We start from the raw sequence: 56,352 nt of genomic DNA, 5'->3' as shown, positions 1-56,352 counted from the left end.
ATCGACCAGGCCGGTCAGCCCGGGCTGCCGCTCCGAGAACAGCCACGTGCCGCCGCCGAGGGGCCGCTCGCCGGGCGCGAAGACGATCTCGTCGCGGCGTGACGGGGTGCGGATCTCGCGAACGGTGGTCAGGTCCATGGGAGACCCCACTCTGCACGACGGGCGTTTCGAGCATGTGTCGGCTCGCTCGGCGTCGAACGACCGGCCCCGGCGCGGAGCCGCCGACACCGCAGCCGCGTCGGGTGGAGGGCCGGGACGAGAGCCGGAGCCGCGGCGAGGGCCGGGGACGGGGTCGCACCACCGTCGTGTGGTCGAACCACACTCGCGGGTGGTTCCACGACGCGCACGTGGTGCGAGCGGCTGCGGACGTGGTGCGAGCGGCTGCGGACGTGGTGCGAGCGGCCACCCGCCGGGGCGCGCCTGGGTGCCGCGTCGCCCGACGCCCGGGAGGCGCGGGTCGGCCAGCCGTGCCCGTCGCCTCGGGGCACCGTCGCTAGGGTGTGCGTCATGATCGAGCTCGACGACGCCACCCTGCGTTCGCACCTGCTGGCCGCCCTCGCCGTCGAGCGGTGGGTCGACGACGTCGCGGCGCAGGCGCCGTTCGCCGACTCCGACGCCCTGATCACGGTCGCGGCCGCCGCCGCCACGCCGCTCAGCGCCGCCGAGATCGACGAGGCGATGGCGCACCACCCGCGCATCGGTGAGAAGCCGGTCGGCGACGGTGCCGCCCAGGCGTTCAGCAGGCGCGAGCAGGGTTCGGCGGTCGACGCCGACGACGAGACGCTCGCGCAGCTGCTGGTCGAGGGCAACGCCGCGTACGAGCAGCGCTTCGACCGGGTGTTCCTGATCCGTGCCGCCGGTCGGAGCCGGGCCGAGATCGTGGGTGAGCTGCACCGCCGGCTCGGGCTCGACGACGACACCGAGCTGCGCATCGTCGGAGCCGAGCTGCGCGACATCGCCCTGCTGCGGTTGCAGTCGACCTTCGCCGAGTCGGCGCCTGCCGGGTCGGCAGCCGCCGGATCGACGTCCGCCGAGTCGGCACCCGCCGGGTCGGCGTCCGCCGGCCACGACGAGGCCCGAGCATGAGCCACGTCACGACGCACGTCCTCGACGCCGCACTGGGCCGCCCGGCCGCCGACGTCCCCGTCGCCCTCTACGACGCGCGGGGCACCGAACTCGCCACCGGCGTCACGAACGCCGACGGGCGCGTGCCCGAACTCGGCCCGGACGCCCTGCCCGCCGCCGACTACCGACTGGTCTTCGAGACCGCCGCCTACTTCGCGGCGGCCGGGCGTGACACGTTCTACCCGCGGGTGACCATCGACTTCACCCTCGCCGACGAGTCGAGCCACTACCACGTGCCGGTGCTGCTCAGCCCGTTCGCGTACTCGACCTACCGCGGCAGCTGACCCCCCTCGCACGACGACTCAGTAATCGGTGCGGTGGTCGTGGCTCGCCCACGCCTCGAACGGCGCCGGCGCGTTCGCCGGGCGCACCTCGTCGACGGGGAGGTCCCAGGTCGACCGGTCGCGCCCGAACAGTTCGTAGAACTCGAGGTCGTCGAAACCGCCTCGCGCGGCGTCGTGCCGGTCCGCGGCGTACACGACCCGGTCGACCCTGGCCCAGAGCGACGCCGAGAGGCACAGCGGGCACGGTTCGCACGAGGTGTAGAGGGTCGTGCCGGCGAGGGAGAAGTCGCCGACGGCCCGGCACGCCGCCCGGATCGCGGTCACCTCGGCGTGTGCGGTGGGGTCGAGGTCGGCCGTCACCCGGTTCCGACCCTCGGCCACGAGTTCGTCGCCCCGCACGATGACGGCCCCGAACGGTCCGCCCCCGTTCGCGACGTTCTCGACGGCCAGTTCGATGGTGCGGGCCAGCCAGCGGGCGTCGTCGGCGTCGGTCACGGTGTCTCCTCGGGGTGGGGCGGCGGTGGGGCGGCTCGGCTCGACGAGGCTCATGCGAGACCCGCGGAGGCGCGCCACGCGTCGTGGGCCGGCGGGGCGTCGTCGCGCAGCACGGTCGCCTCGATCAGACCGTACGGGCGGTCGGCGGCCCAGAAGACCTCGCCCGGGTTCTCGAGGCCGAAGGGCGACAGGTCGTAGGCGAAGTGGTGCTTGTTCGGTGCCTTCAGGCGCACCTCGACGATCGAGGGGATCGCCTCGAGGACGGCCGTGCCCATGTGCCACAGGGTCTGCTGCAGGGCGAGCGACTGCAAGGTGGCGAACTCGCGGACCATCAGGCGCTTGACCTCGGCGTACGTGGCCTCCCAGTCGACGTCGGTCGTGCCGAAGCGCCACTTCGCGTCGAGCGCCGTCGCCAAGACCCGGTCGTGCGTCTCGGGCAGGGTCGTGAACTCGTCGGTCAGGAACCCGGCGAACTCGGAGCCGGTCGACTTGAGCAGGACCAGGTCCTTCAGCCCGCCCACGACGTACTCGCCGGTGCCGTCGACCGTGACGGCGGCGGTGCGCACCTCTTGACCCGAACGCAGCCAGGTGTGGTCGTGCTCGCCGCCGTCGACCACGGCCCGCTGCCAGTCGTACTGCTCGATCTCGATGCGGGCACCCGTCACGGGTTCGACGTCGTGCACGAAGTGGCGGGCGAGCTCGAGCCCGAAGCGCTCGACGGCTTCGACGCCCTTCGACTTCGCGAACGCGAACGCGGTGTTCTTCTGGGTGTCGGTCGGCAGGACGGCACTCTGGTCGCCGCGGAGGTACGCCGCGTCGAAGGGGCCCCGCAGTGCCGTCGTGACGTTGACGTCGCGGATCTCGTGTCGGGGCCCGTCGCGGTAGAAGCGCACGAGCCGCGACTCCGCCTTGCCGTACTGGTTGTCGCCGAGGATGATCGCCATGCGGCGATGATCACACAACCGTGTGAACGACTTGTTTCACGATCGACGATTTGTGAACAACTCGTTTCAGAGGGCTTATCGGGGCGAGGCGTCGACTCGCTACTGTGCTGGGCATGGCGATCTCCGAGGCGACCCCCGCACCCCCGTCGGGCCCCGTTCCCGCGACCCCGATCCTGCAACCCCTGTCGCCCGGCGACCGTGGCGATGCCCTCCCCTACGTGCCGGCGACACTCGCCACGACCCTGTGGGGGCGCTTGCCCTGCGCCTCCGACGAGCCCGTGCTCACGATCGACCCGGGCACGGCCGTCCTCATCGACACCCTCAGCCACGAGGGCGTGCTCGACGACCAGGGCCGTGATCCTCGGGCCTTCTTCGCCCGCCACGGGGTGCCCCCCGAGCACGTGCTCGACGACGCGGTCGCCCTGGCCGCCGCGAGCGACGACCAGCACGGTCGCGATCCGGGTGCCGACGGCCCGCACGTCGTGACGGGCCCCATCGCGATCCGCGGCGCCCAGCCCGGCGACGTCGTCACGATGACCCTGCTCGACGCGACACCTCGCGTGCCGTACGGCGTCATCTCCAACCGCCACGGTCGCGGGGCCCTCGCCGGCGAGTTCCCGCTCGGCGCCGATCCGGTCAGCGTCTTCGCGGCCGTCGACCACGAACCCGACGGCTCCCTGGTCGGCACGTTGCCGCTCGTGCCCGGTGCCGGTCACACGGTGCGGTTCCCGCTGCACCCGTTCCTCGGCATCATGGGGGTCGCCGTCGCGGGCGACGAGCGACCGCACTCGGTGCCACCGGGTCCGCACGGGGGCAACGTCGACATCGCCCTCCTGACCGAGGGCGCGTCCCTGCACCTGCCGGTCCAGGTGCCCGGGGCGCTCGCCTACGTCGGCGACCCGCACTTCGCCCAGGGCGACGGCGAGGTCGCGCTCACCGCAATGGAGGCCAGCCTGCGCGTGACCGTCCGGTTCGACCTGGTGCCGCGCGCCGAGGCCGTGGCGCTGTTCGGCGAGATCTCCGGGCCGCTGGCCGAGACCGCCGAGTCGCTGGTGCCGACCGGCCTCGACGAAGATCTCGACGAGGCGGTCCGCGCCTGCGTCCGAGCGGCGATCGACCTGCTCGAGGCCCGCTACGGCATGGACCGCAGCCTCGCCTACGCCTACCTCTCGGCGGCGACCGACTTCGACATCTCGCAGGTCGTCGACCTCGTCAAGGGCGTCCACGCCCGCATCCGCAAGGCGGACTTCGGTGGTTGACGCGACCGGTAGACCGCCGGGCCACCCCGAGGAGGCACAGGTCGGCTCGGGCACCGTCCCCACCTCGGTCGAAGGCGAGCTGCCCGACGGACTCCTCGGGGCGTTCGACGCCTACGAGCGCGCACTCGCCGCCGACGACCAGGCCGCGCTCGCCGCGGCCTTCGAACCGACCGCCACCGTCATGCGCGCCGACGCCGGTGGGCTGCTGGTGGGGCACGACGCGATCACGGCCTTCCGGGCGAGGCGCGGGTCCGGCCCTGTGCGACGGGTGGTCGAGTGCCACGTCCAGGTCGTCACCGCCGACGTGGCGACCGTCGTGTCGGTCAACGCCCCGGCCGCCGGGGGTCGTGGTGTCGTCACGCAGCTCTGGCGCCGCGATCCGGATGCCGGCCCGGGGGGTGCCCGCTCCTGGCGGATCGCCTCGGCCCAGGTGCAGGCGTCGCCGCCGGCGATCGACCGCCGGGTCTGGCGGGTCGTGGGCGAGCCGCTCGTCTCGGGAAGCCGAGGGGACGACCCGACCGGCACGGCGCCTCCTGCCCTCTCGGGCGAGACGGTCGCCGTGAAGGACTTGTTCGCGGTCGCAGGCCACGCGATCGGGGCCGGCGTGCCTGCCCGGCTCGCGGGTGCGGCCCCCGAGTCCCGGCACGCGGCCGCGGTGCAGCACCTGCTCGACGCCGGGGCCGACCTGCGCGGCATCGCGCAGACCGACGAGTTCGCGTACAGCATCGCCGGACGCAACTCGGCCTACGGCACCCCTCCCAACCCGGCCGTGCCGGGTGCGATCCCCGGCGGCTCGACCAGTGGCCCGGCGGCGGCCGTGGCCCTCGGGCAGGTGAGCATCGCCCTGGGCACCGACACTGGCGGATCGCTCCGCGTGCCCGCGTCCTACCAGGGGCTCTGGGGCATCCGCACCACCCACGGGGCGGTCGATCGCGCCGGGCTGCTCCCGCTCGCGCCGAGCTTCGACACGGTCGGCTGGCTGACCCGCGAGGTCGACACCCTCCGTCGGGCGGCCCGGGCGTCGCTGCCCCTGGCCGACCAGGTGTCGGTCGAGCCGTCGTACGTCGTCGATCCGCGGGTGCTCGCGTCGGTCGAGCCCGGCGTGCGCGCCGAGTTCGTGAGGGCTCTCGACGAGGCGACCGCCGCGGGGCGGGTCGAGCGTCCCGAGGAGGTCGTGCTGGGCGACGTCGCCCACCTCTTCGAGCTGTTCCGCGTGCTGCAGGCCTTCGAGGCCTGGCAGTCCGACGGCGACTGGATCACCGAGCACCCGGGCGAGCTCGCCGCCGACGTGTCGGCCCGCTTCGCGTTCGGCGCCACGGTCTCGCCCGGGCAGGCCGAGGAGGCGCGGGTCGCCTTCGGCCACGAACGTCGTCGTCTCGAGGCCCTGCTCGACGGCCGGGTGCTGCTCCTGCCCAGCGCGTCCTCGGCCGCGCCCGCGCTCGGTGCGACCGCTGCCGAGGTGGACGCAGTGCGCTCGGCGACCCTCGGGCTGACCTGCATCGCCGGCGTGCTCGGCGCCCCCGCCGTGTCGGCGCCGGTCCTCGAGGTGCCGCTCGCCTCCGGGCGGAGCGCGCCCGTCGGGCTGTGCCTCGTGGGCCCCCGCGGGGCGGACCTGTCCCTGCTCGATCTCGCGGCGACCTGGGCGACCTGATGCCCGCCTCGGACGGTGCCCGCCGAGTTCACCTGGTTGAAACACGGGTTGCGTAGGGTGGGACGGGTGAAACGCGTCTTCCAGCCGATCGACCCGCCCGCCCGCCTCCTGATGGGCCCCGGCCCGATCAACGCCGATCCCCGGGTGCTCCGCGCGATGTCGGCGCAGCTCGTGGGGCAGTACGACCCGGCCATGACCGCTTACATGGACGAGACCCAGGCGCTCTACCGCGAGGTGTTCCAGACCTCGAACGAGCAGACCCTGCTCGTCGACGGAACCTCGCGCGCCGGCATCGAGGCCTCGCTCGTGTCGCTGATCGAACCGGGCGACAAGGTGCTCGTGCCCGTCTTCGGTCGCTTCGGCCACCTCCTGCGCGAGATCGCGGAGCGCTGCGGGGCCGAGGTCCACGTCATCGAGGTGCCCTGGGGCCAGGTCTTCCCGCTCGAGACCATCGTCGAGGCGATCGAGCGCGTCCAGCCGAAGCTGCTCGCGGTCGTGCACGGCGACACCTCGACGACGGTCGCCCAGCCCCTCGAGGGGCTCGGCGAGGTCTGCGCCCGTCACGGCGTGCTGTTCTACACCGACGTCACGGCGTCGATCGTCGGCAACGCCTTCCGCACCGACGAGCTCGGCCTCGACGCCGTCAGCGCCGGCCTGCAGAAGTGCCTCGGCGGCCCCTCGGGCTCGTCTCCCGTCACCTACGGCGAACGGGCGGTCGAGGTCATCCGGGCCCGCACGTCGATCGAGGCGGGCATCCGCACCGACGGCGACACGACCAGCAGCCGACGCATCGCGTCGAACTACTTCGACCTCGCGATGATCTTCGACTACTGGGGTCCTCAGCGCCTCAACCACCACACCGAGGCGACCACCATGCTCTGGGGCGCCCGCGAGTGCGCCCGCCTCGTCGTCGACGAGGGCGTCGACGCCGTGGTGGCACGACACGAGCTGCACGGCCGCGCGATGCTCGCCGGGGTGCAGGGGCTCGGCCTCGAGACGTTCGGCGACCTCGCGCACAAGATGAACAACGTGGTCGCCGTGGTCATCCCCGACGGGGTCGACGGCGACCGGGTGCGCGGTGCCCTGCTCACCGACTTCGGCATCGAGATCGGCACCTCGTTCGGCCCGCTGCACGGCAAGGTCTGGCGCATCGGCACGATGGGCTACAACGCCCGTCGCGACACCGTGCTCACGACGCTCGCCGCGCTCGAGGCCGTGCTCCGCCGCGAGGGCGCACCGATCACGAGCGGGGGCGGCGTCGGGGCCGCCTACGACGTCTACCTCGACGCCGACCGGGCAGGAGGCGCGGCGTGAGCGACGAGGCCCGCCTCGTCCTCGAACGCTGCGACGCCCTGGCCGCGGTCTCGAGCAGCCCCACCGGCATCGAGCGCGTGTACCTCTCGCCCGAGCACGCCCGGGTGAACGCGATGGCCGGCGAGTGGATGCGACGGGCCGGCATGACCACCTGGCAGGACGCGGCCGGCAACCAGCGCGGCCGCTACGAGGGCACCGAGCCCGGCCTGCCCGCCCTGCTGCTCGGCTCGCACCTCGACACGGTGCCCGACGCCGGCCGCTACGACGGCATCCTCGGCGTGCTGCTCGGCATCGCCCTGGTCGCGCGGCTCGAGGCGTCCGGCACCCGTCTGCCGTTCGCGATCGAGGTCCTCGCCTTCGGCGACGAAGAGGGCACCCGTTTCGGCACCGCCCTGCTCGGTTCCCGCGCGGTCGCCGGCACCTGGCTGCCCGAGTGGTGGTCCCTGGCCGACGCGTCCGGCACGACGCTGCGCGAGGCCTTCGTGGCGTTCGGCCTCGACCCCGACCGGGTCGGCGAGGCCGCCTACGAACCGGCCGACGTGATCGGCTACCTCGAGACCCACATCGAGCAGGGCCCCTACCTCGAGGAAGCCGACCGGGCGCTCGCCGTCGTCTCGTCGATCGCCGGGGCACGACGTTTCGAGCTGACGCTGACCGGGGTCGCCGGTCACGCGGGGGGCGTCCCGTTCCACCGTCGGCACGACGCGCTCGCCGGGGCCAGCGAGATCGTCCTCGCGGTCGAGCGACTGGCCCGAGAGGCCGACTGCATCGCCACGGTGGGTCGCCTGCAGGCGTTCCCCGGCGGCGTCAACGTCATCCCCGGGCTCGTCGAGTTCAGCCTCGACCTCCGCGGCGAGCACGACGACCGACGCGACGAGGTCTGGGCCGGCATCCAGGCCGTCGCGGCCGAGGTAGGCGAGCGTCGAGGGCTGACCCTCTCGGTGGACGAGACCCACCGCGCGCCGGCCGTGGTGGCCTCACCGCGCCTCCGGGGGTTCGTCCGCGACGGCATCGTCGCGACCGGCGACACCGACCCGATGGTGCTGTTCTCGAAGGCCGGGCACGACGCCATGGCCGTCGCCGAGCTGACCGGGTGGGCCATGCTGTTCGTCCGCTGCGGCAACGGCGGCATCAGCCACCACCCCGACGAGATCGTCTCGATCGACGACGTGGCCGTCGCTCTCGACGCCATCGAGGCCGCCGTGCACGCGGTCGCGGCGGCGCATCCGGCGCAGGCGCATCCGGCGCAGGCGCACCCGGCGCAGTCGCAGGCGCAGGCCCAGGCCCAGGCGCGCCCCCAGACCCAGACGCCGGGGCCCACGTGAGCGACCAGGTCGAAGGGGCGGGCATCCGTGACCGGATCGACTCGGGCTACGGCCGCCTCTCGCCGCGTGAACAGCGGGCCGCCGACTTCATCCTCGACCACCTGGACGACCTCGCCGTCTACACCGCGACCGAGATCGCCGAGCAGAGCGGCGTCTCGAAGGCGACGGTGTCGCGCTTGTTCCGGCGGCTCGGCTTCACCGACGCCCAAGAGGTGCGCGACCAGGCGAGGGCGTCGCGGAGCCGGGGCGTCCCGGTCGGCCCGGCCCGCGCCTCCGGCGGCATCGCCGAGCACGCCGAGGCCGAACGTCGCAACCTCGACGTGATGCTCTCGGGGCTCGGCGACGGCCGACTCGAGCGGGCGGCCGCGCTGGTCGCCGGCGCCGAGCGGGTCGTCGTGGCGGGGTTCCGCAACAGCTACCCGGTGGCCCTCCACCTGCGGCAGCAGCTGGTCCAGGCACGGGACGACGTGCGCGTCGCGCCGCAGCCCGGCCAGTCGATCGGCGAAGAACTCGTCGGGCTCGGCGCACGGGACGTCGTCGTGCTGGTGGGGTTCCGCCGCCGTCCGGCCGGGTTCGCCGGCGTCCTGTCGGCGTTGGCCGCCCGCGGCGTGCCGGTCGTGCTCGTGGCCGATCCGTCGTTGCGGGGAGTCGACGTGACCGTGAGGCTCGACTGCCCGGTCGAGACCCCGGCCCCGTTCGACAGCTACGCGAGCGCCATGAGCCTCGCCGCCCTGCTGGCCGGGGCCGTCCTGGCCGAGACCGTGTCGGCCGCCCGGCCCGAGGGGGGTCGGAGCCGCGTGGCCGAGATCACGGGGCTCTACGCCGAGCTGTCCGAACTCGAGTGACGCGCGCCGTACCGGCCCGCGACGAGGACGCACCGACGCCCCCACGGCCCGTAGGCCGAGGGGGCGTCAGGGTGTCGGACGACCGGGTCAGCTCGTGGCGAGCCGGCCGGATCAGCTCTTGGCGAGCTTGTCCTTGACGACACCGACCGTCTTCTCGACGATGTTCGGCACGGGGGTCGTCCCGTACAGGCGCTCGTCGGGCTTGGTCGGCGCGGGGAAGGGCACGCCGCTCGTGGGGGCCTCCTCGTAGGTGAACTGGCCCTTGCCGTCGGGCGAGGGCCCCTGGGCCCAGGTGCCCTCGGACGCCGCGGCGCCGTCCGAGAAGTTGTAGAACTTGTACTCCTCGGTCTGGATCTCTTCGCTCATCGGGAAGTTGCTCGGGATCGGCAGCTCCTCGTGGCCCTCGGCCATCAGCTCACGGGCGGCGGCGACCCACTGGTTCTGGTGCGCCGTGTCGCGGGCCAGCAGGAAGCCGAGCATGTCCCGCACTCCCTTGTCCTCGGTCATGTGGTAGAGCCGGGCGACCTGGAGGCGGCCCTGCATCTCGGCGTTCGCGTTCGCGATGACGTCGGCCAGCAGGTTTCCGGAGGCCGTGATGTAGCTGCCCGACCAGGGGTTCCCGTTCGAGTCGACGGGGCGGGCGCCCGCGCCGGCGACGATGGCGGCCTGGATGTCGGTGCCGCCGACGACGGCCGCGATGACCGGGTCGTCCTGCACGGCCTTCTCGGTGGCGCCGACGGGCGCCTTCGCGAGCAGCTGCGAGATCATCGTGGCGATCATCTCGACGTGGCCGAACTCCTCGGCTCCGATGCCGAAGATCATGTCGCGGTACTTGCCCGGCAACTTGCTGTTCCAGGCCTGGAAGCCGTACTGCATCGCGACGGTGATCTCGCCGTACTGGCCGCCGAGGATCTCCTGCATCTTGTGGGCGAGGACCGCGTCGGGCTTGGTGGGTTCTGCTTTGTACTGGAGCTCTTGCTTGTGGAAGAACATGGGACTCCTATTCCCTCGGGGGCCGTGACCCCGGTGTCGGTCCAGGTTCTCTCCGTCCCGAGACGGGCGTCCGAAGTCTCGAGACCGGTTGACAACCACCGTCCGGATGCGTAGTGACGAGCACGACCTGGGGTCGCCGTCAAGGGGCGGACCCGGGTGCGCCTCCTCGGGTTGTATGGCGACGAGTGCCCCTGCGACGACGCGGGGCCGAGTCGACGGGAGTGGGACATGACCTCGAAGAAGAAGACGGGGGTGGCGGCCGCGACGGGGCTCGCGTTCGCCCTGGTGGCGACGGGCTGCAGCGGCGGCGGGCAGGGGGAGGCGACCGATTTCTCGACCTCGGCCTCGGGTCCGCTCGAGGCCTGGGCGTTCGACAACGCCGACGACGTCGGCGAGGCCCGCATCGCGTACGCGGCGGACGCCCTGCCCGACGTCGACGTCCAGCTCGACCAGACCACCTTCGACGCCCAGAAGTTCACGACGCGCGTGGCCAGCGGTGACGTGCCCGACGTCGTGCAGATGGACCGCAACTTCGTCGCGACCTACGCGGCCCAGGACCTGATCCAGCCCCTCGACGCCTGTTACGCGGCGAACGACGTCGACCCCGGCGAGCGGTTCTACGAGTCCGTCGCGGCGGACGTCACCTACGACGACCAGATCTGGGCCGTGCCGCAGTTCTTCCAGCCCCCGGCGATCATCGTCGACCGGCGCGTGCTGCAGGAGGCCGGCCTCGGCACCGACGACATCGACACGAGCGACCCCGACCGGCTCGTCGCCGCGGCCGAGGCGATGTACCAGGAGTCGGGCGGCGACCCGACCCGCCTCGGCTTCGACGGCGTGTGGGCGAGTCAGGCGGCCCTGTTCATCCTCGGTCAGGGCGGGCAGATCGTCGACGACGACGGGAAGCCGACCCTCGACGACCCGCGCAACGTGGCCGGCCTCGAACTCGAGAAGCGCCTGGCCGACGCCCAGGGCGGCTACGCGGTGGGCAAGAGCTTCTCGGACACCTTCGACACCTTCGGTGACCGCAACCAGTTCGTGGCCGACCAGGTCGGCGCCCAGATCGCCGCCCAGTGGTACGTGAGCGTCCTGTCGCCGTACCGCGACGAGGTCGACATCACGGCCGTCCCGTTCCGCGACGCCGACGGCGACCCGTTCGCCGTCGCCGGCGGCACGGCCTACGTCGTCCCGGTCGGTGCCGAGAACCCGGACGCCGCCTGCGCGTGGGCGCTCGCCCTCACCGAGCAGGACGCCTGGCTGGCCGCGGCGAAGGCACGGGCGGACTCCCTCGCCGAGACGCCGGGCGCCGTCAACGCCGGACTGTTCACCGGGTCGCCCGCCGCCGACGACGCCATCCGCCAGCAGTACGTCACCCCGAGCGGCGACCAGGGGTTCGACGAGACGATCGCGACCTACTACGACGCCGTGTCGTCCGGGACGACCGTGGGCGCGTCGCCCGCCGGGCAGCAGATCCAGAGCGACCTGCAGAACGCCGTCACGAGCTACCTGCTCGGCGACAAGTCGGCCGAGGAGGCGCTGGCCGACGCCCAGCGCTCGTCGCTGCGGGCGTACGAGCGCGCCGTGGGCTGACCCGCACCTCCTCGTCCCACCGTCAGGGGGTCACGTCCTCGACCGACGTGACCCCCTGACCCTTGCCCGGCCCGGACGCTCAGCCCTTGCGGGCCTGGGTCGAGACGCCCTCGATGAAGTACCGCTGGCCGAAGGCGAACAACACCAGCATGGGCAGCGTCACGAGCAACGCGGCGACCATGACGAGTTGGTAGTCGCCCTGGCCCCCGTTCGTCGGGCTGAACGTCGTCATCGCGTACGACAGGCCGAGCGGCACCGTGTAGCCCTCGACCCCGCCGCTGTTGAGGTAGATCAGGGCGGACTGCAGGTTGTTCCAGCTCGACTGGAACTCGAAGAGGAAGACGATGACGAACGAGGGCACGGCGAGCGGCATCGCGATGTGCCGGAACAGCCCGAGGTAGCCGACCCCGTCGAGCCGTGCCGCCTCGAACAGCTCACGGGGCAGGCCGCGGAAGAACTGGCGCTGCAGGAAGATGTAGAACGCCGAGCCGAAGAGGTTCATGCCGAGCAGGGGCACCCACGTGCCGATCAGGTCGAGCTGTTTCCAGATCAGGTACTGCGGCACCATGGTCACGGCACCGGGCAGCATCATCGTCGCGAGGACCAGCCCGAACAGGAACGACCTCCCCGGGAACCGGAAGTACGCGAAGCCGAACGCGACCAGGGAGCTCGACACCGTCACCAGCAGGGCGGCGATCAGGGCGATCGCGACGCTGTTGACCATCCAGGCGGCGAGCGGCAGGCGCTCCCAGACCTCGGCGTAGTTGCTCCACTGGACGTCGCGGGGCCAGAGCAGGTTGTCGAACACCTGCGAGCGGGGCTTCAGGCTCGCGGCGAGGAGCCAGGCGAACGGGTAGACGAACGCCAGGGTGCAGACGCCGAGCAGCAGCCAGACGACGACGCGGCCGACGGTCGTCCGCGGTCGCCTCCGACCCGGGGCGGGGTCGAGCGACACGGGGTCGGTGGTGACGGGCTGGACGAGACGGTCGGCGGTCTCGGCGGGCAGGACGGCCATCAGCGGTCTCCCTCGTAGTAGACGAATCGGTTGCTCAGCCGCACCTGGACGAGCGTGATCAGCAGGATGATGACGAAGAGCAGCCAGGCCATCGCCGACGCGAAGCCGAAGTCGAACTGACGGAACGCCTGCTGGAACAGGTAGACGCCGTAGAACAGCGAGGACTCGGGCGACGCGTTCGTCTGGTCGCGCCAGAACAGCAGGTACGCCTGGTCGAACACCTGCAGGGCGGCGATCGTCAGCACCACCGTGGCGAAGAAGAGCGAGCCCGAGATCATCGGGACCGTGATCGAGAAGAACTGACGGACCCGGCCGGCGCCGTCGAGCGACGCGGCCTCGTAGAGCTCGCGGGGCACGTTCGCCAGCGCGGCGAGGAAGATCACCATCGTGCCGCTGACACCCCACAGCGTCATGATCACGATGGACGGCTTCACCCAGGTCGGGTCGATCAGCCACTGCGGTCCGTCGATGCCGATCACCGCCAGGCCCTCGTTGATCGCTCCCGTGTTGCCGTTCAGCAGCAGCAGGAAGACCGCGGCGGTCGCGACCGCCGGCGTCATCTTGGGCAGGTAGAAGACCGTGCGGAAGAACCCGCCGGCCCGTCCCGACCGCGCGAGGAGCAGGGCCAACGCCATCGCCACCACGATCTCGAGGGGCACGGCCAGCACGGCGTAGAACAACGTGTTGCCCAGGGAGCCCATGACCCGCGGATCACGGAACAGCTCGGCGTAGTTGTCGAAGCCGACGGGCGTCGCCGTGTCCGTCGCCAGCCGGTAGTCGCTGAACGAGATCACCAGGCTGTAGAGCATCGCCCCGAGGGTGAACACGCAGAACCCGACGATCCAGGGGCTGATGAACAGGTAGCCCGCGATCGCCTCGCGGCGTCGCATCGAGGAGGCGCGGGTCGGGGCGGTCTCCGGCGTCCGGCCTCGTGGGCGTCGGCCCGGTGGGCGTCCGGGCCTCGCGGTGTCGACCGCGTGGGCGTTCGTCATGGTGGGTCCCCTCCGGCAGCACGGGCGAGCGCCGTCGCGCGCCTCGGGTGCGTCCTTCTCAGGACCAGAACAGCACCGTTCGCGTCGGGAGGACCGCTTCTCGGGGTCGTCAGTGCACGAGGGCCGGGCCGTGACCCGGCAGCACCACGCGCGCGCGGCGGTCGACGAGCCGACCGTAGGTGCGCCCCGCCTCGGCCAGGTCGGAGTGGAAGATCGGGTGCAGCATCTGCACGCCGTCGAGCCGCGAGGTCGGGTGGCCGGTGACGAGGGCGTCGCCCGTGACGAGCACGTCGTCGTCGGGCAGCGCGAAGACGGTGTGCCCGGGGGTGTGGCCCACGGCCGTCGTGGGGACGACGCGATGACCGCTGAACGTGCGGGTCACGCCGAGCTCGAGCGGCAGGACGTCGGCCACCGCCACGTCGCCCAGCCCACCCGCGCGCACCGCGTGCAGCACCCACCGGGCGAACCGCGGCTTGTACAGGTGCGGCAGCACGTCGCGGACGCCGACCTGGTGCAGCTGTTCGCGCGTCACGTTCGGCACCTCGGCGGGTGCCGCGAGGACCTCGAACCGGTGTCGCCGGCGCAGGGCGGTGATCGTGCCGATGTGGTCGCTGTGCCCGTGCGTCACGAGCACCGACGTGAGTCGGGCGTCGCCGTGGCCCGTCGCCGTGGCCACGGCACGCAGGGACGACTCGACCAGCTCGTGGTCGGCCGGGTAGCCCGCGTCGACCAACGTCAGGGTGCCGTCACCCCCGAGGATCGTCCAGTTCGACGCCGGACCCTGGACGAAGTGCACGCCCGGTGCGACCTCGACGGGAGCCGCCGCCTTCTTCGGGCTCACGCCGCGCCCCCGGCGTCGGCGCAGCCCCTCACGAGGCGACCCCGGTGTCGGGGCGGACGAGCAACCGTGCAGGAGGCGCGCTCGGCCCCGCCAACCGGCCGCCCACCCACGTCGCCGCGACCTCGCCGAACAGGCGTGCGTCGTCGTACGCGGTCACGGGGTTGCGGTGTGAGAGGTCGTCGACGTCGATCGTCACGGGCGTCTCGGGGGCGAAGGCGACGAGGTCGGCGTCGGCGCCGACCGAGATCCGCCCCTTCGTCGGCAGGCCGACGAGCGCCGCCGTGCCCCGGGACATCCATCCGACGACGGCCTCGAGGGGGATGCCGCGCTGCCGTGCCCCGGTCCACACGGCGCGGAAGCTCAGCTCGAGGCCCGAGATGCCGCCCCACGCCACGTCGAAGTCGCCGTGTGCGGCGTCGGGGCCGCCGGCGAACTTGAGCTCGCGGGTCGACGGCGAGTGGTCGCTCGCGACGACGTCGATCGTGCCGTCGACCAGCGCCTGCCAGAGCAGTTCGCGGTTGGCCTCGCCGCGGATCGGCGGGCAGCACTTGAACTGCGTCGCCCCGTCGCCGATGTGCTCGGCGTCGAAGGTCAGGTAGTGCGGGCAGGTCTCGACCGTGAGTCGCAGCCCCTCGGCCTTGGCCGCCCGGATGGTGTCGAGCGCCGTCGCCGACGAGAGGTGCAGCACGTGGGCGCGTCCACCCGTGGCGCGCAGGGCGTCGACCACGTGCTCGATCGCCGTGCGCTCGACCACGTCGGGACGCGAGCGGACGAACGCGTCGTAGGCCGCGCCTCCTGCTGCGGGCACCTCGGTCGGGGAGGACGCGGCGGCGTCGAGGCCGTCGGGGTCCTCGGCGTGCACGATCAGCAGGCCGTCGAAGACCGCCAGTTCGGCCATCGCCTGGTGCAGCTGCTCGGTCGACAGGTGCGGGAACTCGTCGACCCCCGACGGCGAGAGGAAGGCCTTGAACCCGAAGACGCCGGCCTCGTGCAGCGCCCGCAGGTCGCCCGTGCCGAGGTTCGCCGGGATCGCCCCGCCCCAGAACCCGACGTCGACGACCGACTGGGGGCCCGCGGCGGCGCGCTTCTGCTCGAGGGCGTCGACGGTCGTCGTCGGCGGGATGCTGTTGAGGGGCATGTCGACGATCGTCGTGACGCCCCCGGCGGCGGCGGCACGGGTCGCCGTCGCGAAGCCCTCCCACTCGGTGCGTCCGGGCTCGTTGACGTGCACGTGGCTGTCGACGATGCCGGGCAGCAGCACCTGTTCGTCGGGGAGGGTCACGTCGACGGTGGCGTCGACCTCGTCGGTGAGGCCGCCGATCGCGACGACGCGGCCGTCACGGACGGAGACGCTCGCCTCGCGCCAGGCGCCGTCGACCCACGCACGACGGGCCCGGACGACCAGGTCGTGCCGCACGGCGTCAGCCACGGGTCGCCCCGGCCGCCTCGGCCTCGCGCGCCTCGAGCTCCCTGCGTCGCTCGCGCAGGAGGTGCCCGGTCAGTGCGACGAGCAGCGTCAGCCCGCCGGCGACGCCCATGCCCACGCCGATGTGCACCTGCAGCAGGAGGGCACCGACGCCCGCACCGGCGAGGATGAGCACCACGGCGAGCACGCGCCGGGGGAAGTTCTTGCCCGTGCCGCCGGCGAGCTTCGACTCGGACGCGAGCCCGACGATGGTCGACGTGACCACCACGGTCGTGACGTCGGCCACGGCGATCTTGCGCGCGGCGGCGGCCTGCAGCCCCATCGCGGCGCCCAGCAGGCCGGTGATCGTGAAGGCCCACGGCGTGTTCTCTTCGGGCACGACGAAGAAGGTCGAGATGCCGAGCCCGAGCAGCACACCACCGGTCACGCCGAACGAGGTCGTGCTGCGGCCCGACCACCCGGCACGGCCGCCGCGCAGCACCCGGCCGCCGATCGCCGCTCCGAGCAGGAACGCGGCCAGGGCCACGATCGGGCCCACGATCGGCAGACCGTCGGCCTGGGCGATGGCCATGCCGAGGATGACCACGTTGCCGGTCATGTTCGCGGTGAACACCCGGTCGAGGCCGAGGTAGCCGACGGCGTCGATGATGCCGGTGGTGAACGTCAGCGTCAGCATCATGACGAGGTGCATGCGCGCCTGGTTGCGGCGGAACTTCTTCACGGGGGTCCTCAGGTGCTCGGCGCCGGGGCACGGCGGGGCGGGCGAGTACGGCGACGTCGGCGCATCGGTTCTGCCGTCGATCGTATTGTCGCTGCTCGCTCGCACGCGAACCCCGGGCCGCGCCTGTGGATGAGAGGAGCCGCGCCTGTGGACGCGAGGAGCCGTGCCCGGGGACGAGAGGAGGCGCGGGCGAGGGCACCCAGGACGGACCGGCTCAGCCGCGGTTGACGACCAGGGTGTCGGCGAGGCCGGCCGTCGCGTCGGCTGCCACCGTGCCGGTGCGGGCGAAGTCGGCCCATATCTGGCGCACCTTGCGGCCGCGGCGGTCGACGTCCTCCCAGTCGGTGGTGCCGACCAGGCGGGTGTGCGCCCAGGCCTCGCGGCCGCCGAGCAGCAGCGGCAGCTCGGTGATGTGGGCGGCGCCGAACGCCGTGCCCTCGGGCTCCCAGGTGAACTCGAACGTCGAGACGCGCCCGCCCGCGGCGCGGTGCCGTTCGGCGAAGGCCCGACCGGCCCGGTGGTAGACGGCCTTCGTCGTGGCGTCGATCATCAGGCGTCGGATCGCCCGGCCGACCACGGGCAGGCCGAACATCCGCTGCAGCAGGGGGGAGAACTCGGCGAACACCGCGGTCTCGTCGGCCGTCGCGCCGATCAGCAGGTCGATCTCGGGCGCGACCTCGCGCCACGCGGCGTCGGCGGCGGACTCGGTCGGCAGCGGTGCCCGCCCGTACTGCAGCCCGAAGGCCATGCCGCCGCGCAGGCCGAAGCGCTTCGCCACCCGCTCGGCCACGGACTGCCCGGCGAGCAGCTCGTCGAGCGGGGCGTCCCTCCGCGGCGTGCCCACCGCCTCCGTCATCGCCTTCACCATGCGGCTGCGGCCGCGCACGATGCCGAGCGGGGCGCTCTGCACGATGGCCCGGGCGAAGAGCCCCCGGGCGCCCTCGCTGATCATCAGGTGCGCGATCGCGTCACCGCCGGCGGACTGGCCGAACAGGGTGATGCGGCTCGAGTCGCCCCCGAACGCCTCGATCGTCTCGTGCACCCAGCGGACGGCCGCGAGCTGGTCGAGCAGCCCGAGGTTGGCGGGCAGCTCGTCGCCGACGCCGAAGAAACCGAGCATGCCCAGCCGGTAGGTCACGGTGACGACGATCACGCGCTGCTCGGCGACGAGGGCGCGCGGGTCGTAGACGCGCAGGTCGCCCGCCCCCGAGACGTACGAGCCGCCGTGGATCCACACCATGACCGGCACGCGCTCGTCGGCGAGCAGGTCGGCGGGCAGGGTGATCGAGAGACGCTGGCAGTGCTCGTCGTCGACCATGCCGACGGCGGCGCCCTCGATCAGCGCGTCGAGTCCGGGCGACGCGACCTGCGGTGAGGCGGGGGCGCGGTCGAAGGCGAGCAGCGGGGAGGGCCAGGGTGCGACCGGGCGCGGCGGCTCGAAGCGGTCGGCCTCGGCGTAGGGCACGCCGAGCACCCGCACGACCTCTCCGTCGACCCGACCCACGATGCGGCCCGACGGGGTGTCGAACTCGCGGCGGGCGGCGCGGTCGTCGGTGTCGACGACCGGTTCGCCGGGGGCGGTCGGCGTGCTGGCGGTGGGGCGGGGGGCGTCCTGGGTCACCCGACCATGGTTCCCCTCACCGCCCGTCTAGGCTCGCGGGATGACCGCCGACACCCCTCCCGCCCCCGGGTTCTACCGCCACTTCAAGGGCGGCCGTTACGAGGTGCTCGGCACCGCCCGCCACAGCGAGACCGACGAGCCGCTCGTCGTCTACCGCGCGCTCTACGGCGAGCAGGGCCTCTGGGTGCGGCCCCTCGCGGCCTGGTCCGAGCACGTGCGACGTGACGGGCACGACGGCCCGAGGTTCGCGCCCGAGGGCTGACCGGCCCGCACGGTGGCCGGTGCGCCTACCGTGCGGCGGTCGAGGGCGAGCCGAGGAGGCGCGGGTCGGGTCAGCGAAGTCACAGCCGCTTGATAGGCCCGCGGCCGGACACTCGGCTCATGAAGTTCTCACGTCGCTCCCAGCACCCCCAGGGTGCAGCCACAGACGGGGGCGTCGCGGACGACGCGACCCGCACCGCCGACCCGGCCGCGGCCGCGACGCCCTCGACCGCGCCGCCCTCGGCCGTGCCGCCCGTGGCCGCGCTGTCCCCGGCCACGCTGCCCCCGGGCATGCTGATCGCGGGGGCCTGGGCCTGGCGCCTGCTCGCGGTCGCCGCCGCGCTGGCCGTGCTCTTCTGGCTCATCGCCACGCTCGAGGAGATCGTGGTGCCGCTGCTGATCGCGATCCTCGTGTCGGCGTTCCTGGTGCCGGTCGCGGGGTTCCTGCACCGGCACCGGTGGCCGCGGTGGCTCGCCATCGTCGCCGCGTTGCTGGCCGGGGTGGTCGTCGTCGGGGGCCTCGTGCTGCTCGCCGTGACGCAGATCCGGGCCGGACTGCCGCAGATCGAGAAGCAGTCCGTCGCGCAGTACGACCAGCTGACGACCCTGCTCCAGGGACCGCCGTTGAGCCTCACGAACGCCGACGTGACCGGCTACCTCAAGGACGCGCAGAACGCGCTGCAGACCGAGAGCAAGGCGATCCTCAGCGGCGTTCTGTCGATCGGCACCGCGGCCGGGCACCTGTTGGCCGGGGGACTGCTGACCCTGTTCGCCACGATCTTCCTGATGATCGACGGTCGAGGGGTCTGGGCCTGGACCGTCCGCCTCTTCCCGAGGGCGGCGCGCCCCGCCGTCGACGGGGCCGGCCAGGCCGGCTGGCACACGCTGACCTCGTTCGTCCGCGTGCAGATCGTCGTCGCCGCGGTCAACGCCGTCGGCATCGGCCTCATCGCGTTCTTCCTCGGGCTGCCGCTCGCCGTGCCGATCGCGATCCTCGTCTTCCTGGCGTCGTTCATCCCGGTCGTCGGGGCCATCGTGACCGGCGCGCTCGCCGTGATCGTCGCCCTCGTCTTCGCAGGGCCGGTCCAGGCCGTGGTCATGCTGGCCGGAGTGCTCGTCGTGCACCTGCTCGAAGCCCACGTGTTGCAGCCGCTGGTCATGGGCTCGGCCGTCCGCGTGCACCCGCTCGCGGTGGTCTTCGCCGTGGCGGGAGGGTCGTACGTGGCCGGCATCCCGGGCGCGCTCTTCGCCGTGCCGACGGTCGCCGTGCTCAACGTGATGGTCAAGTACGTGGCGACGGGGGCCTGGCGTCGGACCCGCGTCGCGGACGACGTCGTGGCGGCACCCGAGGCGTCGTGATCGCGAGCCGCTGACCTGCCCGGCCCGCGTCTCCTTCGCTCGGATGAGGGAGGCGCGAGCCGATGTCATCCGCTGGGATGATGCGCCGGACTGCCCGGTTCGACAGTGCATTGTGTGGTTCTACTCAGGAAGTCTCTGCATACTCGTCACTTCGCCCGGGCGCGTGCGCCCCTCCCGATCGAGTCCCGACTCGGCAGGGCAGCTGCGGCGGACGAGTCGAGGCCCCACGGCCTCGCGAGACCGACACCGACCTGTCACGGCTTCCCCCGCCTCCGCCGCGGGGTCCCGCCGCCCCGAGCGCCCCGCGCCCGTGCGGCATCGCCGTGTGCGCCCTGCCCGAACGGAGGCGCGGGTCGGCCGAGCACGAGGACCACATGACCCCCGAGAACACCCCTGCCTCCGGCGCGGACGCCGCGACCGCCGCCGAGGCTCCCGCCACGCGCCGCTCGCTCTCCGCCGGACGCCGTCGCACCGCCCGTCGTCGCCTCTCGCTGATCGGTGGCGTCGCCGCGGTCGCCCTCGTCACCGGCACCGGCTTCGCGGTCACGTCGATGTCGGCCGCCGGTGCCGACACCATCTCGGCCGAGCAGCACGCCGCCGACGTCAAGCAGCAGAAGGTGGACATCGCCACCTCGTTGGCCCAGGCCAAGGCGCGCTCGACGATCCAGATCGCGAACCAGGTCGTGGCCTCGACCTCGAGCCGGACCGACGCCAGCGACTTGCAGACCCAGGTCGCCTCCCTGGCCGACTACGAGAAGCTCGACGCCTCGACGCTGAACGACCGCGTCGAGAAGACCGCGCTCTCGGCGCAGACCGTCCAGTCGGCCGCCGCCGAGGCCGACCGACAGGCCGCTGCCGCCGCCGCTGCCGCGCAGGCCGCCGCCGAGGCCCAGGCCGCCGCCGAGGCGAAGGCCGCCGCCGACGCCGCGGCCGCCGCCGAGGCCGCCCGCGCCGCCGCCGACAACTCGGTCGACGGGGCCAAGGCCACGGCCCAGTCCCTCGCGTCGTCCCAGTACGGCTGGGGCAGCGACCAGTTCTCGTGCCTCGTCTCGCTCTGGACGAAGGAGTCGGGCTGGAACTACAAGGCCTACAACCCCAGCGGCGCGACCGGCATCCCGCAGGCGCTGCCCGGCAGCAAGATGGCCTCGGCCGGGAGCGACTGGGCCACGAGCGCCAAGACCCAGATCACCTGGGGGCTCGGCTACATCAAGTCGGTCTACGGCACCCCGTGCGGCGCCTGGTCGCACTCGCAGTCCGTCAACTGGTACTGAGCGGGTCGGCCCGGGCTCGGGTCGCTTCGCCTGCCGGACGTCGCACCGCCTCCTGAACGTCGCACCGCGGAGATCCGCGGTGCGACGTTCAGTTCGTGGTGCGATGCCGCGCCACGGGGGCGCACTGCCGCGCCACGGGGGTCATGCCGCGCCAGGGGGGCGCACTGCCGCGCCACGGGGGTCATGCCGCGCCAGGGGGGCGCACTGCCGCGCCACGGGGGCGCGACCGCTAGTTCTGCGGGGGGATCGTCTGCCGGTCGGTGGGCTTGTCGGTGGTGACCGGTGTGGGACGCGGGCTCGGGCTGGTCGGGCCCGGCGACGGCGTCACGATGCCGTCGGTGGGAGGCACGGGCGCCGGTGTCGGGCTCTCGGGCGTCGCCGACGGGCTGACGCTCGGGCTGACGGTCACCACGGGGTCGCCGTCGTCGTCGCTGCAGGCCGTCAGCAGCCCCGAGACGAGCAGGACCGTCGCCGCGGCCACCCCCGTGCGAGCAGTGGTCGTGAGCAGCGTCCGCGTCGTCGTCCCCATGTCGGGAGCCTACGCGCGGCGGGTTCCGGGCATCGCGGACCGCGGACCCGACGTTACCCGGGTCAGACCGCGCCCACCAGCGTCCACGCCCCGCCGTCGCGGCGCGTCACGCGTCCCTGGACCACGTCGGCCAGCTCGCCCACGGTCGCCTCCACGACGGCCCCGATGCGGTGCGCGGGCTCGTCGGCGGCGCATTCGTAGCGCACCACCAACCGCGGCTCACCGCGCACGAGTGTGACGTCACTGGCCTCGACGGTCGTCAACCCGGCCGCACTCGCAGCGGCCGCGGGCAGCACCGAGTCGGGCCGCACCCCGGGTCGCAGGGTGCCGACGGTGAGCGTGACGCGGTACGAGGGCATGCGCTCATCCAACCCGCCACCACCGACATCGAGCGACGGCCCCAGCAGGATCGCAGCCGCTTCACGGCGGACCCCGAAACACGTTCGACTCACGACCGTGCCACCCTCTGGTCATGAAGCGCACCGCGTCCGCCCGGCTCGAGTTCGACGTCGACGGCCCCGCCGAGTTCGTCCTGTCGATCGCCGCCTCCCGCGCCTACGCCGCGCCCGACGCGGTGGCGCAGGCCGGCACCGCCCGCATCACCGAGGAGGCGCTGGCCGTCACCCAGCACGGCGCACCCCTCGAGGTCCGCGAGCTGCACGACCACCACGGCACCCTCCTCCACCTGTGCGAGGTCGGGGCCGGCCGGGTCACCGTCGACTACCGGGTCGTCGTCGACGGACGACTCGACGAGCCCGCCGTCGACGACCTCGACCTCGTGCGCTACCGGCGCCCCAGCCGCTACTGCGAGTCGGACACGCTCAGCCCGACGGCCCGCGCCGAGTTCGGCGGGCTCGAGGGGCGCGAGCTGCTGGCCGCGGTCGCGACGTGGGTCGGCTCGCACCTCGCCTACGTGCCCGGGGCCAGCGCGCCGACCGACGGCGCGGTGCAGACCCTGCTCGACCGGCAGGGCGTCTGCCGCGACTACGCGCACCTCGTCATCGCCCTGCTGCGGGGGCTCGACGTTCCCGCGCGCCTCGTCAGCGTCTACGCCCCGGGCCTGTCCCCGATGGACTTCCACGCCGTGGCCGAGGCCTTCGTCGACGGTGCCTGGCACGTGGTCGACGCGACCGGCCTGGCCCCGCGTCAGTCGCTCCTGCGCATCGCGACCGGACGGGACGCCTCCGACACGGCGTTCCTCTCGAGCCACGGCGGCCGCGTCACGGTCGCGGGGATGCAGGTGGGAGCCGTCGCCGACGAGCTGCCGCGCGACGACGTGAGCACCTTCGTCAGCCTCGGGTGACCGCCCGCCGGCACCGCGCCTCCTGCGCCCGCGCCGCCCCTGCCTGCCGCCCTGCCCCGGGCCCGACCCACCCCGCCACGAAGTAAACAGGCCGCCACACGATCGCGTGGCGGATCGTTTACCTCGTGGCGGTGTGCGCGAGGCGGCGTGCGCCTGCCGGGTCCGGCTCAGTCCTCGCGGTGCGCCAGCTTCGCGCCCTCGCGCGCGCGGACGGCGGGCTCGTTCTGGTGGACGCCCGCCGGCCAGGACGTCGGTCCGGCCGACCCCGCCGGGTACTCGTCGATCGCGACCTCGCCGGACTTCCAGGCCTTCACGACGGGGGCGACGATGCGCCACCCCTCCTCCGCCGAGTCGCCGCGCACCGAGAGCGTCGGGTCGTCGTCGAGGATGCCCTCGAGCACCTCGCCGTAGGCCGTCAGGTCGGCCGCGCCGAAGTCGGCGTGCAGGGAGGCGCGCGACAGGTCGTACGAGTCGCCCGGCCCGTTGACGTTCAGCTCGAGCGACATCTCGTCGGGTGAGATCGCGATGCGCAGGCGGTCGGGGGTGCCTCCGCCGACGAACTCCTTCGGGACGTGGGTGGGCGGCCGGAACGTGATGACGATCTCGCGGCGACGCGAGGCCAGGGCCTTGCCGGAGCGCAGCAGGATCGGCACGCCGGCCCACCGCCAGTTCGCCACCTCGACGACGACCTCGGCCAGCGTCTCGGTCTCGAGCGACGCGTCCACGCCGTCCTCGTCGACGTAGGCGGGCAGGGTGCGGCCGTCCACCTCGCCCTTCCCGTAGCGGGCACGGCGGGAGTTCGCGACGGCGTCGTCGTCCCAGACGTGGGTCGCGCGCAGCACCAACTCCTTCTCGTCGCGCAGGTCGGCCGCGCCGAGCGTGGCGGGGGCGTTCATCGTCAGCACGGCCATCACCTGCAGCAGGTGGCTCTGGATCATGTCGACCATGGCGCCGGCGTGGTCGTAGTAGCGCGCGCGGTTCTCGAGGCCGAGTTCTTCGTCGTAGACGATCTCGATGCTCTCGACGTGCTGGTTGTTGAGCATGGGCTCGATCAGGCGGTTCGCGAACCGCAGGCCGAGCAGGTTGAGCACGGTCGAGCGGCCCAGGAAGTGGTCGACGCGGTGCACCTGGTCCTCGTGCACGAGCTTCAGCACCTCGCGGTTGAGCTTCTTCGCGCTGGCGAGGTCGGTGCCGAACGGCTTCTCGAGGGCGAGCGCCGTGCCCTCGGGCAGGTCGACCTCGCGGAGGGCCGCACAGGCCTTCTCGGTGATGGCCGGCGGCAGCGCGAAGTAGATGGACGGAGGCGCGTCACAGGCCTCGAGGAGGCCGCGGAGGCCGTCGGCCCCGGTCACGTCGGCCGTGATGTACGTGGTCGACTCGAGCAACGCGTCGACGGCGGGACCGCTCGCGTGGACGCTGTCGAACGACGTCTTCACGCGTGCCTTCCACTCGGCATCGGTGTACTCCTCGACGCCGGCGCCGATCAGCTGCACGCGCCGAGGCGGCTCGATCGACAACAGGCCGCCGAGGCCGGGCATCAGGAGGCGCGCGGCGAGGTCCCCGCTCGCGCCCAGGATCAACAGGGTCGCCGGCTCGGGGGCCTTCTTCGCACTCATGCCGTGAACGGTACTGGGCCGCGCCCGGCCGCGCCCGGGAGGGGGTGCTACGGGCCGCCTCGGAGCACCCGGCGTACCGTCCACGCCATGAGCGACCAGACCTACACCGCCCGCTTCGTCGGCCACGACGAGACCACCACCGAAGAACTCACCCTCATCGACGGGCTGCCGCAGAAGAGCGTCACGCGTCCCGGGGCCTCCGACGGCGAGGACCTGATGTGGGAGCTCGACGACGACGCCAGCGAGGGCGGCGAGTACGTCTACCGCTCCCTCGGCGTCTCGGGCCACGACTACAGCTGACCCACCCGCCGGTCGGCACCACCCGCGGTCCGCGCCACCCGATGGACGTCGCACCGCCTGATGGACATCGCACCGCCGAAGTGGGCGGTGCGATGCTCAGTCGGCGGTGCGAAATGAGTCCGGCCTCGCTGCCCGGCGGGTCAGGCGCGGCGGGTGGGGCGCACCGAGACGACCTCGGCGGTCGCCCCGTGCGGTAGGTCGACCACGAGCCGCACCGCGTCCGCGACGGACTGCGGTTCGAGGTAGAGCGACGTGTCGTACGTGCCGCCCTCGGCCGTGACCAACTCGTGCTGCATGTCGGTGTCGACGCGGCCCGGGTGCACCGAGCTGACCCGGACGCCGTACGGACGTTCCTCTTCGCGCAGGGCGTCGGTCAGCGCGCGCAGGGCGAACTTGCTCGCCGCGTAGGTGCTGCCGTCGGGCCCTGCCGTGAACCCCGAGCCGCTGTTGATCGACACGACCGTGCCCTGCGCCGCCCGCAGCGCCGGCAGCAGCTGCCGCGTCACCTCGGCGACGGCGAACACGTTGACCTCGAAGACGCGCCGCCAGTCGTCGCGCTCCGTGTCGGCGACGGCGCGCCCGCCGATGACGCCGGCCGCGTGCACCAGCACGTCGAGCCCGTCGAGCGGCGGCACCGTGAGGGCCGGGCCCGAGAGGTCCGCGGCCCACGCCGTCGCGGACGGTAGGTCGGCGGTGATCGCCCGCAGCGCCTCCTCGTCCCGTCCGTGGACGATCACGTGGTGGGTGCGGGCGAGGTCTCGGACGACGGCGAGGCCGATGCCCCGCGAGCCCCCGGTGACGAGTGCGGTCTTCATCGGACCAGTCTGCCGGTCCCGCGGGCCGCCGGTCGGGCCGGTCGGGCCAGTCGCCGGTCAGGCCAGCGGGTCGTGGCCCCAGTTCATGAGCGACCAGCGCCACTTCGTGTCGGTGACGTCGCCCGAGGGGCGCTGCTTCGAGTGGCGCGCGACGTAGCCGTGGACCTTCTCCATGTGCTTCCAGTCGGCGTCGGTCAGGTCGGCCTTCTTCTTCTCGAGGATGCGCACGATGTGCCGGCCGCTCTCGTGCCCGACGGACTCGCCGCCGTCCTTCTGTCCCACCTCGCGCGACTCGTCGGTGTCGAGCCACTCGCGCAGCGTCGAGGCCGTCATGTTCACGTCGTCGTGGAACTCGTCCCAGGTCTGCTGTCGTCCGTCGTCTGCCATGCGACGAGCCAAGCACGCCCCGGACGGCACCGTCCCGCGCCGCACCGCTCCGCCGGATCGACGAAGATGGCACGGTGCGCACCCTGACCGTCGGCACCGCCGCCCTGCTGCTCGCCGCCTCGCTCGCGGTCACGATGTCGTCGTGCTCGGCCGACGGGAACAACCCGACGGTCGCGCCGCAGGCGAAGATCCCGGCAGGGCTCGCGGTCGAGGGCTACGCCATCGCCTCGCCCGACGCGACGACGGCCGCCGTCGAGGCGCTCGACCGCAGCGGGTCCGCGATCGACACGGTCGGCGTCTCGGGCGTCGCGATCACGACCGGCGGGGCCGGGGTCGCACCGAGCGACGAGTCCGCCAACTCCCTCCGCGAGGCCGCCCAGTCGGCGGGCGGGAAGGCCGAGCTGCTCGTCGTCAACGCGGGCCAGGACGGCTTCAGCGGTGAGCTCGCGTCGCAACTGCTGTCGAGCCGGGCCAACCGCGAGTTCGTCGTGTCGGGCCTCACCGGAGAAGTCGTCAACGGCGGCTGGGACGGCGTCCAGATCGACTTCGAGTCGCTCTCCGCCGCGGACGCCCCGGGACTGGTGGACTTCGCCGCCGAGCTCCGCGACGCCCTGCCCGACGACGCGAGCATCTCGATGGCCCTGCAGCCCAGCACCGACCCGGCGGGGTACGCGGACCTCGGCTACGACCTCGCCGCCCTGTCCGACTCCGTCGACCGGTTCGTGCTCATGGCCTACGACCAGCACGGCGCCGGGTTCAGCGAACCGGGGCCCGTCGGCGGCCTGCCCTGGGTCGGCGAGGTCCTCGACGCCGCACTCGAGTCCGTCCCGGCCGACCGCCTCGACCTCGGCGTCGCGGGGTACGGCTACCGGTGGACGGGCGACGGCACCGCAGGAGGCGCGCTGTCGGTCGCCGAGGCCCGCACCGCTGCGCAGTCCACGGGTTCGTGGGACGCCGACCAGGCCGAGTACACCGCCTCGCCCGGCGACGGCTCGACCCTCTGGTGGTCCGACGGTCGCTCGATCACCGCGCGCGCCGATCTGGCCGAGTCGAAGGGGCTCCACGGCGTCGCGATCTGGCAGCTGACGACGGGCGACCCGATCCGCCGCGGCTGACGTCCGAGCGACTTCCCGCCCTGCGGCCAGGGGTGCGGCTCGTGCCGGATCGCCGCCGGAGGGTGCCGCCTACGGCGTGACGACGCCGATCGGGCCGGTCAGCTGGGGGATGTCCCGGTCGCTCAGCAGCCAGTGTTCTCCGCGGCCGGTGATCAGCAGCGCGAGCGGACCCGGACGGCAGACGACGAGCGCGCCGCCTTCTTGGTGCAGCACGCCGTCGAGGGCGCCGCCGAGGTCGCGGTCGTCTTCGGAGCCCGACGCCGACAGGACGGCGCAGCGGCCCTCTGCTCCCATCGCCTGCAGCAGTCGGCGCATGCCCTCGGGGTCGCTGCGGTCGGGACCGAGCGGGTGGGCGACGGCCATGTCGACCCACTCGACCGACCCGGTCAGGTCGGCGAGGGCCTGCTCTTCGGGGCCGGCAGGGTCGACGGCGAGGTCGTGCACGGATTGTTTGCGATCGGGCGCGGCGAAGGCCTCGAGTGCGGTGATGACGGAAAGGGGGAGCGACGCCACGGGTGATCTCCTGTCGAGGGGTTCCCACCATCCTCCCACCCGAGCTGCCCTCACAGGTCCGTCCACAGGCGGAAACCGGAGCGGGCGCCGAGTCGAGCCGCCGCACTACGCTGCCGGAGAGCGGCCCGACGCGCGACGACGACCCGACCTGCCCACCCACGACGACGACGGAGACACCGTGAGCGACGCCCCCGGCCAGCAGCCCTGGCAGAACCCCCAGAACCAGCAGAACCCCCAGAACCAGCAGGACCCCCGGTACTCCCCGCCGTACCCGGGCCAGCACCCCCAGGCGCAGCAGCCGGGGCAGCAGCCCTACCCCGGGCCCGGTGGGTACGCCGACCCGCTCAAGGGCACCAACCCCGGCGTCAGCACCTCGACCCCGTTCGTCTGGGTGCTCGTCCTGCTGCCGCTGGTGCAACTGATCGGGCTCGCCTTCTGGGACGTCGGCGACTACCTCGAGCGCACCGCCACGATCACCCCGGGCGTCTACCAGTCGCCGTTCACGCCGGGCTACCTCGCCTACATGGGCATCGGCCTGCTCGTCTACGCACTGACGGTCGTCTTCGCCTGGCTCGACCACCGGGCGTTGACGGCCCGGGGCATCGTGAAGCCGTTCCCGTGGCCGTGGGCGTTCCTCACGGTCGTCTACGTCGTCGGTCGCTCGGTCGTCGTGAAGCGTCGCACCGGTGGCGGGCTCGCGCCGCTGTGGCTCTTCATCGCCGTCTACCTGATCACGATCGTGGTCGCGTTCTCGGTGTTCATCGTGGCCTTCGCCGAGTTCGTGCAGACGATGCCGTCCCTGCCGACCGCCCCGTAGCGGGACGTGCTGCGAGGATGGTCCCGTGACCTCCTCCAGCGCACCCCGACTCGGCCTGCTCCTCGACGTCGACGGCCCGATCGCCAGCCCCGTGACCCGCAGCATCGCGCTGCCCGCGATCACGCGCGACCTCGTGGCGCTCGCCGCCCTCGGCGTGCCGATCGTCTTCAACACGGGGCGCTCGGACGCGTTCATCCGTGAGGAGGTCGTCGGTCCGCTGCTCGCGGCCGGACTGCCCGAAGGCGCGCGGGTGCACGGCGTCTGCGAGAAGGGTGCCGTCTGGTTCACGATCGGCCCCGAGCACGGTGCCAACGGCATCGGCCCGATCGAGGTCGACTCTTCGCTCGCCATGCCCGCCGACTTCGGCGCCGAGATGCAGGCGTTGGTGGCGGACGAGTTCGCCGACCTGGTGTTCTACGACACGACCAAGCACGCGATGGTCTCGATCGAGCAGCTCACGAGCGTCGAGTCGTCGACCTACCTGGGCCGGCAACGCGACCTCGACGAGAAGGCGATGCAGGCGCTGGTCCGCCGGGGCTTCGGCGTGCGCCGACTCGACGACGTGCGGCCCGACGCCTCCGGGTCCGTGCAGTGGCGCGTCGACCCGACGATCATCTCGACCGACATCGAGTCGGTGCGGCTCGGCAAGGACCTCGGGGCCGAGCGGGCGCTCGAGCTGCTGGCGGCCGACGGCGAGCCCCCGCTCGCCTGGCGCACGGTCGGCGACTCGCGCAGCGACTACGCCATGGCCGACTGGCTGCACGCGCAGGGGCACGCGGTCGCGCACGTCGACGTCCGCCCGGCCGACGGCGTGCCGGCGACGCCGTACCCGGTGCTGACGAGCTCGACGGGAGCGATCCACGACGAGGCCGGGGCCGAGTTCCTGGCCGGCTGGCTGGCCGACCTCACCGTCTGACGCCCGGCCGCGACGCGTCCGGGCCTGCGACGGGCCCTGCCACGACGGGCGCGGGCCGCGACACGCCCGGGCGTGGCCGTCCTCGAGGACGCCACCCGCGCCTCCTCGGCCCGCTCGCCGGGGTCGGTGCCACCCGCCCCGCGGCGTGCCCCCCGGACGGGTGAGACGGGTGAGCCTCGGGCCGGGACGGGTGTCACCTCCCCGCTGTCCATGCGGCCTGTGACCCCTTCGAGGGGGCGTACCCCCCGAACGGGTGTCGCGAATCGGCAGGAACGACCCTGTACTGTTTCGACACGTCCCCGGAACGGTCCCCCGAAAGGCCCACACCGGAGGCGAGCCCGTCGATCGAGTGGCCCGAACCGCTCGCAGTCGACGGACCCGAAACGGGAGCCCCTGGCTCCCACCCGACCGCCGCCCACCCCGGCGCGTCACCTCGAGTCGCCGCCGTCGCCGACGCCCCTCCGGACGTCCGACGGCGGTCACCCACCGCCGCCGGCGTCCGGTCGTCTCTCAGACCCGAACCCGGAGAGAACACGCATGTCCCGAACCATGCGCGTCCGCGACAGCGACGCCGAAAACCGACCCGACACCGGTGCACCCGACACCGGCCCCGCCCTCGACGTGGCTCCTCGCTCGCGCAGCGAACTGAGGCGCCTGGCACACCACGACGAGGAGCGGGGATCGCGGGCACGCCCCACGACGCGCATCACGAGCGACCACCACGCGTCGGTCGTCTCGCGCACCGAGGGGCGTGCCCACTCACCCTTCATGGTGCTGCTCGTGCTCGCCTGCACCATGGGCATCCTGCTCTACGGGCAGTTCCTGCTGAACCCCGCCAACCGCGGTGACCTGCTGCCCTACGTCGCGGTGATCATCGCCGAGGCCGTCCTGGTGCTGCAGGCCCTGCTGGCCATGTGGACGATCCTCTCGGGCGGTCAGAACCCCCGGGACTTCGACTTCCACTCGACGCAGGACACCCTCTACGACGAGGACGCGATCGACCGGCTCGGCGTCCGCGACCAGCCGCACCTGTGGCCGATCGTCGTCGACGGGAAGACCGTCGTCGTCGACGTCTTCGTCACGGTCTACGGCGAAGAACTGTCGAAGATCGCGATGACGGTCCAGGCCGCCGTCGCGATGCAGGGCGCGCACCGCACCTGGGTGCTGGACGACGGTCGGAGCGACGAGGTCAAGGACCTCACCGCGAGGCTCGGCGCCCGGTACATCCGCCGGCTGACCAGCCACGGCGCCAAGGCGGGCAACGTCAACTACGCCCTGTCGGTGGCCAAGGGCGACTACTTCGCCATCTTCGACGCGGACTTCGTGCCCAAGCCGATGTTCCTGCACGAGACCGTGCCGTTCTTCATCGACGAGAAGGTCGCCTTCGTCCAGACCCCGCAGTCGTACGGCAACCTCGTGAGCATCGTCAGCCGCGGCGCCGGCTACATGCAGGCCGTCTTCTACCGGTACATCCAGCCCGGCCGCAACCGGTTCAACGCCGCGTTCTGCGTCGGCACCAACGTCATCTTCCGCCGTGCGGCGATCGACGAGGTCGGCGGCATCGACACCGACTCGAAGTCCGAGGACGTCTGGACGAGCCTGTTCCTGCACGAGGCCGGGTGGCGCTCGATCTACATCCCGATGACGCTCGCGATCGGCGACGCCCCCGAGACCATCGAGGCGTACAGCAAGCAGCAGCTGCGCTGGGCGACCGGCGGCTTCGAGATCCTCTTCCGGCACAACCCGCTGAGCCCCCGCCGCACCCTGACGATGGACCAGCGCTTCCAGTACACGCTGACGGCCACCCACTACCTGACGGGCATCGCCCCGCTGCTGCTGATCATGGTGCCGCCGATGGAGATCTTCTTCGACCTGCGCCCGATGAACCTGCACATCTCGGTGCTGCAGTGGCTGCTCTTCTACTCGGGCTTCTACCTGCTGCAGATCGCGCTCGCGTTCTTCACCCTCGGGTCGTTCCGCTGGGAGGTGCTGATGCTCGCGTCGGTGTCGTTCCCGATCTACGTCAAGGCGTTGTGGAACGTGCTGAGCGGCAAGGACACGGCCTGGCACGTGACCGGCGGAGGCAAGGCGTCGAGTCCGTTCAACGTGCTCGTGCCCCAGGTGCTGTTCTGGCTCTTCCTGTCGCTCACCTCGCTCGTCGCGATCTGGCGGGACTGGGACAACCGGGTGCTCACGCTCGCCACGGTCTGGAACCTGATCAACACCGCCGTGCTCTCGGCCTTCCTGCTCGCGGCCCTGCGTGAGGCCGGAGCCATCAAGCGTGCCGCCCGCTCGGGGTCGAGCGCTCGCACGACCGTCGCCGGTCCGATCACGACCGGGCCCGTGGCCACGCAGACCCTCCGCACCCAGGTCGCCCGGCCCCTGCCGCGGAGCCACGACGAGTTCCTCGAGCTGTCGTCCGAGCAGCGACTCGAGCAGCGCCGGCGCGACGACGAGCGGCGTCACCTGCTCGAGGCCCGACTGGCCGTGGCCGACGACCAGCACGCCCACGAGGCGCAGCACGGCGACGAGGCGTCGCACACACCGCACGCGGGACCGGTGTCCGGACCCGACCGACACGACACGAACGACCGAGAGAAGGTGGTCTCATGACCTGGGGCAACAGGATCAAGATGACCGTCGGCATCCTGGTGGTGCTCGCCCTCGTGGCCGTCTTCACCGTCATCTTCACGCAGCGGCAGGCCCAGGTCATCAGCACCAGTGCCGCCATCGCGAGCCAGGACTTCTCCGTCGGCACCGACTACAGCGGCACGGTCACCTCGACCGACGCCGAGGTCGGCGACCGGGTGAAGAAGGGCGACGTGCTCTTCTCGCTGCAGAGCCCCTCGCTGCAGAAGGACCTCGCGGACGACGTCGTCGTCCCCGACACGGACGCCTACACGGTGGACGACGACGGCACCATCACCTTCATGGCCACCGTCGACGGCACGCTGTCGCAGCTCGACGTCCGCGAGGGCGGGTTCCTCGGTTCGGGAACGTCCGTCGCGACCATCGAGAAGGCCGGCACGCTCTTCGTGGACGCCGACTTCACGCTCACGCCCCGCGACTACGAGCGCATCCAGGACGGCGCGACCGTCGACGTGATGCTGCCCAACCAGCAGGTCGTCGAGGGCAGCGTCGACCTGGTCAGCGTGCAGACCAAGGACGGCGCGGCCGCGGCCACCGTCCGCGTGGTCAGCGACCAGCTGAGCGAGGGGGCCTACAACGGCCTCGTCGCGAGCGGCACGCCGGTCGAGGCGACCATGCACCTCCGCGACGACGGCATCCTCGCCGGGCCCGTGGACACCATGCAGGACTTCCTGCGCCAGATCGGGGTCTGACGATCCCCGGCGCACGGAGAAAGACGACGGGTCGGTCCGGCCGACGGGATCGTTCGGGATCACCGATCGGTTCCGGGCCGGCCCGTCACCCCCGGGAGGCGCGGGTCGAGATCCGACCCGCCCCGCGCCTCCCGACCCTCCGCCGGGTCCTCGCCGGCGTCGCCCTCGGCACGGCCGGCGTGCTCGTGCTGGCCGGCTGCACCGGCGGCTCGGACACGGACGGCGACACCACGGGCCGCCCCGACGCCGGAGGCGACGTGTTCCCCTCCTCGCAGGTCGACCCCCTGGTCGCCGCCCTGCCCCACGAGTCGGTCGGCACCGTCCCGACCATGCGCCTCGCCGACGGCCTCGTACCGCCCACCAACACCTGGTTCTCGGGGCTGGTCTTCGGTGACGAGCCGACGCCCGTGTTCCCGTTCCCGATCTCGTTCCAGCTGACGCAGGCCGGCTTCGCCGCGGGACTCCCGGTGCCGGTGGCCTCCGAGAAGGCGATCGTGTCGCCCGCCCTGCCCGACGTCACCCTCGACGTCCAGGCCTCGGCGACCGAGATCAGTGCCTACGACGACGTCTCGGTGACGATCGCCCACCTCGACGGCGACGCGGTGCTCGGTCACACGACCGTCGCCGAGGGCTCGCCGGTCGTCTCGTACACCGCCGCGACCGCGCAGACCGACACCCTCGGGACTGCCGTCACGACCGTCGGCGACGGGCGCGGCACGTTCACCGTCGGCAGCACGACGTGGGGCGTCGCCGTGACGGACGGCAGCCTCGACGGCACGGCGGTCCGGCTCGACGAGGGCGGCTCGGTCGTCCTCGTGCCGCTGCCCGACGGGGCCACCGACGAGCAGGTGCGGACGGTGCTCGACGCGGCCGCCTCGCCGCTGACGTCGGTGACCACCGCGCACCGCGCCTCCGGGTCCGGGTCGTCGGCGGTGTCGACCACCGAGCTCGGCTACGAGACGGCGGCCGGGGGAGACACCCTGCTCGTCCCGGCCCCGCACATGGGCGACGCGGCGACGGGTGGCGGCACCGGTCTGGGCTACGACACGATCTACGGCACCGTCCCGTTGTCGATCGGCTCGACGCTGGCATTCGACGCACCGGTCACCACGGCCTCGACCGGGCTCGACCTCTCGGGGCTGAGCGACGACCAGAGGACGCAGCTCGAGGACCAGGTCGAGGCCGACGTCGCCCGCACGGCGGAGACGCCGGTCGACACCTACTACGGCGGCAAGGCGCTCTACCGGTCAGCGATGCTCCTGCAGCTCGCCCGGCAGCTCGGGGACGACGCGTCGGCCGAGACCCTCCGCACGTCGGTCGTCGACCGACTCGACCGGTGGACCGACCCCTCGGGCTGCGAGACGCGCGAGCAGGAGTGCTTCGTCTACGACCCCGCCGTGAAGGGCGTCGTCGGCAAGGCGGCGTCGTTCGGCTCGGACGAGTTCAACGACCACTACTTCCACTACGGCTACTTCCTCTACGCCGCCGGCGTCGTCGCGGCCGACGACCCCGAACTGGCCGAGCGCTGGCGTCCGGTCATGGACCTGCTCGCCGCCGACATCGCCTCGGGCGCCGACAACGGGTCGTTCCCCGACCGGCGTGCCTTCGACCCCTACTGGTCGCACAGCTGGGCCTCGGGCTACTCGCCGTTCGCCGACGGGAACAACCAGGAGTCGTCGTCCGAGGCGGTCAACTCCTACGCGGGCCTGTCGCTCTGGGCCGCGGCCACGGGTGACGACGCGCTCGGCGACGAGGCGTCGTGGATGCTCAGCGGCGAGGCCTCGTCGGCGTTGGCCTACTGGCTCGCCCCCGACCTGACCGGCCCGACGTCCGCCGGCTACGGACACGCGATCGTCTCGCTGACCTGGGGTGGCAAGCGCGACTACGGCACCTGGTTCTCGGCCGAGCCGTCGGCGATCGCGGGCATCCAGTTGATCCCGCTGAGCCCGACCTCGGTGTCGTACCTTACGTCGTCGGCGGGCGGAGGCGCCCGGCAGATCGCGCGCGTGGTCGACGAGGCGAGCGCCTCGGGCTTCGACCGGCCGCTCGGCGACTACGTGCTGATGTACTCGGCCCTCGAGGGGCCCGACCAGGCCGCGGCGGCCCTGACGGCACTGGCCGACCTGCCCGAGACGGGCATCGACGACGGCAACTCGCGGGCCTACGCGATGGCCTACGTGATGACCGCCGGGGCGCGGTAGGGCCGAGCGCAGGAGGCGCGGGTCGGCGAGGGCGGGCCCGGCTCAGCCGACGAGGCGCACCGGTTCGACCAGGCGCACCGGGTCGACGAGGCGCTGCACGCTGCCGTCGGGGTGGTTCGCGACGAGGGTGCCGCCCCAGAAGCCGAGCTGGTCGCGGTCCGAGTCGAGCTGCCAGAGGCGGCGGCCGTCGGCCAGGTCGAAGGCGGTGACCGTCGAGGTGCGACCGCTCGAGGCGGTCGTGGCGTAGCCGGTCGTACGGCCGACGAGCGCGATCTGGGACTCGCCCGGCACCACCGCCCGGGCCACCTCGTGGCCCGACGCCGCGTCGAGCAGGCGGACGGTGCGCTGGGCCGCCTCGTCCGACGTGAGGTCGCCGGACACCGCCGCCGCGCCTCCTGGTTCGAAGGTCTGGGCGAAGACGAGCGACCCCCGGTCGCCGGCCGGGTCGGTGGTCACCCGCGCGAGCCCGTGGCGGCGGTCGCGGGGCGGGGTCGTCCAGAGCTCGGCGCCCGTGCGGCGGTCGACGCAGACGACCCCGGGCGTGGTCGAGAAGACGAGGCAGTCGCCGGTCGCCTGCACCCCGCGGTCCTGGCGGAAGCCGTGCCGCCAGAGTTCGCGCCCGTCGAGCGAGAGCGCCACCACCGTGCCGTCCGTGTCGTCGGTCGAGGTGGGGATCGCCGGGTCGAGGCCCACCACGACGAGGTCGCCGTCGACGACGAGGGTCGTGGCGGTCGGCAGGTCGGGCCCCCAGTCGTGCGTCTCGCCGGTGAGTCCGTCGACCGCGGTGATGGTCCCGCCGTCGAGGACGAGCAGACCGTCGGGGGTCAGGGCCTCGTCCTGGCTGCCGGTGGTCTCGCCCGTCCACACGGGGGTGTCGAGGTCGTCGGCGGCGTAGAGCGAGAACTCGCCCGTGCCGGGCTCCGCGTCGTAGTAGACGCGGGAGTCCTGGTACGAGAACTGCGGGTCGCTCGAGACGAGGGCCCAGGAGGCGGTGGCGTCGGTCAGGCGCGCACGCCCGTTCGGCGAGGTGGTCACGTCGGTCAGTTCGCCGGTCCCGAGGTCGAGGCGGGCGTACGACGAGGCGAACCCGTCCCCGCCGAAGCCCAGCGTCGAGACGAGGGCCGTGTCGGTGGCGCCGTCGGCGGGCCAGACCTGGACGAAGCCGCTGCCGGCGTCGAGCTCGGTGCCGAGGTCGACCCACCAGCGGACGGTGCCGTCGACGGGGTCGACCCGGGCGAGCCTGCTGACGGCCTGCGCGGTGCTGCCGAAGCCGCCGTCGAAGCGGCAGTCGGCGCCGACGTCCGTGGCGGCGCTCGTGCCCCTGCCGTCGTCGCCCGCGGCACCGCCGGCGCTGACGAGGACGTCGCCGTCGAGCCGGTCGGGGCCCACCGCGGGCTCCGCCTGCCAGAGGAGGCACCGACCCTGGTCCGCCGGCACGCCGACGTCGGCGGGCGTCAGCGTCCACGACCCGGGGACCGGCTCGTGCCGCAGGTCGTCGCCGACGACGCCGTCGAGCGCGGCGGCCGACGAGTACCGCGGTGCCTCGACCAGGCCGACGGTGGTCACGAGCGCCGCGGCGGCGACGACCGCGGCGGCCACGAGGGCGAGCCGGCGGGGGCGGGAGGCGCGGTGCCAGACGGCGGCCCCGCGGCGGCGGGCGCGCGCGAACGGCTGGTCGCTCGGTCGGGCGTCGTCCGTCACCCGGCCATGGTACGAGGCGGGCGCGCGGGCGGGCCGTGAGCGGTCCCGGGGTCGGGACCCGCGCCTCCTGGGCTCCCGGGGGTCGGCCGTTAGGCTGGTGGGGGACCGCGGGTGCCTGCAGGTGCCGCGTGTCGGCACCCGACGGCGGCCGGCGGCCGGCTCGTCGCCCGTCGTCGCCCGGCCGTCCGTCTCTCGCCCGCCCCGCCCGCCGCTCACCCGCCTCCCGAAGGAGCCGCGCCATCGAAGCCGTCGTCATCTCGATCCTCGCCCTGGCGATCGTCGTGCTCGTGGTCATCCAGGTGATCTACCGTCGCCGCGTGTTGCAGCGCCGCGAGGCCTCCGGTCAGCGGGTCGTCGGCCGCGGCACCTACGTCGTGTTCGGCGTCATGGCGGCGTTCTTCCTCTTTGCGGTGTTCGTGTTCCCGCTGCTGGTGCGGGGGTAGTCCGTGTCGAACCGGGTCGTGTGGCACCGCACCGCGTTTCGTGCATCCCACCGTGTCTAGTCACGGTGCCGTGCACGAACTGCGGCGTGCTGTCCCGGCCGACGTCGAGGCGTGCCTGGCCGTCTGGGTCGCGGCGTGCGCCGCACGCGACGGGCAGGCGTTCGACGGGGTCGCCGAGCGGGCCCGGCCGAAGTTCGGCGCGGGCGTCGTCTGGCTGGTCGCGGACGCGCCCGTCGTGGACGGGCCCGACGGGGACGGGCGTCGTGGCGTCGACGGGTTCGTGCTCGCCACGCGGCCCGGCAGCGGTTTGCCGGGCGACCCCGAGGACGCCCCCGTCGTCGGCCTGCTGGCGACCAGGCCCGGCGCCCAGGCGCGCGGGCTGGGGCGTGCCCTCCTGAGGGAGGCGACCCGCCAGCTCGGCGCGCTCGGCCACCACCGCGTCGTCTTGCACGCGCTCCTCGACAACGTCGCCGCGGTCGGGCTCTACGAGAGCGAGGGATGGGTGGCCGCGGGCGACCCGTTCGAGCACTCGCTGCTGAAGCGGCCCACGCAGCGGTTCGACCGGCTGCTCTGAGCCGAGGAGGCGCTGGTCACCCGGCAGGGGCCGCCCTGCTCCAGCGCGTCGTCGACCCCGACGAGCTCACCTCGCTCGTCACGTATCTCGCGAGCCCGCGAGCCCGCGAGCCCGCGGGCGTCGGCGTCGGCGTCGGCGTCCAACGGTTCCGCGCTGCGCGCCGTCGGCGGGGTGCTGACCGGCGTGCTCCGAGTCGCCTCGTCACCCCACGTCAGTCGGCCGGCCAGATCGCCCGCAGGATGCCGATCGCTTCGTCGAGGTCGGTTCCCGTGGCGACCCCGGTCTCGGCGAGACGACGGGCAGCGGTCAGGACGTCGCGCGGCGTCGTGGTCGCGTGGCGGCTGACCCGCGTGCCCCCTCCGGTCCGGGTGACGAGGCAGCCCTCGGCCTCGAGTGCCTTGTAGGCCTTGGCGACCGTGCCGGGAGCGACGCCGAGGTCCTTCGCGAGCTGTCTCACCGACGGGAGGCGGTCGTCGGCGGCGAGTCGGTGGGAAGCGATGAGGCCCCGGATCTGGTCGCGGATCTGCTCCGTCGGGGGAGAGGACCCCGAGAGGCTGACGATCACGCGGTGCCCGTGTCGACCCGAGGAGCCGGCACCGCCACGTTCTCGGCCCGGCGGCGGTGGCGTCGTCCGTCCCGCACGGCGGACGCGATCACGACGAACCACGCCGTGAAGCACACCGTGGCGGCCACGAAGGCGGCGACCGAGAGCGTCGGCCCCAGGGCCGCGAAGGTCGTCCAGGTCGACACGCTCCCCTCGGAGGTGTCGAACCGTCCCCTCATCGAGGCCGTGCCGGCGAGCGAATCGAGCACGGCGGAGAGATGCAGCGCCAGGGCTCCCGTCGCGACGGCGATCGTGTCGCGGCTCCGGGCCGTGCGGTCCGCGACGTCCCGGGCACGGTCGGAGGACAGGGAGGGGCGGGCGATCAGTGCGAGACCCGTCACGACGAGTGCGATCAGCGTGGCGAGCAGGACGAGGCACGGGACCGAGTAGTACCAGCCGTAGATCGTCGTCCCCATCGCGCCGTCGGGGCCGAGGGGGACCCAGTAGAGCATGTGGCGCCCCGTTTCGGCGTCGGGTCGCGAGGCGGCTCCGGCAGCGACGGTCAGCCCCAGGACCGCTGCCAGCACGATGGCAGGGGCGAGGAACCAGCGGGCGCGGGTGAAGCTCAGGAGCGAGCGGGGCGTGAGGTCGGCCGAGCCCCCGGTCTCCCGGCGGCGGACGGGCAGGGCCACGAGCGCCACCCCGACGAGGCCGATCCAGAGCGGCCACGCGAACCGGTTCTCGGACCACCAGAGGTTCAGGGCGACCGGGAGGTCGAGCAGCAGGGCCAGGGGGCCGGCGAGGAGTCGGGCCACGAGTGCCACGCCCACCAGGCCGAGGCTGACCACGACGGCTCCGACCCGTGCCGTGGCGGGGGCCGGGGACGTCGAGTGGCGCGTCGGTGCCCAGAACGCCACGGCCAGGACGAGGCCCACGGCAGTCGGCCCGAGGGCTTCCAGGAACAGTGTCGACATCGAGTGGCCTCCCTTTTCGCGTCACTCGAACGGTACATCAATGTGTCAACAAAGTGATACAAATACCTCGTCGGCGCCGCAGCCGTGACGTCAGCGGTCGGCCACCGCCGTCGGATCGGCCAGGCGTCGGACGACGCCGTCCTGGGTCACGACGACCAGGTGCTGCCCCCAGAACTCGTACGTCAGCACGTCGTCACGCGACGTCCGCCAGAGCTCGCGGCCGCTGGACCGGTCGAGGGCGACGATCGCCAGACGCCCGTCGACCCCGAAGGTCTGCTGGTAGACGGTCGTCCGGCCCTGGGCGAGGGGTGCCGAGAACCCCGGCAGGGTCGCCTCGAAGACCACGCGCCCGTCGTGGGAGTCGAACGTCGTCACGGTCGAGGTCTCGTCGCCGAAGTCGCTGGACGGTGAGACGGTGACCTGCACGTCGTCGAAGGCGGAGCTCGGCGAGGGGTTCCACCCCGACTGCACCGTCTGTCCGCTGGCGACCGGGACCGTGGTCGACCACACGGTCTCGCCCGTCGAGGGCGACAGGCAGGTGACCGCGCTCCGAGCCACGGGTCCGTCCGCGTCGGCGGTGTCGCCAGCGTCGGCGGTGTCGCCCGAGTCGTCGGAGCCCCTCGGCCCGGCGACCACCGGGTCGCCGCTCACGACGGGGGCCGTGACCGTGACGCACCGGTCCGACACGATCAGCGAGGCGTCGCCCGACAGGTCGGCGGACCAGTCCACGGTGCCCGGCCGGTCCTGCGAGAAGGCGACCAGCTGCTGCCCGGAGGGGGCGGCGAGCGTCACGACGACGTGGTCGCCGGCCGCCTCGGGCCAGCCGTAGGTGTCGTCGTCGATCGGCAGGCGGTGCACGTCACCGGTGGCGGCATCGATCACCCGTGATCCGTCGCCGGCCGTCGTCAGCACGTAGAACTCGTCGTCGACGAGCCTCACGGTGGCCTGCGACGGTTCGTCGGCTCGCCACGACACGGCGTCGGGGGCGTCGAGGGCACGGAGCTCGTACCCCGTCACGTCGCCCTCGTCGGTGGTCGGCCCCGAGCCGTCGGGCCCGAACCTCGTCCGGGGCTGGTGCGAGACGAGGACGGTCGTCGACGAGACCTCCTCGATGCGCGTCACCTGGTCGGGATCTGACGACTCGACCGCCGCCGACCAGTCGGTGACCTCGCCCGTCCGCAGGTCCAGCCGGGCCAGGGTCGAACCCGCGTCGACCTCGACGACCAGGGTGGCGGTGCGTCCGTCGGCGTCCGGCGTCACCCGGACCGACCGCACGGCCCGCCCCAGGGCCGTGGCCACGTTCGCGCTCCACACCACGTCACCGGTGTCGCCGTCGACCCGGGCCAGGCGCCCTCCGGCACCCCCGCAGCGGTCGGACTGCTCGGCCGACTGGGCGGTGACGAGCGCGTCGTCACCGACCATCCCGGCGAACGCGTAGTAGGCGCACCCCGAGGGCATGCCGGGCGTGGCCGCACCGGCCAGGTCGGTCCGCCAGACGGTCGCCGTGGGCTCGGACCGCAGGTCGTCGACGAGCATCGCGGGGCGCACCGGCTCGTCGTACCGCGGCTGCATCGCGAGGCCCGCGCCGGCGACGAGCGCGGTCACCACGGCGACGGCGCCGACCGTCAGCCCGAGGCGGCGAGCCCGGGAGGCGCGGCTCCACCCCCGGCGCAGCGCCCGACCCGTCCGGCGTCCGACCGCCTGCAGCGGGGGTCGCCCCGCGCGCCGTCCTGCTCCGGTGGCCTCCACCCCGTCGTACCCGTCGCGAGCATCGACGTCGGCTGCGTGCTCGTCGGGGTGACCGGTCGCGGAGGCGGGCGTCGCCGGGGAGCCGGCCCGCGCCTCCCGGGCTGCCGCCGGGCGCTCGGGACGCGTCGGCTGCCACGGTCGTCCGTCCACGATGCCCCCCTCGCCCGCCATGCTACGAGACGCGGCCGGTCCGCCGGTATGCTGGCGCGTCGTCCCCCGAGACGGGGCGACCCCATCGCCCGCACCACCCAGGAGGCAGCATGAGCACCGTCCCCAAGGCCCGGGGTCTCAGCACCCTGTGGCGCACGAAGTCGGTCGAGTCGTCGCTCGCCGACTCGACGGGGCCCGAGAACGGGCTGAAGCGCTCGCTCGGCGTCACCGACCTGACCCTCATGGGCATCGCCGTCGCGGTCGGGGCCGGCATCTTCTCGGTGGGCGCCAACGCCGCCGCGAACTTCGCGGGCCCGGGCGTCACGCTGTCGTTCATCCTCGCGGCCGTCACCTGCGGCCTGGCGATCATGTGCTACGCCGAGTTCGCCTCGACCATCCCCGTCGCGGGCAGCGCGTACACCTTCACCTACGCCACCCTCGGCGAGTTCCTGGCCTGGATCATCGGGTGGGACCTCATCCTCGAGACCCTCACCGGCGCGGCCGTGCTGGCCAAGTACTGGGGCATCTACCTCAGCACCGTGTTCTCCGGCTTCGGTCTCGACGTGCCCGACACCCTGTCGATCGGGCCGCTCGAGCTGAGCTGGGCGCCGTTCGTCATCGTCGCGTTCTTCACCGTGCTGCTCGTCCTGGGCACGCAGCTCAGCTCGCGCGTCGGCAGCGTCTTCACCGTGATCAAGGTCGCGATCGTGCTGTTCGTCATCGTCGTCGGCTTCTTCTTCGTCAAGTCGTCGAACTACACGCCCTTCGTCCCGGCATCGCAGCCCCGCCCGGCCGGCGAGGGAGACGTCTGGACGCAGTCCCTCTTCTCGTTCGTCTCGGGTGCCGAGCCCGCGCAGTACGGCGTCTTCGGCCTGCTCGCCGGCGCCTCGCTCGTCTTCTTCGCCTTCATCGGGTTCGACGTCGTCGCGACCAGCGCCGAAGAGGTCAAGAACCCGCAGAAGACCATGCCCCGCGGCATCTTCCTGGGCCTGGCCATCGTCACCGTGCTCTACGTCATGGTGTCCATCGTGCTCACCGGCATGGTGTCGTACCGCGACCTCGCCGCCGTCGAGGCCCCGACCCTGGCCACGGCCTTCGACCTGGTCGGCGTCGGCTGGGCCGCCCAGGTCATCGCCATCGGAGCCCTCATCGGCCTGACGACGGTCATCATGGTGCTGCTGCTCGGCCTCGCCCGCATCGTCTTCTCGATGGCACGCGACGGCCTGCTGCCCCGCTGGCTCGCGAAGACCTCGGCCGTCCGCAAGACGCCCGTGCGCGTCCAGGTCATCGCCGGTGTGCTCGTCGCCCTGATCGCCGGGTTCACCGACGTCGGCGTCCTGGAGGAGATGATCAACATCGGCACGCTGTCGGCCTTCGTGCTGGTCAGCATCGGCGTCATCGTGCTGCGGCGCACCCGGCCCGACCTCCCGCGGGCGTTCCGGGTGCCGCTGTCACCCGTGCTGCCGATCCTGTCGGCGGTGCTCTGCGTCTGGCTGATGTTCAACCTGACCACGCTCACCTGGGCGCGGTTCGCCGTCTGGCTCGTGATCGGCGTCGTCGTGTACTTCGCCTACGGGCGTCGGCACTCGCGGGTCGGTCTCGGCGAGGACGCCGCCGCCCCGGCACCCGCCGTCGACGCTGGTGGCCGTCCGAACTGAGCGGCACCGCCGACCGACGGAGGACCCCGTCCCGGACGATGCATCCCGATCCTTCGGGGGCCGTCGTCGGGGACGGGGTCCTTCGCTGTGCCTTGGGGACTGGCCGGCGGGGCGTGACCGGCGGGGCCGGGCCGGGCGCGCCTCCTCGGCCTTAGGAGGCGCGGTGCGGCGCAGGAGGCGCGGTGCCGGTCAGGAGGCGCGGTGCCGGTCAGGAGGCGCGGTGCGGCTCAGGAGGCGCGGTGCCGGTCAGGAGGCCGGGGGCGTGTCGAGCGCGTCGACGGCGGCGACGACCTCGTCGACCTCGGTGCGGGTCGTGTAGTCGACGTGGACGTCGGCGAAGACGACCTTGCCGTCGCGGTCGACGACGAGGACGGTCGGGAACGGAACGTCGGCGGTCGCGTCGGCGTTGCTGTCGGCGACGTCGAAACCGAGGTCGGAGTGCACCGCACGGGCGGCCGCGACCGGCTCGGTCTGGATGCCCAGGGCCCGGACGAACACGTTGCCCGGGTCGGACAGCACCGGGAACTCGAGGCCGCCGTTCGCGACGGACCGTTCGCTGCCCTCGGGCGTCTGGGGGCTGATCGCGACCAGGGCGACGCCGCGCTCCCGCAGTTCGGGCAGCAGGTCGGCCTGGTAGGTCTTGAGCGTCAGGTTGCAGTAGGGGCACCAGGCGCCGCGGTAGAAGACCAGGACGGCCGGGCCCTCACCGACGGTCTCCGACAACGAGACCTCGTCGCCGGCGGTCGTCACGAGCGTCGCGTCCACGATCGTGTCGCCCACCCGGACGGCGGCCGCGGGGACGCCCGTGTCGCGGAGGGCCGACTGCTCGTCGTCGAGGACCTTCGTGGCCTCCGTGCCGATCTCGGCGGTGAACCCCTCGTTGAACTCGGTCACCTTGTCGGCGATGCGGGTGGGGATGGGGGAGTCGGCGTTCGACATGGGGTCCTCTCGACCGTGACGGGGTGCACCGGGTTCGGGCCGGTCACCTCGATCGAGGGTAGGCGGATGCGCGCCCGGGGGACCGCACGGGGCGGGGTGGTGTTCGCAATCGTCCGGCCGCGGCCCGGCTCGGGACCGGCCGCGCGCCCGTCCTCGGCGGCCGCACGGCGCCCCGCACGGGCGTGTTGGCTGGTGCGGTGCAGACGTTCCTTCCCTACGCCGACTTCCGTGCCAGCGCCGAGGTGCTCGACGACAAGCGGCTCGGCAAGCAGCGGGTCGAGACGCTCCAGGTCATGCGGGCGCTCGTCGTGCCCGGCTACGGCTGGCAGAGCCATCCGGTCACCGCGATGTGGCGGGGGTACCGGCCGGCGCTGATGGCCTACCAGGTCGAGACCTGCGCGGCGTGGGTCGCTCGGGGCTTCGCCGACACCTGCCTGGACAAGACGCTGGCCACCCTCGACGAGGTCCCCGCCGACGCGGCGGCGTTCCGCGCGGACGAGTTCGAGCTGCCTCCGTGGTTCGGTCGGGAGGACGTCCACCGCTCGCACCGGTCGAAGCTGCTGGCGAAGGCACCCGAGGCCTACGCCGCGGCGTTCGGCGACGAACCCGCCGACCTGGACTACGTCTGGCCCGTGCCGACCTCGGGCGACGCGTCGCGGTGACCGCGCGGCGTGACCGGACGGGGTGACCGGACGGCGTGACCGGACGGCGTGACCGGGCGGGGTCAGGCCGGGCGCGGTGACCGGGCGGGGTGACCGGGCGGGGTCAGGCCGCGCGCGCCTCCAGCAGGTCGAGGGCGGCGACGATCTCGTCGACCTCGGTCCGCGTCGTGTAGTCGGTGTGGACGTCGGCGAAGACGACGACCCCGTCGTGGTCGATGACGAGCACGGTGGGGAAGGGGATGTCGCCCGTCGCGTCGGCGTTGCTGTCGGCGACGTCGAACCCGAGCTGGGTGTGGACGGTGCGGGCGTCGGCACTCGGTTCGGTGCGGATGCCGAGCGCGCCGCTCAGCACGTTGCCCGGGTCGGACAGCACAGGGAACTCGAGGCTGCCGTTCGTCACCGACGCCTCGGAGCCCTCGGGGGTCTGCGGGCTGATCGCGACGAGGGCGACGCCGCGCTCCCGCAGGCGCGGCAGCAGCTCGGCCTGGTAGGTCTTCAGCGTCAGGTTGCAGTAGGGGCACCAGGCACCGCGGTAGAAGACGAGCACGGCGGGCCCCTCGCCGACGGTCTCGGCGAGCGAGACCTCGGTGCCCTGGGGCGTCAACAGCGTCGCCTCGACGACGGTGTCGCCGGGTCGCACGGCGTCGTCGGGCACGCCGGCCTCGCGCAGGGTGCTCTGCTCGTCGTCGAAGACCTTCGAGAAGTCGGGGCCGATCTGCGCGGTGAAGCCCTCGTTGAACTCGGTCACCTGCTCGGCGATGGTGGTGGGGGTGCTGGCGGTGCTGCGGGTGTCGGTGGGGTTGCTGTTCGACATGGTCGTCCTCTCGCGCTGACGGGCTCGCCGGGTACGGCCGTCGGGTGTCGCTGATCGTAGGCACGTCACCTCGGACCGACGCCGGGCCGCGTCACGGGACGTCACACGCGGCCTGCCGGTCGGGCGCTCGGGTGCTCGGGCGCTCGGACCCTGTCCTGCCGATCGACCCTGCATCCCGGCGCTGCTCGGCCGCCGACCCAAGCCGCCACGATGTAAACATCCCGCCACACGATTGCGTGGCGGGATGTTTACATCGTGGTGGCGTGGTGGCGTGGTGGCGTGGTGGCGTGGCGGTCGGGCAGACGACCGTCAGCTCTGGCAGTGAGGGCACCAGTAGGTGTCGCGGAGTTCGAGTTCGCTCTCGCCGAGCTCGCCCCTCTTGATCTTGGTGCCGCAGCGCAGGCACGGTTTGCCCGCCCGGCCGTAGACCCAGTCGGTCGTGCCGCGGAGGTTGCCGGTCGTCGTGCGGTCGACGCGGTCTTTGTTGGCCTGGATCAGCCGGTGAGCGAGGTCGATCATCTTGGGCCGGTTCCCGACGTCGCCGACGGGACGGGTCGGGAGCACGCCCCTCAGGAAGCAGAGCTCGTTGCGGTACACGTTGCCGACACCCGCCAGCACCCGTTGGTCGAGCAGCGCGAGCCCCACCTCGCGGGACGGGTCGGCCTCGAGGTTGGCGAGGGCGCGCGCCGCGTCCCAGTCGGGGCCGAGGAGGTCGGGGCCGAGGTACGAGACCACGCTGTCGTCGTCGTCGCGGGCCACGAGCTCGACGATGCCGAGGTCGAACCCGACGGCGACCCAGTCGGCGGTCTCGAGCACGACGCGCGCCTGGTAGGCCGGACGTCTCCACTTCGTGCCGTGCCGGTAGACGTGCCACGAGCCCTCCATCTTGAGGTGCGTGTGCAGCGTCAGGTCGCCGATGTGGTGCAGCAGGTGCTTGCCACGGGCGATCACGTCGTCGATCACCTCACCGCTGAGGTCGACGGTCGCAAACGCCGGCACCCGGAAGTCGCTGGCGGTGAGCGTCTGGCCGCGCAGGACCGCGTCGAGGTTCTTGGCGGCGCGGTAGACGGTGTCTCCTTCGGGCATCGGTCAGGCCCTCAGCCGGATGCCGCTCGGCGTCGGTGCGAACCCCGCGTCGCGCAGGGCGTCGCCGAGGGCGGTACCCAACACGAACTCGCCGTCGACCCGTTCGACCGCGAGCTTGCCGATGCGGTTGCGCACGGTGGCGGCCAGCGAACCCGCGGCCAGGGCGAGCTCGCGCTCGTCCGGCTCACCGAAGGTCAGCACCGTCTTGCCGCCGCGCTCCACGTAGACGACGAGCCGCCCGTCGACGAGCACCACGAGCGAACCGGCCTTGCGCCCCGGGCGGTGACCGGACTTCTTCTTGCCGCCCGCGCCTCCTGGGGTGTCGCTCGTCGCCCGGTCGTCGCCCCCCGAGGAGGCGCGGGTCGAGCCGGCGGCGGAGCCCGCCTCGGCGCGCTCCCCGGCTCCGGTCGCCGTGGTCGCCGCCGCCGCGGTGGCGGCTCGTGCCGCCGCGCTCGCCACGGCCGCGGCCTCGTCGGCGGAGGCGCCGTCGAGCGTCTGCCCGGGCCAGGGCAGGGCCGCCCCGTAGGGGTTCGCCGGGTCGGTGGCGGCCAGGGTCACCACGGGCACGTCGAGCTGACGACCCGCGGCGACGAGGGTGTCGTCGTCGCGGCGGTCGCCCTCGTCGCGCACGAACGACCGCAGGCGGTCGACCGTGGGCCCGGTCGCGAACTGGGCCGCCCCGAGGCCCTCGACGAAGTAGCCCCGTCGGGCCCGCCCCGTCTCTTCGAAGCCGCTGAGCACCTTGTAGGCCGTCGAGAAACCGCCACGGACGCCCTCGTTGACGACGGCGCCGCGGGTGACGACGCCGTGCCGCTCGAGGAGGATCTCGGCCGTCGCGGCGGCGCGCACGGTGCCGTCGGGTTCGGCCAGCGGCAACAGCGACCAGCGGCCGCCGACGGTGGGCGGGCCCGCCTGTCGAGGCATGGCGACCCGGCCGCGGCTGCGGTACGACGAGCGCGACCGCGTCGGGGTGCGCGGCCTCGGCGTGCGTCCGCCGCCCACCTGGGTGCGCAGGGGCGCGAACGTGTCGTTGGTGATCTGCCCGGCCCAGACGAGCTGCCAGATGGCGGTGACCAGGGCGTCGTCGTCGGTGCTGCCCACGGCGTCCGACAACTGGCGGAAGAAGTACGCCCCGCCACCGGCCAGGGCCGCCAGCACCTCGCGTTGCAGGTCGTCGGTCTCGGCTCCGGACGGCTCGGGCAGGGTGACCTGGGCTCCGTCGGCGAGGTGCAGGCTGACCCAGCCGTCGTTGCCGGGCAGGGTGCCGGTGCCGGACCAGATGACGTCGCCGGTGGCCGTGAGCTCGTCGAGCATCGACGGGTTGTAGTCGGTCACGCGGGCCGGCAGGATCAGGGACTCCCAGGCCGAGGCGGGCAGCGAGACCCCGCTGAGCTGGTCGACGACCTGCACGACGCCGTCGAGGCCGCGCAGGCCCGACCCCTTGAGCCCGGTGGCGACGTGCTGCCAGGCGGGCAGGAAACGCCCGAGCGTCTCGGGGGCGACGGGCTCGACCTCGTGCCGGAGCGCGGCCAGCGACTTGCCGCGCAGTCGGCGCAGCACCTCGGAGTCGCACCACTCGCTGCCCTGCTGTCGGGGGCGGAACTCGCCCTCGACGACGCGACGCTGGGTGGCAAGCTTCCGCAGGGTGTCCATCACGACGGCGGTGCCGAGGCCGAGACGGTCGGCCACCATGGCGGGAGTGAAGGGGCCGTGGGTACGGGCGAACCGGCCGATGAGGTCGCCCAGCGGGTCGTCGACCGGTTCGACGAAGGCGGTCGGCACGCCGATCGGCAGGGCGACGCCGAGGGCGTCGCGGAGGCGCGAGGCGTCCTCGATGCCGGCCCAGCGCACCGTGCCGGCGTGGGTGAAGCGCAGGACGCGGTTCGACCAGGCGAGGTCGGTCAGGGCGGTCTCGAGCGCGCGGTGGGCGTCGTCGCGGGCGGCCACGTCACCGGCGACGAGGGTGGCCGCGAGCCAGCTGCGGTCGATGATCTCGTCGGTGGTCAGCGGGCCGAGCAGTCGCAACAGGTCGACGACGCCCTCGATGTCGCGGGCCCGGCGGTCGGGGGCGAGGCGCTGCAGTTCGAGCTCGTGCTGGTCGATGACGTCGGCGTCGAGCAGCTCGCGCAGCTCGGCCCGGCCGAGCAGCTCTTGCAACAGGCTCGAGTCGAGCGACAGGGCGGCAGCACGACGCTCGGCGAGCGGTGAGTCGCCTTCGTACATGAAGGCCGCGACGTAGCCGAAGAGCAGCGACCGGGCGAAGGGCGAGGGCACCTCGGTCTCGGTCTCGACGATGCGCACGGTGCGGCTGGCGAGGTCGCGGGTGAGGCTCATCAGGGCAGGCAGGTCGTACACGTCCTGCAGCACCTCGCGCACGGCCTCGAGCACGATCGGGAACTGCGGGTACTTGCGGGCGACGTCGAGCAGCTGGGACGAGCGCTGACGCTGTTGCCAGAGCGGCGACCGCTTGCCGGGGTTGTACCGGGGCAGCAGCAGGGCCCGGGCGGCGCACTCGCGGAAGCGTGACGAGAACAGGGCGGAGCCGCCGACCTCTTCGGTGACGATCTCGTCGAGGTCGTCGAGCTCGAACGAGAACAGCTCGGCCCCGGGAGGCTCGGCGTCGGTGTCGGGGATGCGCACGACGATGCCGTCGTCGGCAGCCATGGCCCCGCCGTCGACCCCGAGCTGGTCGCGGATGCGAGCCGAGACCGCCAGGGCCCACGGAGCGTGCACCTGCATGCCGTAGGGGGAGTGCAGGATGAGGCGCCAGTCGCCGAGCTCGTCGCGGAAGCGCTCGACCACGAGGGTGGTGTCGGTCGGCACGTACGACGTGGCGGCCTTCTGTTCGCCGAGGAACGCGATCAGGTTGCGTGCCGCCCGCTCGTCGAGCCCGCCGGCGGCGACGCGGGTGGTGGCGTCGGCCTCGCTCGAGTTCGACAGCTCGCGGACGTAGCCGCCGATGGCCTTGCCGAGCTCGGCCGGCCTGCCGATGCCGTCGCCCTTCCAGAAGGGGACGCGACCGGGCTGGCCGTAGGCGGGCGAGACGAGCACGCGGTCGTGCGTGATGTCCTCGATGCGCCAGCTCGTGGCCCCGAGGGCGAACACGTCGCCGACCCGGGACTCGTAGACCATCTCTTCGTCGAGCTCGCCGACGCGGGCGGCCTTCTCGCCGACCATGAAGACGCCGAACAGGCCCCGGTCGGGGATGGTGCCGCCGCTCGTCACCGCGAGGCGTTGGGCCCCGGGACGACCGGTCAGGGTGCCGTGCACGCGGTCCCAGACGATCCGGGGCCGCAGTTCGGCGAACTCGTCGGAGGGGTACTTGCCGCTGAGCAGGTCGAGGGTGGCGTCGAAGGCGGAGCGCGGCAGGGTGGCGAACGGGGCGCTGCGGCGCACGGTGTCGAACCAGGCGTCGGCGTCGAGTTCGTCGAGCGCCACGGCCGCGACGGTCTGCTGGGCCAGCACGTCGAGGGGGTTGGTCGGCACGCGCAGCTCTTCGATGAGCCCGGCGACCATGCGCTCGGCGGCGACGGCGGAGTGGATCAGGTCGGCCCGGTGCTTGGGGAACAGGACGCCGCGGGAGGTCTCGCCGACCTGGTGCCCGGCGCGGCCGACGCGTTGCAGGCCGCTGGCGACCGACGGCGGCGACTCGACCTGGATGACCAGGTCGACCGCACCCATGTCGATGCCGAGCTCGAGCGAGCTCGTGGCGACGACGCAGCGCAGTCGGCCGCTCTTGAGGTCGTCCTCGATGAGGGCTCGTTGGTCTTTCGACACCGAGCCGTGGTGGGCCCGGGCGAGCAGGGGATCGCTGCCGGCGGTCTGCCCCGAACCGCCCATGAGCTGGGCCGGCGCGCCGCCGCCGACCGCCGGGTTGCGCTGCGCGGCGGGTGCCGGGGCGAAGGGGTCGACGGCGTCGGCGGCCGCGTCGTCGCCGACCGGGCCGGCGGTGACCAGCTGGCCCCGCGCCTCCTCGGTGGCACGCTCGGCGGCCTCGAGGTCGCCGCCCTGGCGTTCGATCCAGATGTCGTTGAGGCGGGCCGTGAGGCGTTCGGCCAGGCGGCGTGAGTTCGAGAAGACGATGGTCGAGCGGTGCGCGGCGATCAGGTCGACGATGCCCTCTTCCACGTGGGGCCAGATGGAGCCCTGCGGCGCGGCGCCGGCGGCCGAGCCCTCGAGTGGGGCGGCGGTGCCGAGCTCGGTCATGTCGTCGACCGGGACGACGACCCGCAGGTCGAACTTCTTGTCGGCGCGGGGGTTGACGATGGTGACCGGTGCCGGGCCGGCGAGGAACCGCGCGACCTCTTCGGGCGGCCGGACGGTCGCGCTGAGCCCGATGCGCTGGGCGGGTTTCTCGAGCAGGGCGTCGAGGCGTTCGAGAGAGAGGGCCAGGTGTGCACCGCGCTTCGTCGAGGCGACGGCGTGGACCTCGTCGATGATGACCGTCTGCACGCCCTTGAGGGTCTCGCGCGCCTGCGACGTGAGCATGAGGTAGAGCGACTCGGGCGTCGTGATGAGGATGTCGGTCGGCGTGCGGGCGAGACGGCCGCGGTCGCTCGAGCTCGTGTCGCCGGAGCGCACGCCCACCGTGATGTCGGGAGCCTCGGTGCCCAGGCGTCTCGCGGTCTGGGTGATGCCCACGAGCGGTGAACGGAGGTTGCGTTCGACGTCGACGCCGAGCGCCTTGAGCGGCGAGATGTAGAGGACCCGGGTGCGGTGCAGCTTCTCGTCGGGCGGGGGTGACGAGGCCAACGAGTCGATCGACCAGAGGAACGACGCGAGCGTCTTGCCCGAACCGGTCGGCGCGATGACGAGGGCGTGGTCGCCCTGGCTGATGGCCGTCCAGGCGCCTTCTTGAGCCCGGGTCGGCGCGGCGAACGCCCCCCGGAACCACTCACGGGTCGCGGGGGAGAAGCGCTCGAGCACGTCGGTCATCGTTGCCATCCTGCTCTGCACCACCGACATTCCGCCGAGGGGCTCAGCTCAGCACGGTGGCCTCGCCTCGGCGTCCCGAGCGTGCCACGAACGCGTCCAACGCCTCGAGGACATCGTCCGCGCGCCAGATGGTGCCCATCTTGTACTCGGCCTTCTCCTTCAGGACTCCCGATTCGACCAGCCGTCGGAGCAGGGGGTAGACGTTGCTCGGGGCGAGCGAGAGCCGGGAAGCGGCCGTCGTGGCGTCGAGGACGGGTTGGTGGACGAGCAGGTCGAGCAGGCGCCAGACCGACGAGTCGCTCCGCGCGCTGACGCGGGTCGACCAGGATGCCCGGACGTCGTGGAGCTCGTCGACGAGCGTCCGGGCGTTCGCGACTGCCCGGAGGGACGCCTCGGCCGTCAATCGCACGATGGGGTCGAGTTCACCTGCCCGGTACGCCGTCAAGGCTCGGTGGTAGGCATCGACGTCGGTCAGCAGGCCTGCCGAGACCGGCACCGTCACGGACCGCGTGACCCCCTTGGACCGCAGCATCGCCTGGGTGAGGGAGCGCCCCGTCCGACCGTTTCCGTCGGTGAACGGATGGATCGTCTCGAACTGGGCGTGCGTCACGGCCGCCTGGACGAGGACGGGCAGGTCGTCGCGTCGTGCGAATTCCAGGCAGTCGTCGAGGAGTCCGGGGACCCGCGCGCTGACCGGGGCGACGAACTCGGCACCGAGGGGGCTGGCACTGCTCCGACCGATCCAGACCTGCTCGTTCCGGAGGGCGCCCGGAGTGTGTCGTGGGTCCGCAGCCATCAGCGTGGCGTGCATCGTGAGGACGGACGCCCTGGTCAGTTCGTCCGCCAGGTCGATCGCGGCCGACATGGCGCGTGTGTTCGCCGCGATCAGGGTCGCGTTGCGCTTGCGTTCATCCCCGAGCTCGGCCGAGAACACGGATCGGGCGTTGGCGGTCAGGTTCTCGATGCGCGACGAGGCGAGGGCCTCGCTGCGGAGCAGCAGCGGGGCGAAGGCCGCCACTTCGCCGCCGAGGGTGGCATCGAAGCGAGTCAGTTCGAGAGAGGCGTCCTCGGCCAGAGCGCGGACCTCGGGCGACGGAGCGGGGTCGAGTGCGCCGATGAGGGGCGGCACCGCCGCGCGGAACACGGTCGACCCGAACGGCTCGGCACGGAATCCGGCCGTCGGGCGACCGGACGGCACCCATGCGACCTCTTCGTGGTCGAGCGGCGGCCAGGTGGCGGTCACGGCACCTCACAAGTCAGAATCCGAGCGCGTACTTTTATGACTTATCACCTCAAGTCATAATTCGCTGGCACGAGATTATGGTGTCTCCACCCGGTGTGCAACCTCGCCGACCGTGTCGGTCGCCCGGGCTACCGTGGGCGCATGCCGAACCTGCTCCACCTCGACTCGTCCGCCGACCTCACGACGAGCCGCTCCCGTGCGATCACCGCGGCGTTCGCCGACGCCTGGCGCGACCTCGGCGCCGACCACACGGTCACCCGGCGCGACCTGCACGTCGACCCGCTGCCCCACCTGAGCGACAGCTCGTTGCACTGGCCGCCGCGGCTCCGGCAGCCGGGCGACGCCCCCGATCCCGCCCACGAGGCCCTGCAGCAGGCCCTGATCGCCGAGCTCGTCGCCGCCGACGTCGTCCTGATCGGTGCGCCGCTCTACAACTACTCGCTGCCCTCGACGCTCAAGGCCTGGGTCGACAACGTCCACCTGCCCGGCGTCACCGCGCCCTTCGACGGCGACGACCAGCAGCCGATGCTCGGACGACCCGCGGTCGTGGTGACCAGCCGCGGCGGCGCCTACGACGACGGCACGCCCACGGGCGGCTGGGACCACGCCACCCCGGTCCTCGAGATCGTCCTGGGGGCCACGCTCGGCATGCGCGTCGAGACGATCGCCACGAACCTCACGCTCAGCGACCGGCTGCCCATGCCCGAGGCCGCCCGCGAGCGAGCGACGCGCGAACTGCGAGAGGCGAAGGAGGCGGCGGTCGCCTCGGCTCGTCGCCTCGGGTGACCGTGTCGTCGCGTCGACGAGGCGGCCGTCGGGCCGGGGCCGCACGCCGCGTGAAGTCGGTCGTCGCGCGCGTGTTCGGCATGCTGGCCGCTGCTCTCGCGATCGTCGGGCTCGTCCGGCTCCTGCAGGGGCAGGCCGGGTTCGGGGCGGCGTTCCTCTTCGCGGCGTTCGTCTCGGTCGTCGTCGCCTACGCGCTGGTCCGCAGCGTGAACGCGTCGCGCCGCTGAGCCCTCGCAGTCTGGGCGGGTCGACGTGCGGCGTGGCTAGGCTCGACGGCATGCAGAGCCGCACCCTCGGAACCCGTTCACCCTTCCTCGCCGACCGTCCCGTCTCGGTCATCGGTCTCGGCACCTGGCAGCTCGGTGCCGACTGGGGCGACGTCAGCGAGAGCGACGCGCTCGACGTGCTGGGCGCCTCCGTCGAGTCCGGGGTGACCTTCTTCGACACCGCCGACGTGTACGGCGACGGGCGCAGCGAGCAGATCATCGGGCGCTTCCGTGCGTCGAACCCCGACGTGCCCCTCACGGTCGCGACGAAGATGGGCCGTCGGCTCGACCAGGTGCCGTCGAACTACGTCCGCGACAACTTCGTGGCGTGGACCGACCGTTCGCGCCGCAACCTCGGCGTCGACACGCTCGACCTGGTGCAGCTGCACTGCCCGCCCACCCCCGTCTTCGAGAGCGATGCGGTCTACGACGCCCTCGACGAGCTGGTCGAGAACGGTGCGATCCGTGCCTACGGCGTCAGTGTCGAGGAGACCGCCCAGGCACTCACCGCCATCGCCCGACCGAACCTCGCGACCGTGCAGATCATCTTCAACGCGTTCCGTCTCAAGCCCCTCGACGAGGTGCTGCCGGCCGCACGACGGGCCGGCGTCGGCATCATCGCGCGCGTCCCCCTCGCCAGCGGACTGCTGTCGGGCAAGTACACGACCGAGACGACGTTCGCCGAGAACGACCACCGCACGTACAACCGTCACGGCGAGGCCTTCGACCAGGGCGAGACCTTCAGCGGTGTCGACTTCGAGCAGGGCGTCGCCGCCGCGCAGGAGTTCGCCGCGGCCGTCCCCGACGGCGTCACCGTGCCGCAGGCCGCCCTCGCGTGGATCGTCGAGCAGCCGGGCGTCAGCACGGTCATCCCCGGAGCGCGCAACGTCGCGCAGGCCACGGCGAACGCCGCGGCCGGCAGCGTCGGCGAGCTCGACGACGGGCTCGACAGCGAGGTCGTCCGCATCTACGACCAGTACTTCCGCGAGGCCGTCCACCCCCGCTGGTAGACCGGGTGCCGGCGGGCCGGCCCGGGGTCAGCGCCCGCGCGGTGCCGACACGAGTCGGCCCAGCAGTGCGACGCCCGACCCGATGAGCAGCCCGCCGACGACGTCGGACGTCCAGTGCGCCCCCACGTGGAGGCGCGACCACGAGACCGCACCGGCCAGCGGCAACAGGGCTGCCGCGGCTCCCGGCGACTCGATCGCGACTCCCGTCACGAAGCCGGCGGCACAGGCCGCGTGGCCGGACGGGAACGACGCGGACAGCGGCTGGCTGCGCAGGCGTCGCTCGATCGGGACGTCGTCGATCAGGGGCCGGTTGCCGCCGAAGATGCGCTTGCCGACGATGTTCGCCATGGCACTGGCGAAACCGAGCGACAGGGTGCCCCGCACCGCGGCACGACGCTGGCCGACGAGGGCGAGTCCTGCGGCGACCGCGGCCCACAAGAGTCCGTGGTCGGCGAAGTGGCTGAGGCGGCTGAGGTTGCGGTCGACGACCGGCACTCCCCTGACCGAGTTGATGCGTTTCGCGGCCCGTCGGTCGGCGCGCAGCACCCAGGCGGGCAGGACCTGACGGGGAGTCTCGGAAGGCAGTGGCAGCAGGGGCACGCGACCACCGTATCTTTCCCCGGGGGTGGTGCCGCGCCTCCTTGGTTGCTGTCGTCGCTCCGCGCCGTCGACGTCACCCCCGACCGGGGTACAAGCTGGGCCGGCGCGCCCACTCCGCCGCGTACACCGGGGGCATGGCAGACAACATGTACACCCCGCAGAACCCCGTCACCCAGTACCCCCAGCCTCCGTTCGAGCACCAGCAGCAGAGCGCTCCCGGCGACGTCCACGCCATGAAGCCCGAGCCCGACCACGGCGAGACCAGCTACGTCGGCAGCGGTCGCCTCGCCGGCCGCAAGGCCCTCGTCACCGGTGCCGACAGCGGCATCGGCCGTGCGACGGCCATCGCCTTCGCCCGCGAGGGTGCCGACGTCGCGCTGAGCTACCTCGCCGAAGAGCAGTCCCAGGCCGAGGAAGTCGCCGCACTCGTCCGCGAGGCCGGTCGCACCGCCGTCCTGTTGCCCGGCGACCTGCAGGTCGAGCAGACCAACGTCGACGTCGTCGAGAAGACGGTCGCCGAGCTCGGCGGCCTCGACATCCTGGCGATCATCGCCGGCGTCATGCCGACCGTCAGCAGCATCGACGACTTCGAGACCGAGACGCTCGACCACGTCCTCAAGGCCAACATCTACCCGCTGTTCTGGTTGACCAAGGCCGCCTCGACCCACCTGAAGCCGGGGGCCTCGATCATCACGACCTCGTCGATCCAGGGCTTCCAGCCCTCGCCTGACCTCGCCGAGTACGCCGTGTCGAAGGCCGGCATCGCCAACTGGACCCGCGCCATGGCCCAGCAGCTGGCCGAACGCGGCATCCGCGTCAACGGCGTCGCGCCCGGCCCCGTCTGGACGCCGCTGCAGCCCGCCTTCGTGCCGAACGAGAAGATCGAGAGCTTCGGCTCGGAGGCCGCCTACGGCCGCCCGGGCCAGGCCGTCGAGCTCGCCCCGTCGTTCGTCTTCCTGGCGAGCCAGGAGTCGAGCTACATCAGCGGCGAGACCATCGCCGTCACGGGTGGCACGCCGATCCACTGATCACC

At 72.9% G+C, this 56,352-nt stretch carries 53 protein-coding genes (1 of these 53 running past the window's edge); 27 read left to right on the top strand and 26 right to left on the bottom strand.

Annotated features, from left to right (window positions below; genetic code table 11):
• Positions 1-138: the 5' portion of an FAD binding domain-containing protein gene (locus HQQ78_RS12580; protein ID WP_123571372.1), read on the bottom strand. 795 nt of this gene lie to the left of the window's left edge; the window shows 138 of its 933 coding nt (coding positions 1-138); it begins with the start codon at positions 136-138; its stop codon lies off the left edge, out of view.
• Between the two features lie 369 nt (positions 139-507).
• On the opposite strand from HQQ78_RS12580, the gene uraD reads away from it, so the two are divergent.
• Positions 508-1,086 (top strand): 2-oxo-4-hydroxy-4-carboxy-5-ureidoimidazoline decarboxylase, encoded by a 579-nt coding sequence (uraD, locus tag HQQ78_RS12575; RefSeq protein WP_173153670.1) that lies wholly within the window; start codon positions 508-510, stop codon positions 1,084-1,086.
• Complete coding sequence (gene uraH, locus HQQ78_RS12570; protein WP_159827984.1) at positions 1,083-1,409, top strand: hydroxyisourate hydrolase; 327 nt, start codon at positions 1,083-1,085, stop codon at positions 1,407-1,409. The genes uraD and uraH overlap by 4 nt, the downstream gene beginning before the upstream one ends.
• 18 nt (positions 1,410-1,427) lie before the next feature.
• Here the strand turns inward: uraH and HQQ78_RS12565 are convergent, their stop codons facing one another.
• Together HQQ78_RS12565 and pucL are read right to left on the bottom strand one after the other, a co-directional pair.
• A complete protein-coding gene (locus HQQ78_RS12565) occupies positions 1,428-1,904 on the bottom strand; it encodes a nucleoside deaminase (protein WP_236557059.1) in 477 nt (158 codons plus the stop codon).
• A gap of 50 nt (positions 1,905-1,954) precedes the next feature.
• The gene (gene pucL, locus HQQ78_RS12560) at positions 1,955-2,848 is read right to left on the bottom strand and encodes a factor-independent urate hydroxylase (RefSeq protein WP_173153664.1); all 894 of its coding nucleotides are present in this window, start codon (positions 2,846-2,848) and stop codon (positions 1,955-1,957) included.
• 113 nt (positions 2,849-2,961) lie between these two features.
• On the opposite strand from pucL, the gene HQQ78_RS12555 reads away from it, so the two are divergent.
• The 5 genes from HQQ78_RS12555 to HQQ78_RS12535 all read left to right on the top strand — a co-directional run bounded on the left by HQQ78_RS12555 (position 2,962) and on the right by HQQ78_RS12535 (position 9,242).
• Complete coding sequence (locus HQQ78_RS12555) at positions 2,962-4,107, top strand: acetamidase/formamidase family protein (protein WP_173153661.1); 1,146 nt, start codon at positions 2,962-2,964, stop codon at positions 4,105-4,107.
• Positions 4,100-5,758 carry an AtzH-like domain-containing protein gene (locus HQQ78_RS12550; RefSeq protein WP_371740447.1) on the top strand — a complete coding sequence of 553 codons (1,659 nt, stop codon included), beginning with the start codon at positions 4,100-4,102 and terminating at the stop codon, positions 5,756-5,758. The genes HQQ78_RS12555 and HQQ78_RS12550 overlap by 8 nt, the downstream gene beginning before the upstream one ends.
• 111 nt (positions 5,759-5,869) lie before the next feature.
• Positions 5,870-7,072 (top strand): alanine--glyoxylate aminotransferase family protein, encoded by a 1,203-nt coding sequence (locus HQQ78_RS12545; protein WP_123571496.1) that lies wholly within the window; start codon positions 5,870-5,872, stop codon positions 7,070-7,072.
• On the top strand, positions 7,069-8,397 hold the full coding sequence (locus tag HQQ78_RS12540) for an allantoate amidohydrolase (RefSeq protein WP_173153658.1): 1,329 nt from the start codon (positions 7,069-7,071) through the stop codon (positions 8,395-8,397). The genes HQQ78_RS12545 and HQQ78_RS12540 overlap by 4 nt, the downstream gene beginning before the upstream one ends.
• Positions 8,394-9,242 (top strand): MurR/RpiR family transcriptional regulator, encoded by an 849-nt coding sequence (locus HQQ78_RS12535; RefSeq protein WP_371740448.1) that lies wholly within the window; start codon positions 8,394-8,396, stop codon positions 9,240-9,242. Before HQQ78_RS12540 ends, HQQ78_RS12535 begins: the two co-directional genes overlap by 4 nt.
• Positions 9,243-9,353: 111 nt before the next feature.
• Here HQQ78_RS12535 and HQQ78_RS12530 read toward each other — a convergent pair whose 3' ends face one another.
• Positions 9,354-10,235: a manganese catalase family protein gene (locus HQQ78_RS12530; RefSeq protein WP_173153655.1), complete on the bottom strand. Its 882-nt coding sequence runs from the start codon at positions 10,233-10,235 to the stop codon at positions 9,354-9,356.
• Positions 10,236-10,463: 228 nt separating this feature from the next.
• On the opposite strand from HQQ78_RS12530, the gene HQQ78_RS12525 reads away from it, so the two are divergent.
• Positions 10,464-11,825: an ABC transporter substrate-binding protein gene (locus tag HQQ78_RS12525; RefSeq protein ID WP_173153652.1), complete on the top strand. Its 1,362-nt coding sequence runs from the start codon at positions 10,464-10,466 to the stop codon at positions 11,823-11,825.
• 79 nt (positions 11,826-11,904) lie between these two features.
• On the opposite strand, the gene HQQ78_RS12520 is transcribed toward HQQ78_RS12525, so the two are convergent.
• The 6 genes from HQQ78_RS12520 to HQQ78_RS12495 all read right to left on the bottom strand — a co-directional run bounded on the left by HQQ78_RS12520 (position 11,905) and on the right by HQQ78_RS12495 (position 18,441).
• Positions 11,905-12,840, bottom strand: a complete 936-nt coding sequence (locus HQQ78_RS12520; protein WP_173153649.1) for a carbohydrate ABC transporter permease — start codon at positions 12,838-12,840, stop codon at positions 11,905-11,907.
• Positions 12,840-13,832 (bottom strand): carbohydrate ABC transporter permease, encoded by a 993-nt coding sequence (locus HQQ78_RS12515; RefSeq protein ID WP_216844335.1) that lies wholly within the window; start codon positions 13,830-13,832, stop codon positions 12,840-12,842. Before HQQ78_RS12515 ends, HQQ78_RS12520 begins: the two co-directional genes overlap by 1 nt.
• A gap of 109 nt (positions 13,833-13,941) precedes the next feature.
• Positions 13,942-14,673 (bottom strand): MBL fold metallo-hydrolase, encoded by a 732-nt coding sequence (locus HQQ78_RS12510; protein WP_173153646.1) that lies wholly within the window; start codon positions 14,671-14,673, stop codon positions 13,942-13,944.
• Positions 14,674-14,701: 28 nt separating this feature from the next.
• Positions 14,702-16,102, bottom strand: a complete 1,401-nt coding sequence (gene allB / locus HQQ78_RS12505; RefSeq protein WP_371740449.1) for an allantoinase AllB — start codon at positions 16,100-16,102, stop codon at positions 14,702-14,704.
• Entirely contained in the window at positions 16,095-16,820 is a 726-nt protein-coding gene (locus tag HQQ78_RS12500) for a DUF1275 family protein (protein WP_371740450.1), read from the bottom strand. Before HQQ78_RS12500 ends, allB begins: the two co-directional genes overlap by 8 nt.
• Positions 16,821-17,034: 214 nt before the next feature.
• Positions 17,035-18,441: a carboxylesterase family protein gene (locus HQQ78_RS12495; RefSeq protein ID WP_173153643.1), complete on the bottom strand. Its 1,407-nt coding sequence runs from the start codon at positions 18,439-18,441 to the stop codon at positions 17,035-17,037.
• Positions 18,442-18,481: 40 nt separating this feature from the next.
• Here HQQ78_RS12495 and HQQ78_RS12490 point away from each other — a divergent pair, with 40 nt between their 5' ends.
• From HQQ78_RS12490 to HQQ78_RS15615, 3 genes are all read left to right on the top strand, one after another.
• Complete coding sequence (locus HQQ78_RS12490; protein ID WP_159827969.1) at positions 18,482-18,703, top strand: DUF1653 domain-containing protein; 222 nt, start codon at positions 18,482-18,484, stop codon at positions 18,701-18,703.
• 119 nt (positions 18,704-18,822) lie between these two features.
• Positions 18,823-20,061: an AI-2E family transporter gene (locus HQQ78_RS12485; RefSeq protein ID WP_173153640.1), complete on the top strand. Its 1,239-nt coding sequence runs from the start codon at positions 18,823-18,825 to the stop codon at positions 20,059-20,061.
• 374 nt (positions 20,062-20,435) lie between these two features.
• Positions 20,436-21,332 (top strand): phospholipase, encoded by an 897-nt coding sequence (locus tag HQQ78_RS15615; protein WP_199736343.1) that lies wholly within the window; start codon positions 20,436-20,438, stop codon positions 21,330-21,332.
• A gap of 229 nt (positions 21,333-21,561) precedes the next feature.
• On the opposite strand, the gene HQQ78_RS12475 is transcribed toward HQQ78_RS15615, so the two are convergent.
• On the bottom strand, positions 21,562-21,861 hold the full coding sequence (locus HQQ78_RS12475; protein WP_173153637.1) for a hypothetical protein: 300 nt from the start codon (positions 21,859-21,861) through the stop codon (positions 21,562-21,564).
• A gap of 62 nt (positions 21,862-21,923) precedes the next feature.
• On the bottom strand, positions 21,924-22,220 hold the full coding sequence (locus HQQ78_RS12470; protein ID WP_043596776.1) for a hypothetical protein: 297 nt from the start codon (positions 22,218-22,220) through the stop codon (positions 21,924-21,926).
• Between the two features lie 113 nt (positions 22,221-22,333).
• On the opposite strand from HQQ78_RS12470, the gene HQQ78_RS12465 reads away from it, so the two are divergent.
• Entirely contained in the window at positions 22,334-23,164 is an 831-nt protein-coding gene (locus HQQ78_RS12465; RefSeq protein WP_173153634.1) for a transglutaminase family protein, read from the top strand.
• Positions 23,165-23,331: 167 nt separating this feature from the next.
• Here HQQ78_RS12465 and HQQ78_RS12460 read toward each other — a convergent pair whose 3' ends face one another.
• Complete coding sequence (locus HQQ78_RS12460) at positions 23,332-24,780, bottom strand: glucose-6-phosphate dehydrogenase (protein ID WP_173153631.1); 1,449 nt, start codon at positions 24,778-24,780, stop codon at positions 23,332-23,334.
• Between the two features lie 87 nt (positions 24,781-24,867).
• Between HQQ78_RS12460 and HQQ78_RS12455 the strand changes: the two genes are divergently transcribed.
• Complete coding sequence (locus HQQ78_RS12455; protein WP_043596779.1) at positions 24,868-25,080, top strand: hypothetical protein; 213 nt, start codon at positions 24,868-24,870, stop codon at positions 25,078-25,080.
• A 140-nt stretch (positions 25,081-25,220) separates the two neighbouring features.
• On the opposite strand, the gene HQQ78_RS12450 is transcribed toward HQQ78_RS12455, so the two are convergent.
• Both HQQ78_RS12450 and HQQ78_RS12445 read right to left on the bottom strand, forming a co-directional pair.
• Positions 25,221-25,895 (bottom strand): SDR family oxidoreductase, encoded by a 675-nt coding sequence (locus HQQ78_RS12450; RefSeq protein ID WP_173153627.1) that lies wholly within the window; start codon positions 25,893-25,895, stop codon positions 25,221-25,223.
• Positions 25,896-25,952: 57 nt separating this feature from the next.
• Positions 25,953-26,282: a DUF3140 domain-containing protein gene (locus tag HQQ78_RS12445; protein WP_056043833.1), complete on the bottom strand. Its 330-nt coding sequence runs from the start codon at positions 26,280-26,282 to the stop codon at positions 25,953-25,955.
• Positions 26,283-26,356: 74 nt separating this feature from the next.
• Between HQQ78_RS12445 and HQQ78_RS12440 the strand changes: the two genes are divergently transcribed.
• Complete coding sequence (locus tag HQQ78_RS12440) at positions 26,357-27,397, top strand: glycosyl hydrolase family 18 protein (RefSeq protein WP_173153624.1); 1,041 nt, start codon at positions 26,357-26,359, stop codon at positions 27,395-27,397.
• 69 nt (positions 27,398-27,466) lie between these two features.
• On the opposite strand, the gene HQQ78_RS12435 is transcribed toward HQQ78_RS12440, so the two are convergent.
• The gene (locus tag HQQ78_RS12435; RefSeq protein WP_043596785.1) at positions 27,467-27,910 is read right to left on the bottom strand and encodes a hypothetical protein; all 444 of its coding nucleotides are present in this window, start codon (positions 27,908-27,910) and stop codon (positions 27,467-27,469) included.
• Positions 27,911-28,088: 178 nt separating this feature from the next.
• On the opposite strand from HQQ78_RS12435, the gene HQQ78_RS12430 reads away from it, so the two are divergent.
• From HQQ78_RS12430 to HQQ78_RS12410, 5 genes are all read left to right on the top strand, one after another.
• The gene (locus tag HQQ78_RS12430; protein WP_173153620.1) at positions 28,089-28,727 is read left to right on the top strand and encodes a hypothetical protein; all 639 of its coding nucleotides are present in this window, start codon (positions 28,089-28,091) and stop codon (positions 28,725-28,727) included.
• Between the two features lie 25 nt (positions 28,728-28,752).
• Positions 28,753-29,643, top strand: coding sequence for a hypothetical protein (locus HQQ78_RS12425; protein WP_173153618.1), 891 nt, complete (start codon positions 28,753-28,755; stop codon positions 29,641-29,643).
• A gap of 537 nt (positions 29,644-30,180) precedes the next feature.
• Entirely contained in the window at positions 30,181-32,256 is a 2,076-nt protein-coding gene (locus HQQ78_RS12420; RefSeq protein ID WP_233568462.1) for a glycosyltransferase family 2 protein, read from the top strand.
• Positions 32,253-32,984: an efflux RND transporter periplasmic adaptor subunit gene (locus HQQ78_RS12415; RefSeq protein WP_056043811.1), complete on the top strand. Its 732-nt coding sequence runs from the start codon at positions 32,253-32,255 to the stop codon at positions 32,982-32,984. Before HQQ78_RS12420 ends, HQQ78_RS12415 begins: the two co-directional genes overlap by 4 nt.
• 179 nt (positions 32,985-33,163) lie before the next feature.
• Positions 33,164-35,185, top strand: coding sequence for a glycosyl hydrolase (locus HQQ78_RS12410; RefSeq protein WP_173153615.1), 2,022 nt, complete (start codon positions 33,164-33,166; stop codon positions 35,183-35,185).
• A 42-nt stretch (positions 35,186-35,227) separates the two neighbouring features.
• Here HQQ78_RS12410 and HQQ78_RS16445 read toward each other — a convergent pair whose 3' ends face one another.
• The gene (locus tag HQQ78_RS16445; protein WP_173153612.1) at positions 35,228-36,886 is read right to left on the bottom strand and encodes a PQQ-binding-like beta-propeller repeat protein; all 1,659 of its coding nucleotides are present in this window, start codon (positions 36,884-36,886) and stop codon (positions 35,228-35,230) included.
• A 128-nt stretch (positions 36,887-37,014) separates the two neighbouring features.
• On the opposite strand from HQQ78_RS16445, the gene HQQ78_RS12400 reads away from it, so the two are divergent.
• Positions 37,015-37,329, top strand: a complete 315-nt coding sequence (locus HQQ78_RS12400) for a hypothetical protein (protein ID WP_173153609.1) — start codon at positions 37,015-37,017, stop codon at positions 37,327-37,329.
• A gap of 52 nt (positions 37,330-37,381) precedes the next feature.
• On the top strand, positions 37,382-37,903 hold the full coding sequence (locus HQQ78_RS16440) for a GNAT family N-acetyltransferase (RefSeq protein ID WP_173153606.1): 522 nt from the start codon (positions 37,382-37,384) through the stop codon (positions 37,901-37,903).
• Between the two features lie 211 nt (positions 37,904-38,114).
• On the opposite strand, the gene HQQ78_RS15985 is transcribed toward HQQ78_RS16440, so the two are convergent.
• The 3 genes from HQQ78_RS15985 to HQQ78_RS12380 all read right to left on the bottom strand — a co-directional run bounded on the left by HQQ78_RS15985 (position 38,115) and on the right by HQQ78_RS12380 (position 41,320).
• The gene (locus HQQ78_RS15985) at positions 38,115-38,468 is read right to left on the bottom strand and encodes a GntR family transcriptional regulator (RefSeq protein WP_173153603.1); all 354 of its coding nucleotides are present in this window, start codon (positions 38,466-38,468) and stop codon (positions 38,115-38,117) included.
• Positions 38,465-39,421, bottom strand: coding sequence for a hypothetical protein (locus tag HQQ78_RS15980; RefSeq protein WP_173153600.1), 957 nt, complete (start codon positions 39,419-39,421; stop codon positions 38,465-38,467). Before HQQ78_RS15980 ends, HQQ78_RS15985 begins: the two co-directional genes overlap by 4 nt.
• 90 nt (positions 39,422-39,511) lie before the next feature.
• Positions 39,512-41,320 (bottom strand): PQQ-binding-like beta-propeller repeat protein, encoded by a 1,809-nt coding sequence (locus HQQ78_RS12380; RefSeq protein ID WP_173153598.1) that lies wholly within the window; start codon positions 41,318-41,320, stop codon positions 39,512-39,514.
• Between the two features lie 110 nt (positions 41,321-41,430).
• On the opposite strand from HQQ78_RS12380, the gene HQQ78_RS12375 reads away from it, so the two are divergent.
• The gene (locus HQQ78_RS12375) at positions 41,431-42,978 is read left to right on the top strand and encodes an APC family permease (protein WP_056043796.1); all 1,548 of its coding nucleotides are present in this window, start codon (positions 41,431-41,433) and stop codon (positions 42,976-42,978) included.
• Between the two features lie 246 nt (positions 42,979-43,224).
• Here the strand turns inward: HQQ78_RS12375 and HQQ78_RS12370 are convergent, their stop codons facing one another.
• Positions 43,225-43,917, bottom strand: a complete 693-nt coding sequence (locus tag HQQ78_RS12370; RefSeq protein ID WP_056043793.1) for a peroxiredoxin-like family protein — start codon at positions 43,915-43,917, stop codon at positions 43,225-43,227.
• A gap of 197 nt (positions 43,918-44,114) precedes the next feature.
• On the opposite strand from HQQ78_RS12370, the gene HQQ78_RS12365 reads away from it, so the two are divergent.
• Positions 44,115-44,579 (top strand): MSMEG_6728 family protein, encoded by a 465-nt coding sequence (locus tag HQQ78_RS12365; protein WP_173153596.1) that lies wholly within the window; start codon positions 44,115-44,117, stop codon positions 44,577-44,579.
• A gap of 103 nt (positions 44,580-44,682) precedes the next feature.
• On the opposite strand, the gene HQQ78_RS12360 is transcribed toward HQQ78_RS12365, so the two are convergent.
• The 4 genes from HQQ78_RS12360 to HQQ78_RS15975 all read right to left on the bottom strand — a co-directional run bounded on the left by HQQ78_RS12360 (position 44,683) and on the right by HQQ78_RS15975 (position 52,657).
• The gene (locus HQQ78_RS12360) at positions 44,683-45,393 is read right to left on the bottom strand and encodes a peroxiredoxin-like family protein (RefSeq protein ID WP_173153594.1); all 711 of its coding nucleotides are present in this window, start codon (positions 45,391-45,393) and stop codon (positions 44,683-44,685) included.
• Between the two features lie 309 nt (positions 45,394-45,702).
• Entirely contained in the window at positions 45,703-46,479 is a 777-nt protein-coding gene (locus HQQ78_RS12355) for an Fpg/Nei family DNA glycosylase (RefSeq protein ID WP_173153592.1), read from the bottom strand.
• Positions 46,480-46,482: 3 nt separating this feature from the next.
• Positions 46,483-51,414 carry a DEAD/DEAH box helicase gene (locus HQQ78_RS12350; protein ID WP_173153590.1) on the bottom strand — a complete coding sequence of 1,644 codons (4,932 nt, stop codon included), beginning with the start codon at positions 51,412-51,414 and terminating at the stop codon, positions 46,483-46,485.
• A 43-nt stretch (positions 51,415-51,457) separates the two neighbouring features.
• Complete coding sequence (locus tag HQQ78_RS15975; RefSeq protein WP_173153588.1) at positions 51,458-52,657, bottom strand: Fic family protein; 1,200 nt, start codon at positions 52,655-52,657, stop codon at positions 51,458-51,460.
• Between the two features lie 141 nt (positions 52,658-52,798).
• On the opposite strand from HQQ78_RS15975, the gene HQQ78_RS12340 reads away from it, so the two are divergent.
• From HQQ78_RS12340 to HQQ78_RS12330, 3 genes are read left to right on the top strand one after another with little or no spacing between them, the layout of a single operon-like run.
• Positions 52,799-53,443 (top strand): FMN-dependent NADH-azoreductase, encoded by a 645-nt coding sequence (locus HQQ78_RS12340; protein ID WP_173153586.1) that lies wholly within the window; start codon positions 52,799-52,801, stop codon positions 53,441-53,443.
• Positions 53,444-53,493: 50 nt separating this feature from the next.
• On the top strand, positions 53,494-53,670 hold the full coding sequence (locus HQQ78_RS12335; protein ID WP_157485182.1) for a hypothetical protein: 177 nt from the start codon (positions 53,494-53,496) through the stop codon (positions 53,668-53,670).
• A gap of 50 nt (positions 53,671-53,720) precedes the next feature.
• Positions 53,721-54,719: an aldo/keto reductase gene (locus tag HQQ78_RS12330; protein ID WP_056043777.1), complete on the top strand. Its 999-nt coding sequence runs from the start codon at positions 53,721-53,723 to the stop codon at positions 54,717-54,719.
• Between the two features lie 27 nt (positions 54,720-54,746).
• Here HQQ78_RS12330 and HQQ78_RS12325 read toward each other — a convergent pair whose 3' ends face one another.
• Positions 54,747-55,319, bottom strand: coding sequence for a phosphatase PAP2 family protein (locus HQQ78_RS12325; protein WP_056043774.1), 573 nt, complete (start codon positions 55,317-55,319; stop codon positions 54,747-54,749).
• 134 nt (positions 55,320-55,453) lie between these two features.
• Here HQQ78_RS12325 and HQQ78_RS12320 point away from each other — a divergent pair, with 134 nt between their 5' ends.
• Positions 55,454-56,347, top strand: a complete 894-nt coding sequence (locus HQQ78_RS12320; RefSeq protein ID WP_123571344.1) for an SDR family oxidoreductase — start codon at positions 55,454-55,456, stop codon at positions 56,345-56,347.
• Positions 56,348-56,352: the final 5 nt, after the last annotated feature.

The sequence above is a fragment of the Frigoribacterium sp. VKM Ac-2859 genome, from assembly GCF_013204925.1.
Taxonomy (GTDB): Bacteria; Actinomycetota; Actinomycetes; order Actinomycetales; family Microbacteriaceae; genus Frigoribacterium.
This window is presented reverse-complemented; position numbering and strand designations above follow the sequence as displayed.

Excerpts from the sequence above, each read along its gene's own strand:
- HQQ78_RS12490 (WP_159827969.1), top strand. The coding sequence starts at position 18,482 with ATGACCGCCGACACCCCTCCCGCCCCCGGGTTCTACCGCCACTTCAAG.
- HQQ78_RS12450 (WP_173153627.1), bottom strand. The coding sequence starts at position 25,895 with ATGAAGACCGCACTCGTCACCGGGGGCTCGCGGGGCATCGGCCTCGCC.
- HQQ78_RS12485 (WP_173153640.1), top strand. The coding sequence starts at position 18,823 with ATGAAGTTCTCACGTCGCTCCCAGCACCCCCAGGGTGCAGCCACAGAC.
- uraD (WP_173153670.1), top strand. The coding sequence starts at position 508 with ATGATCGAGCTCGACGACGCCACCCTGCGTTCGCACCTGCTGGCCGCC.
- pucL (WP_173153664.1), bottom strand. The coding sequence starts at position 2,848 with ATGGCGATCATCCTCGGCGACAACCAGTACGGCAAGGCGGAGTCGCGG.
- HQQ78_RS12355 (WP_173153592.1), bottom strand. The coding sequence starts at position 46,479 with ATGCCCGAAGGAGACACCGTCTACCGCGCCGCCAAGAACCTCGACGCG.
- HQQ78_RS12350 (WP_173153590.1), bottom strand. The coding sequence starts at position 51,414 with ATGACCGACGTGCTCGAGCGCTTCTCCCCCGCGACCCGTGAGTGGTTC.
- uraH (WP_159827984.1), top strand. The coding sequence starts at position 1,083 with ATGAGCCACGTCACGACGCACGTCCTCGACGCCGCACTGGGCCGCCCG.
- HQQ78_RS12340 (WP_173153586.1), top strand. The coding sequence starts at position 52,799 with ATGCCGAACCTGCTCCACCTCGACTCGTCCGCCGACCTCACGACGAGC.
- HQQ78_RS12515 (WP_216844335.1), bottom strand. The coding sequence starts at position 13,832 with ATGACGAACGCCCACGCGGTCGACACCGCGAGGCCCGGACGCCCACCG.
- HQQ78_RS12470 (WP_043596776.1), bottom strand. The coding sequence starts at position 22,220 with ATGCCCTCGTACCGCGTCACGCTCACCGTCGGCACCCTGCGACCCGGG.
- HQQ78_RS12555 (WP_173153661.1), top strand. The coding sequence starts at position 2,962 with ATGGCGATCTCCGAGGCGACCCCCGCACCCCCGTCGGGCCCCGTTCCC.
- HQQ78_RS12415 (WP_056043811.1), top strand. The coding sequence starts at position 32,253 with ATGACCTGGGGCAACAGGATCAAGATGACCGTCGGCATCCTGGTGGTG.
- HQQ78_RS12330 (WP_056043777.1), top strand. The coding sequence starts at position 53,721 with ATGCAGAGCCGCACCCTCGGAACCCGTTCACCCTTCCTCGCCGACCGT.
- HQQ78_RS15980 (WP_173153600.1), bottom strand. The coding sequence starts at position 39,421 with ATGTCGACACTGTTCCTGGAAGCCCTCGGGCCGACTGCCGTGGGCCTC.
- HQQ78_RS12545 (WP_123571496.1), top strand. The coding sequence starts at position 5,870 with ATGGGCCCCGGCCCGATCAACGCCGATCCCCGGGTGCTCCGCGCGATG.
- HQQ78_RS12420 (WP_233568462.1), top strand. The coding sequence starts at position 30,181 with ATGTCCCGAACCATGCGCGTCCGCGACAGCGACGCCGAAAACCGACCC.
- HQQ78_RS12525 (WP_173153652.1), top strand. The coding sequence starts at position 10,464 with ATGACCTCGAAGAAGAAGACGGGGGTGGCGGCCGCGACGGGGCTCGCG.
- HQQ78_RS12465 (WP_173153634.1), top strand. The coding sequence starts at position 22,334 with ATGAAGCGCACCGCGTCCGCCCGGCTCGAGTTCGACGTCGACGGCCCC.
- HQQ78_RS12475 (WP_173153637.1), bottom strand. The coding sequence starts at position 21,861 with ATGGGGACGACGACGCGGACGCTGCTCACGACCACTGCTCGCACGGGG.
- HQQ78_RS12375 (WP_056043796.1), top strand. The coding sequence starts at position 41,431 with ATGAGCACCGTCCCCAAGGCCCGGGGTCTCAGCACCCTGTGGCGCACG.
- HQQ78_RS12520 (WP_173153649.1), bottom strand. The coding sequence starts at position 12,840 with ATGGCCGTCCTGCCCGCCGAGACCGCCGACCGTCTCGTCCAGCCCGTC.
- HQQ78_RS12460 (WP_173153631.1), bottom strand. The coding sequence starts at position 24,780 with ATGAGTGCGAAGAAGGCCCCCGAGCCGGCGACCCTGTTGATCCTGGGC.
- HQQ78_RS12530 (WP_173153655.1), bottom strand. The coding sequence starts at position 10,235 with ATGTTCTTCCACAAGCAAGAGCTCCAGTACAAAGCAGAACCCACCAAG.
- HQQ78_RS12445 (WP_056043833.1), bottom strand. The coding sequence starts at position 26,282 with ATGGCAGACGACGGACGACAGCAGACCTGGGACGAGTTCCACGACGAC.
- HQQ78_RS12320 (WP_123571344.1), top strand. The coding sequence starts at position 55,454 with ATGGCAGACAACATGTACACCCCGCAGAACCCCGTCACCCAGTACCCC.
- HQQ78_RS12455 (WP_043596779.1), top strand. The coding sequence starts at position 24,868 with ATGAGCGACCAGACCTACACCGCCCGCTTCGTCGGCCACGACGAGACC.
- HQQ78_RS12360 (WP_173153594.1), bottom strand. The coding sequence starts at position 45,393 with ATGTCGAACAGCAACCCCACCGACACCCGCAGCACCGCCAGCACCCCC.
- HQQ78_RS12370 (WP_056043793.1), bottom strand. The coding sequence starts at position 43,917 with ATGTCGAACGCCGACTCCCCCATCCCCACCCGCATCGCCGACAAGGTG.
- HQQ78_RS15615 (WP_199736343.1), top strand. The coding sequence starts at position 20,436 with ATGACCCCCGAGAACACCCCTGCCTCCGGCGCGGACGCCGCGACCGCC.